53 protein-coding genes and 1 pseudogene (2 of these 54 running past the window's edge) are annotated in these 56,173 nt (G+C 72.5%); 28 read left to right on the top strand and 26 right to left on the bottom strand.

The features are described 5' to 3' along the window. Positions 1–1,075 carry the 5' portion of a succinyldiaminopimelate transaminase gene (gene dapC / locus OG559_RS16440; RefSeq protein ID WP_405116706.1) on the bottom strand. 41 nt of this gene lie to the left of the window's left edge, so 1,075 of the gene's 1,116 nt are visible here — the first part of the coding sequence; it begins with the start codon at positions 1,073–1,075; its stop codon lies beyond the left edge, outside the window. Then, positions 1,072–1,398 carry a ferredoxin gene (fdxA, locus tag OG559_RS16435; RefSeq protein WP_007072862.1) on the bottom strand — a complete coding sequence of 109 codons (327 nt, stop codon included), beginning with the start codon at positions 1,396–1,398 and terminating at the stop codon, positions 1,072–1,074. Before fdxA ends, dapC begins: the two co-directional genes overlap by 4 nt. A 79-nt stretch (positions 1,399–1,477) precedes the next feature. Here fdxA and OG559_RS16430 point away from each other — a divergent pair, with 79 nt between their 5' ends. Beyond that, a complete protein-coding gene (locus tag OG559_RS16430) occupies positions 1,478–2,425 on the top strand; it encodes a GNAT family N-acetyltransferase (protein WP_405104787.1) in 948 nt (315 codons plus the stop codon). A gap of 676 nt (positions 2,426–3,101) precedes the next feature. On the opposite strand, the gene OG559_RS16425 is transcribed toward OG559_RS16430, so the two are convergent. From OG559_RS16425 to mshB, 3 genes are all read right to left on the bottom strand, one after another. Then, the gene (locus tag OG559_RS16425; RefSeq protein ID WP_405104785.1) at positions 3,102–3,566 is read right to left on the bottom strand and encodes a hypothetical protein; all 465 of its coding nucleotides are present in this window, start codon (positions 3,564–3,566) and stop codon (positions 3,102–3,104) included. An 81-nt stretch (positions 3,567–3,647) separates the two neighbouring features. Continuing rightward, the gene (locus OG559_RS16420; protein WP_405116704.1) at positions 3,648–4,088 is read right to left on the bottom strand and encodes a hypothetical protein; all 441 of its coding nucleotides are present in this window, start codon (positions 4,086–4,088) and stop codon (positions 3,648–3,650) included. Positions 4,089–4,105: 17 nt separating this feature from the next. Then, a complete protein-coding gene (gene mshB, locus OG559_RS16415; RefSeq protein WP_405104783.1) occupies positions 4,106–5,035 on the bottom strand; it encodes an N-acetyl-1-D-myo-inositol-2-amino-2-deoxy-alpha-D-glucopyranoside deacetylase in 930 nt (309 codons plus the stop codon). Between the two features lie 87 nt (positions 5,036–5,122). Between mshB and OG559_RS16410 the strand changes: the two genes are divergently transcribed. Continuing rightward, positions 5,123–7,267: a prolyl oligopeptidase family serine peptidase gene (locus OG559_RS16410; protein WP_405104781.1), complete on the top strand. Its 2,145-nt coding sequence runs from the start codon at positions 5,123–5,125 to the stop codon at positions 7,265–7,267. A gap of 69 nt (positions 7,268–7,336) precedes the next feature. Here the strand turns inward: OG559_RS16410 and OG559_RS16405 are convergent, their stop codons facing one another. The 5 genes from OG559_RS16405 to OG559_RS16385 all read right to left on the bottom strand — a co-directional run bounded on the left by OG559_RS16405 (position 7,337) and on the right by OG559_RS16385 (position 13,432). Beyond that, positions 7,337–9,079, bottom strand: coding sequence for an ABC transporter substrate-binding protein (locus tag OG559_RS16405; protein ID WP_405104779.1), 1,743 nt, complete (start codon positions 9,077–9,079; stop codon positions 7,337–7,339). 133 nt (positions 9,080–9,212) lie between these two features. After that, the gene (locus tag OG559_RS16400; RefSeq protein WP_396670210.1) at positions 9,213–10,199 is read right to left on the bottom strand and encodes an ABC transporter permease; all 987 of its coding nucleotides are present in this window, start codon (positions 10,197–10,199) and stop codon (positions 9,213–9,215) included. Positions 10,200–10,208: 9 nt separating this feature from the next. Beyond that, positions 10,209–11,216, bottom strand: a complete 1,008-nt coding sequence (locus OG559_RS16395; RefSeq protein ID WP_405104778.1) for an ABC transporter permease — start codon at positions 11,214–11,216, stop codon at positions 10,209–10,211. After that, entirely contained in the window at positions 11,213–12,217 is a 1,005-nt protein-coding gene (locus tag OG559_RS16390; RefSeq protein WP_405104777.1) for an ABC transporter ATP-binding protein, read from the bottom strand. Before OG559_RS16390 ends, OG559_RS16395 begins: the two co-directional genes overlap by 4 nt. A gap of 111 nt (positions 12,218–12,328) precedes the next feature. Next, entirely contained in the window at positions 12,329–13,432 is a 1,104-nt protein-coding gene (locus tag OG559_RS16385; RefSeq protein ID WP_405104775.1) for an ABC transporter ATP-binding protein, read from the bottom strand. Positions 13,433–13,657: 225 nt separating this feature from the next. On the opposite strand from OG559_RS16385, the gene OG559_RS16380 reads away from it, so the two are divergent. The 6 genes from OG559_RS16380 (at position 13,658) to OG559_RS16355 (ending at position 21,276) form a co-directional block, all read left to right on the top strand. Beyond that, positions 13,658–14,206 (top strand): Uma2 family endonuclease, encoded by a 549-nt coding sequence (locus OG559_RS16380; RefSeq protein ID WP_405104773.1) that lies wholly within the window; start codon positions 13,658–13,660, stop codon positions 14,204–14,206. 32 nt (positions 14,207–14,238) lie between these two features. Further along, a complete protein-coding gene (locus OG559_RS16375; protein ID WP_405104771.1) occupies positions 14,239–15,675 on the top strand; it encodes a TldD/PmbA family protein in 1,437 nt (478 codons plus the stop codon). A gap of 20 nt (positions 15,676–15,695) precedes the next feature. Beyond that, positions 15,696–17,180, top strand: coding sequence for a TldD/PmbA family protein (locus OG559_RS16370; protein WP_405116703.1), 1,485 nt, complete (start codon positions 15,696–15,698; stop codon positions 17,178–17,180). 283 nt (positions 17,181–17,463) lie between these two features. Next, entirely contained in the window at positions 17,464–18,270 is an 807-nt protein-coding gene (locus OG559_RS16365; RefSeq protein ID WP_396670215.1) for a hypothetical protein, read from the top strand. A 10-nt stretch (positions 18,271–18,280) separates the two neighbouring features. After that, positions 18,281–20,212 (top strand): fumarate reductase/succinate dehydrogenase flavoprotein subunit, encoded by a 1,932-nt coding sequence (locus OG559_RS16360; protein WP_405104769.1) that lies wholly within the window; start codon positions 18,281–18,283, stop codon positions 20,210–20,212. Next, on the top strand, positions 20,212–21,276 hold the full coding sequence (locus tag OG559_RS16355) for a succinate dehydrogenase/fumarate reductase iron-sulfur subunit (RefSeq protein ID WP_405104767.1): 1,065 nt from the start codon (positions 20,212–20,214) through the stop codon (positions 21,274–21,276). The genes OG559_RS16360 and OG559_RS16355 overlap by 1 nt, the downstream gene beginning before the upstream one ends. An 80-nt stretch (positions 21,277–21,356) precedes the next feature. On the opposite strand, the gene OG559_RS16350 is transcribed toward OG559_RS16355, so the two are convergent. Continuing rightward, entirely contained in the window at positions 21,357–21,797 is a 441-nt protein-coding gene (locus tag OG559_RS16350; protein ID WP_396670218.1) for a (deoxy)nucleoside triphosphate pyrophosphohydrolase, read from the bottom strand. Between the two features lie 183 nt (positions 21,798–21,980). On the opposite strand from OG559_RS16350, the gene OG559_RS16345 reads away from it, so the two are divergent. From OG559_RS16345 to OG559_RS16325, 5 genes are all read left to right on the top strand, one after another. Continuing rightward, positions 21,981–22,289, top strand: coding sequence for a 4a-hydroxytetrahydrobiopterin dehydratase (locus OG559_RS16345; protein ID WP_405104765.1), 309 nt, complete (start codon positions 21,981–21,983; stop codon positions 22,287–22,289). A 153-nt stretch (positions 22,290–22,442) separates the two neighbouring features. Beyond that, positions 22,443–23,255 carry a class I SAM-dependent methyltransferase gene (locus tag OG559_RS16340; protein ID WP_405104763.1) on the top strand — a complete coding sequence of 271 codons (813 nt, stop codon included), beginning with the start codon at positions 22,443–22,445 and terminating at the stop codon, positions 23,253–23,255. A gap of 23 nt (positions 23,256–23,278) precedes the next feature. Next, complete coding sequence (locus OG559_RS16335; RefSeq protein WP_405104761.1) at positions 23,279–23,773, top strand: hypothetical protein; 495 nt, start codon at positions 23,279–23,281, stop codon at positions 23,771–23,773. A 38-nt stretch (positions 23,774–23,811) separates the two neighbouring features. Further along, the gene (locus OG559_RS16330) at positions 23,812–24,174 is read left to right on the top strand and encodes a PH domain-containing protein (protein WP_405104759.1); all 363 of its coding nucleotides are present in this window, start codon (positions 23,812–23,814) and stop codon (positions 24,172–24,174) included. 329 nt (positions 24,175–24,503) lie between these two features. After that, a complete protein-coding gene (locus OG559_RS16325) occupies positions 24,504–25,841 on the top strand; it encodes a peptidase C39 family protein (protein ID WP_405104757.1) in 1,338 nt (445 codons plus the stop codon). Between the two features lie 329 nt (positions 25,842–26,170). On the opposite strand, the gene OG559_RS16320 is transcribed toward OG559_RS16325, so the two are convergent. Further along, complete coding sequence (locus tag OG559_RS16320) at positions 26,171–26,614, bottom strand: hypothetical protein (RefSeq protein ID WP_405104755.1); 444 nt, start codon at positions 26,612–26,614, stop codon at positions 26,171–26,173. Between the two features lie 142 nt (positions 26,615–26,756). Between OG559_RS16320 and OG559_RS16315 the strand changes: the two genes are divergently transcribed. Continuing rightward, complete coding sequence (locus tag OG559_RS16315) at positions 26,757–26,966, top strand: hypothetical protein (RefSeq protein ID WP_405104753.1); 210 nt, start codon at positions 26,757–26,759, stop codon at positions 26,964–26,966. A 63-nt stretch (positions 26,967–27,029) separates the two neighbouring features. Here the strand turns inward: OG559_RS16315 and OG559_RS16310 are convergent, their stop codons facing one another. Continuing rightward, entirely contained in the window at positions 27,030–27,287 is a 258-nt protein-coding gene (locus OG559_RS16310; protein WP_405104751.1) for a hypothetical protein, read from the bottom strand. Next, on the bottom strand, positions 27,287–27,517 hold the full coding sequence (locus tag OG559_RS16305; protein ID WP_405104749.1) for a DivIVA domain-containing protein: 231 nt from the start codon (positions 27,515–27,517) through the stop codon (positions 27,287–27,289). The genes OG559_RS16310 and OG559_RS16305 overlap by 1 nt, the downstream gene beginning before the upstream one ends. 265 nt (positions 27,518–27,782) lie before the next feature. Between OG559_RS16305 and OG559_RS16300 the strand changes: the two genes are divergently transcribed. After that, complete coding sequence (locus tag OG559_RS16300) at positions 27,783–28,196, top strand: GntR family transcriptional regulator (protein WP_405104747.1); 414 nt, start codon at positions 27,783–27,785, stop codon at positions 28,194–28,196. A gap of 30 nt (positions 28,197–28,226) precedes the next feature. Here OG559_RS16300 and OG559_RS16295 read toward each other — a convergent pair whose 3' ends face one another. Beyond that, the gene (locus tag OG559_RS16295; protein WP_405104745.1) at positions 28,227–28,826 is read right to left on the bottom strand and encodes a hypothetical protein; all 600 of its coding nucleotides are present in this window, start codon (positions 28,824–28,826) and stop codon (positions 28,227–28,229) included. Positions 28,827–28,943: 117 nt separating this feature from the next. Here OG559_RS16295 and OG559_RS16290 point away from each other — a divergent pair, with 117 nt between their 5' ends. Beyond that, positions 28,944–29,663 (top strand): vancomycin high temperature exclusion protein, encoded by a 720-nt coding sequence (locus OG559_RS16290; RefSeq protein ID WP_405104743.1) that lies wholly within the window; start codon positions 28,944–28,946, stop codon positions 29,661–29,663. Here OG559_RS16290 and OG559_RS16285 read toward each other — a convergent pair. Next, the gene (locus OG559_RS16285; RefSeq protein ID WP_405104741.1) at positions 29,649–30,656 is read right to left on the bottom strand and encodes an alpha/beta hydrolase; all 1,008 of its coding nucleotides are present in this window, start codon (positions 30,654–30,656) and stop codon (positions 29,649–29,651) included. The two genes, OG559_RS16290 and OG559_RS16285, sit on opposite strands and share 15 nt — an antisense overlap. A 57-nt stretch (positions 30,657–30,713) precedes the next feature. Between OG559_RS16285 and OG559_RS16280 the strand changes: the two genes are divergently transcribed. After that, a complete protein-coding gene (locus OG559_RS16280; protein ID WP_405104739.1) occupies positions 30,714–31,736 on the top strand; it encodes an IS30 family transposase in 1,023 nt (340 codons plus the stop codon). Positions 31,737–31,827: 91 nt separating this feature from the next. On the opposite strand, the gene OG559_RS16275 is transcribed toward OG559_RS16280, so the two are convergent. Next, entirely contained in the window at positions 31,828–32,454 is a 627-nt protein-coding gene (locus OG559_RS16275; protein WP_405104737.1) for a histidine phosphatase family protein, read from the bottom strand. A gap of 170 nt (positions 32,455–32,624) precedes the next feature. Between OG559_RS16275 and OG559_RS16270 the strand changes: the two genes are divergently transcribed. From OG559_RS16270 to OG559_RS16260, 3 genes are all read left to right on the top strand, one after another. Beyond that, on the top strand, positions 32,625–33,056 hold the full coding sequence (locus tag OG559_RS16270) for a DUF6234 family protein (RefSeq protein WP_405104735.1): 432 nt from the start codon (positions 32,625–32,627) through the stop codon (positions 33,054–33,056). 39 nt (positions 33,057–33,095) lie between these two features. Next, entirely contained in the window at positions 33,096–33,629 is a 534-nt protein-coding gene (locus tag OG559_RS16265) for a GNAT family N-acetyltransferase (RefSeq protein ID WP_405104733.1), read from the top strand. Between the two features lie 197 nt (positions 33,630–33,826). Further along, positions 33,827–34,507 carry a hypothetical protein gene (locus OG559_RS16260; protein ID WP_405104731.1) on the top strand — a complete coding sequence of 227 codons (681 nt, stop codon included), beginning with the start codon at positions 33,827–33,829 and terminating at the stop codon, positions 34,505–34,507. Positions 34,508–34,607: 100 nt separating this feature from the next. Here OG559_RS16260 and ychF read toward each other — a convergent pair whose 3' ends face one another. The 3 genes and pseudogenes from ychF to OG559_RS16245 form a co-directional block, all read right to left on the bottom strand. Further along, positions 34,608–35,693 carry a redox-regulated ATPase YchF gene (gene ychF / locus OG559_RS16255; protein WP_405104729.1) on the bottom strand — a complete coding sequence of 362 codons (1,086 nt, stop codon included), beginning with the start codon at positions 35,691–35,693 and terminating at the stop codon, positions 34,608–34,610. Between the two features lie 39 nt (positions 35,694–35,732). Next, positions 35,733–36,467, bottom strand: a complete 735-nt coding sequence (locus OG559_RS16250) for a Type 1 glutamine amidotransferase-like domain-containing protein (protein WP_405104727.1) — start codon at positions 36,465–36,467, stop codon at positions 35,733–35,735. A 285-nt stretch (positions 36,468–36,752) separates the two neighbouring features. Continuing rightward, positions 36,753–37,163 (bottom strand): annotated as a pseudogene (locus tag OG559_RS16245) (hypothetical protein); the annotation flags it as partial. A gap of 222 nt (positions 37,164–37,385) precedes the next feature. Between OG559_RS16245 and OG559_RS16240 the strand changes: the two are divergent. The 5 genes from OG559_RS16240 to valS all read left to right on the top strand — a co-directional run bounded on the left by OG559_RS16240 (position 37,386) and on the right by valS (position 46,198). Then, positions 37,386–38,903, top strand: coding sequence for a DNA-3-methyladenine glycosylase 2 family protein (locus OG559_RS16240; RefSeq protein ID WP_405104725.1), 1,518 nt, complete (start codon positions 37,386–37,388; stop codon positions 38,901–38,903). Further along, the gene (locus OG559_RS16235; RefSeq protein ID WP_396670235.1) at positions 38,900–39,412 is read left to right on the top strand and encodes a methylated-DNA--[protein]-cysteine S-methyltransferase; all 513 of its coding nucleotides are present in this window, start codon (positions 38,900–38,902) and stop codon (positions 39,410–39,412) included. The genes OG559_RS16240 and OG559_RS16235 overlap by 4 nt, the downstream gene beginning before the upstream one ends. A 116-nt stretch (positions 39,413–39,528) precedes the next feature. After that, positions 39,529–41,421, top strand: coding sequence for an ABC transporter ATP-binding protein (locus OG559_RS16230; protein ID WP_405104723.1), 1,893 nt, complete (start codon positions 39,529–39,531; stop codon positions 41,419–41,421). 119 nt (positions 41,422–41,540) lie between these two features. Then, positions 41,541–43,403 carry an ABC transporter ATP-binding protein gene (locus OG559_RS16225; protein ID WP_405116701.1) on the top strand — a complete coding sequence of 621 codons (1,863 nt, stop codon included), beginning with the start codon at positions 41,541–41,543 and terminating at the stop codon, positions 43,401–43,403. 125 nt (positions 43,404–43,528) lie between these two features. Beyond that, the gene (valS, locus tag OG559_RS16220; protein ID WP_405104721.1) at positions 43,529–46,198 is read left to right on the top strand and encodes a valine--tRNA ligase; all 2,670 of its coding nucleotides are present in this window, start codon (positions 43,529–43,531) and stop codon (positions 46,196–46,198) included. A 13-nt stretch (positions 46,199–46,211) separates the two neighbouring features. Here the strand turns inward: valS and OG559_RS16215 are convergent, their stop codons facing one another. The 4 genes from OG559_RS16215 to OG559_RS16200 all read right to left on the bottom strand — a co-directional run bounded on the left by OG559_RS16215 (position 46,212) and on the right by OG559_RS16200 (position 50,357). Then, entirely contained in the window at positions 46,212–46,859 is a 648-nt protein-coding gene (locus OG559_RS16215; RefSeq protein WP_405104719.1) for a hypothetical protein, read from the bottom strand. Between the two features lie 178 nt (positions 46,860–47,037). Further along, the gene (locus OG559_RS16210; protein WP_405104717.1) at positions 47,038–48,750 is read right to left on the bottom strand and encodes a CotH kinase family protein; all 1,713 of its coding nucleotides are present in this window, start codon (positions 48,748–48,750) and stop codon (positions 47,038–47,040) included. Then, positions 48,750–49,427 (bottom strand): DUF4956 domain-containing protein, encoded by a 678-nt coding sequence (locus OG559_RS16205; protein WP_405104715.1) that lies wholly within the window; start codon positions 49,425–49,427, stop codon positions 48,750–48,752. Before OG559_RS16205 ends, OG559_RS16210 begins: the two co-directional genes overlap by 1 nt. Before the next feature lie 6 nt (positions 49,428–49,433). Next, complete coding sequence (locus tag OG559_RS16200; protein ID WP_405104713.1) at positions 49,434–50,357, bottom strand: polyphosphate polymerase domain-containing protein; 924 nt, start codon at positions 50,355–50,357, stop codon at positions 49,434–49,436. A gap of 299 nt (positions 50,358–50,656) precedes the next feature. Between OG559_RS16200 and cysC the strand changes: the two genes are divergently transcribed. Both cysC and galT read left to right on the top strand, forming a co-directional pair. Then, a complete protein-coding gene (gene cysC / locus OG559_RS16195; RefSeq protein WP_405104711.1) occupies positions 50,657–52,186 on the top strand; it encodes an adenylyl-sulfate kinase in 1,530 nt (509 codons plus the stop codon). Positions 52,187–52,221: 35 nt separating this feature from the next. Then, entirely contained in the window at positions 52,222–53,298 is a 1,077-nt protein-coding gene (galT, locus tag OG559_RS16190) for a galactose-1-phosphate uridylyltransferase (RefSeq protein WP_405104709.1), read from the top strand. A gap of 319 nt (positions 53,299–53,617) precedes the next feature. On the opposite strand, the gene OG559_RS16185 is transcribed toward galT, so the two are convergent. Beyond that, entirely contained in the window at positions 53,618–54,835 is a 1,218-nt protein-coding gene (locus tag OG559_RS16185) for an NADP-dependent isocitrate dehydrogenase (RefSeq protein WP_405104707.1), read from the bottom strand. 137 nt (positions 54,836–54,972) lie between these two features. On the opposite strand from OG559_RS16185, the gene OG559_RS16180 reads away from it, so the two are divergent. Then, on the top strand, positions 54,973–55,794 hold the full coding sequence (locus OG559_RS16180; RefSeq protein ID WP_405104705.1) for an MBL fold metallo-hydrolase: 822 nt from the start codon (positions 54,973–54,975) through the stop codon (positions 55,792–55,794). Between the two features lie 37 nt (positions 55,795–55,831). Here OG559_RS16180 and mdh read toward each other — a convergent pair whose 3' ends face one another. Further along, on the bottom strand, positions 55,832–56,173 hold the 3' portion of the coding sequence (gene mdh / locus OG559_RS16175) for a malate dehydrogenase (RefSeq protein ID WP_396670247.1). The gene runs 609 nt beyond the window's last position; the window shows 342 of its 951 coding nt (coding positions 610–951); its start codon lies beyond the right edge, outside the window; it ends in the stop codon at positions 55,832–55,834.

The raw sequence follows: 56,173 nt of genomic DNA, 5'->3' as shown, positions 1-56,173 counted from the left end.
CGTCGGACTCGGTCAGCGCCGCCCGGACGTGCTGCGCGCCGCCCGGGCCGTAGAAGACGCCGGCCGCGACCAGGATGCCCCGGCGGGCCAGCCAGTCCACCGTCGCCCAGCAGTCCTCGCCCCGGGTCAGCCAGAGGTAGAGCCCGGCCTCGGAGTGCTCGACCGTGAACCCGGCACCGGTGAACGCGGCCAGCAGCCGCTCCCGCCGGGCCCGGTAGCGCTCCCGCTGGGCGTCGGCGTGCTCCTGGTCGCCGAGCGCGGCGATCATCGCCGCCTGCACCGGGGCGGGCACGATCATGCCGGCGTGCTTGCGCACCTTCAGCAGCTCCGCGACCAGGGCGGGGTCGCCGGCGACGAGGCCCGCCCGGTACCCGGCGAGGTTGGAGCGCTTGGACAGCGAGTGCACCGCCAGCAGCCCGTCGTACGACCCGCCGCATACCTCGGGCGCGAGCACGGAGACCGGCTCGGCGGCGGCCGACCAGCCCAGCGGCAGGTAGCACTCGTCGCTGGCCACCACGGCGCCCCGCTCGCGGGCCCAGTCGACCACCTTGCGCAGGTGGTTGGCGGGCAGCACCCGGCCGGTCGGGTTGCCGGGCGAGTTCACCCAGACCAGGCGGACCCGGGGGTCGGGGCCGAGCGCGGTCAGCGAGTCGGTGCGCACGGTGGTGGCACCGGCGAGCCGCACCCCGTCCTCGTACGTCGGGTAGCAGACCGCCGGCACCACGACGACGTCACCGGGGCCGAGGCCGAGCAGGGTGGGCAGCCACGCCACCAGCTCCTTGGAGCCGATGGTGGGCAGCACCCCGAGGCCGTCGACGCTCGCGCCGCAGACCCGGGCCACCCAGTCCGCGATGGCGGCCCGCAGGGCGGGCGTGCCGGCGGTCAACGGGTAGCCGGGGGCGTCGGACGCGTCGGCCAGGGCCTGCCGAATCACCGGGGGCACCGGGTCGACCGGGGTGCCGATCGAGAGGTTGATCAGGCCGTCCGGGTGCGCCGCGGCCACTGCGGCCGCGGCTTCCAGGGTGTCCCAGGTGAAGTCGGGCAGCCGTGCCGAGATCGGCTCGGGCCGGTTCAGTGGCCTTCTCCGCGCGGCGGCTGGCCCGCGACGAAGGTCGCGTCCTTCTCCACCTTGCCGATCTTCGAGGCGCCACCGGGCGAGCCCAGGTCCTCGAAGAACTCGTAGTTCGCCCCGGTGTAGTCCTTCCACTGCTCCGGGACGTCGTCCTCGTAGAAGATCGCCTCGACCGGACACACCGGCTCACAGGCACCGCAGTCGACGCACTCGTCGGGGTGGATGTAGAGCATCCGGTTTCCCTCGTAGATGCAGTCGACCGGGCATTCCTCGATGCATGCCTTGTCGAGCACATCCACGCATGGCTCGGCGATGATGTAGGTCACCGGTCTTCTCCTCCGCAAGACACGTCGCGATCACCCGCGACGGTTAGAGCCTAGTATCTCGCCGGGGAGGGGGTCGATCGTGCTCCGACAGCAGGATGTGGGACACCGGATCGTGGTTCGCCGGATTGTGGGGATTCGCGAAGGCCGGCCGCTCTTCTCGGACGCCCTCGGCGAGCTGGTCGAGCTGACCGAGACCCATGTCACCCTGACCACCGCGCAGGGTCGGCTCCAGGTTCCGGTGGACGAGGTGCACCGGGCCAAGCGGGTGCCGCCGGCCCGCCGGCCGACGGCCGCCGCGGTGGTGGCGCTGGAGCTGGCCGCCGACGCGGCGTGGCCGGCCCCGACCCGGGGCCGGCTCGGCGACTGGCTGCTGCGCAGCGCCGAGGGCTGGACCGGCCGGGCGAACTCGGCCCTGCCGGTCGGCGACCCGGACCGGCCGCTGCCGGCCGCACTGAACGCCGTCGAGCGCTGGTACGCCGACCTCGGGCAGCCCGCCATGGTCAACACGCCGCTGCCGCTCGCCGCGCCGGTCGGCGCCGAGTTGGACGCGCGGGGCTGGGGCGCCCGGCCGCCGGTGCTGCTGCAGACCGTGCCGCTGGCCACGCTACGGGCGGACCACGCCGGACTGCCGTCGGTCGAGCTGGCCGCCGCGCCGTCCGACGACTGGCTCGCCGTCGCCGCCGGGCGCAAGGGCGGCCTCCCGGACGCCGCCCGGCACGTGCTCACCGCCGTGGAGCAGGTCCGCTTCGCCCAGGTGTACGCCGACGGCGAACTGCTCGCCGTCGGCCGCGGCACGGTCACCGGTGCGCGGCGGCTGCTCGGCCTGACCCTGATCGAGGTCCTCCCGCACGCCCACCGGCAGGGCCTGGCCACCCGGGTCATCCGGGCCCTGGCCGACTGGGGCGCGGCCCTGGGCGCCACCGACGCCTTCCTCCAGGTGGAGCAGAGCAACGCCCCGGCGGTGGCCCTCTACCGCTCGCTGGGCTTCACCACCCACCACACCTACCTCACCCGCGTCGCCCCCTGACCAAATCGGCTCCGGGCAGCCTGTCGTGGCGTGATCGTCTGCTGATTTGTGAGACAACACGCCGGGCGAGTTCTCCAAAATCAGCAGACGATCGTGAAGCCCGTCCCACCCCAAGGGCGGGGGCGGGAACGCCGACGCTGACGTCGTCGCCGACCGGCGGGCAACCCCGCAGCGCCCCCTTTGCTCTGCCGCCCCCGGCGCAACGCTCGCGAAGCGTGACGATTCTGCCGACCTCTCGTGCCGGCACCGACCCGAAGCGGCTGCGCGACGCTGGTGCTGGTGTTGCACGGCAGTGCAGGTGTTGCACGGCAGTGCAGGTGTTGCACGGCAGTGCAGGTGTTGCACGGCAGTGCAGGTGTTGCACGGCAGTGCAGGTGTTGCACGGCAGTGCAGGTGTTGCACGGCAGTGCTGGTGTTGCACGGCAGTGCTGGTGTTGCGGGGACGGCAGCAGAGCAAAGGGACGAGGTCGCATTACCCGCCCGGCACCCCAGCCGCTCGGACGGCCGGCCCGCTGTCCCACCTCAACCGCCCACCCACAACGGCCAGCGCCGACAACATGATCAAGGTTCTCGCCGCGATCTATCGATCAAGCCGCGGCTACCACACCTACCCCCATGACGGTGGATGTCGCTACGGGACCCGGGGCGGGCGGGGCGGGCCCGAGGAGGCGGGCGGTCAGCGGCGGACCGGGCGGTGCGGCTTCGCCGCCTTGACCTCGGCGTACCGCTTGAGCATCCGGGAGCGGTGGTCGCGGCCCAGCGTGGTGAGGGTCAGGTAGCCGACGAGCACGCCGGCGGCGGTGGCCAGCAGGTAGAGCCCGGCCTGGGCCAGCAGGGTGCCCGCGTCGCCGCCGAACGGGTTCTGCCCGACCAGCAGCGGCCCGACCAGGACGGTCAGCAGCAGCGCGATCCCCACGGCGGCGGCCATCTCGCCGGCCCAGCGGGCCACCGGGCGCTCCTGCCCCCAGCGGAACGCCAGCACCGCGAGGATCGCCCCGATCACCAGGAACATCGCCAGCGAGACCCGGTCGGCCGCCGTGTCGTCGGCGTCGAGACCGAACTTGATGACCACCCGGGCGATCACGTTGACCACGAACAGCGCCGCCGCGAGCACCCCGACCGACAGCCATCGATTCTTCATCGCACGCCTCTCACCGCACCGCCCGCCTCGACGGCGGGCCTCCTGGCAGGAATATCTACCACCGGAAGCTGAGGGCTGTCATCACCCGTCCCGGCGGACCGGCGGCGGAGCCAGGACCTGCCGGAACCCCATCACCGCGAAGGTCATCGCCCCCATCACGATCATCGCGAGCCCGACCCAGCTGTCCCCGGCGAGCAGCAGGTCCCCCTCGCTGGTCCGGACGGCCGCCGCGCCCATCAGCACGAACCACGGCGTCGCCGGCAGGACCACCGCCCACCGGCGGCCGACCGCCGCGTACGCGAACCAGCCCAGCGCGATGTTGGCGACGATGGCCACCAGCACGGACACCCCGATCAGCTGCCCGCCGACCCGGACGGTCGACAGGATCAGCTCCAGCAGGCCGGTCGCCACCGCGCCGACCACGGCAACCAGGCCGCCGACGACCCGCAGGGCGACGTCGAGCAGCCGCCGCGCCCGGCGCGGCGGGGTCGGGGCGGGGGCCTGCGGCGGGACGACCGACATCGGCGCGGCGGGCAGGGTCACCGGACGCCGGCCGCCGAGACCGGGGCGCGGCCGGACCCGCCGTCGTCGAGGCCGAGCCCGGCGAAGAGGTCTCCCTCCCAGCCGTACGGGCCGGCACCCGGCCCCTTCTCCCCCACCGCCAGGGTGAAGTACTCCACCCCCATGAACTCGGCGCCGAAGTTGCCGGCGATCGAGTAGAGCCAGGAGGTGGCCGGGATCTGGGTGGCGTGCGCCCGCATCGCCGCCTCTTTGGCGGTGTGCTGCTCGGTGGCGTCGATCCGGGCCGCGATCTCCGGATCGGGGGTGCCGAAGGGCAGGTCCTCGATGGTCTCGATACCGTCGAAGGGGTTGTCCGACGACTCGGTGAAGTGGCTCAGGCCGGCCTCCAGCACGCTGCGCGGCATGGCCGTCCAGTAGACCTTGGCCGGGGCGATCCCCTCCGCGGCGGCCAGCTCCACCGCCCGCATCGCGACCCGGTGCGCCTGAATGTGATCGGGGTGGCCGTAGAAGCCGTTCGGGTCGTACGTGATCAGCACCTGCGGGCGTACCTCCCGCATGATCTCCACCAGGTACCCGGCGGCGGTGTCGAGGTCGGCCTGCCAGAACGCCCGGGGGTGCTCGTTGGTGGCCAGGCCCATCATCCCGGAGTCGCGGTAGCGACCCGCGCCGCCGAGGAAGCGGTGATCGGCGACGCCGAGCGCGGCGCAGGCGGCGGCCAGCTCGCCGATCCGGACCCCGCCGAGCTGGTCGGCCTCGGCGGCGGCGAGCTGGGCCAGCTCCGGCACGTGGATCTCGCCCTCCTCGCCGAGGGTGCAGGTCACCAGCGTGACGTGGGCGCCGTTGGCTGCGTAGTGGGCCATCGTCGAGCCGGTGCCGATGGACTCGTCGTCGGGGTGCGCGTGGACCAGCAGGAGGCGGTGGGTGGGCAGCGTCGTCACGACGGTCACTCTAACCGGCGGTGGATTCCCCGCCGTTCCCGACGCGTCCGCGCAGGTCGGCCACATCATCGCCGGCCCCGCTCTACGATCCGACGTGTGGACTTTCCGGAGCTGGCCGCCCGTACCCGCCGGTTCTCTCACGGGGCACCGCGCGCCGTCTCCGTGGCCGACGACGGCGCCCGGGTGATCTTCCTGCGCTCGGCCGGTCCGGAGGATCCCGCCGACGCGCTCTGGCTGCTCGATCCGGCCAGCGGCGAGGAGCGGCTGGTCGCCGACCCGGCGAGGCTGCTCGGCGCCGGTGCCGACCCGTCGGCCCTCTCCCCCGGGGAGCGGGCGCTGCGCGAGCGGCGGCGGCTCAGCGCCGCCGGCATCGGCTCGTACGCCCTGGACGGGGCCGGCCGGGTGGCGGTGTTCGCGCTGGCCGGCCGACTGTTCCGGGCCGACCTGGTGCACGGGGACGTGGTCGAGGTGGCCGTCGCCGGCCCGGTCATCGACCCGCGGCCGGACCCGACCGGCGAACGCCTGGCATACGTCACCGACGCCGCCGACGGGGTACGCCGGGGCGAGCTGCGGGTGGTGTCGCCCGACGGCACCGACACCCTGCTGGCCGGCGAGGACGCCGGGGTCACCTGGGGGCTGGCCGAGCACGTGGCGGCCGAGGAGTTCCACCGGTTCCGGGGCTACTGGTGGGCGCCGGACGGGCGTGGCGTGCTGGCCGCCCGGGTCGACGAGTCCCGGCTGCCCCGCTGGCACCTGCACGATGCGGCCGACCCGGCGAGCCCGCCGACCAGCATCGCGTACCCGCAGGCCGGCGGGCCGAACGCCGAGGTCAGCCTGCACCTGCTCGACCTCGACGGCGGCTGGGTCGACGTGCACTGGGACCGGGAGACCTACCCGTACCTGACGTCGGTCGACTGGGCCGACGGCAACCCGCTGATCACGGTGCTGCGCCGCTCCCAGCAGCACGGCCTGGTGCTCGCGGTGGACCCGCGCACCGGGGAGACCCAGGTGCACGCGGAGCTGGCCGACCCCCGCTGGGTGGAGCCGATCCCCGGCACCCCGGCGCACCTGCCGGACGGCCGGGTGCTGGTCGGCGGCGAGTTGGCCCACGACGGGTACGACGCCCGCTGCCTGTTCGCCGACGGCACCCTGCTCACCCCGCCCTCGCTGTACGTGCGCCGGGTGGTGGGCCGGCTCCCCGCCGGCAACGGCCCGGCCGATCTGCTGGTCGAGGCGAGTGACGGGGAGCCGAGCCAGCGGCACCTGTACCGGGTCCGGACGCTGATCGGCGGCGGGGTGGACGCCCGTCGGATGAGCGGCACCCCCGGCTGGCACACCGGCGCGGTGGGCGGGGACACGCTGGTGGTCGGCACCGCCTCGCTGGACCGGCCGGGGACCACCTGGTCGGTGTGGCGCGGTGACCGGGAGGTGGCGCAGCTCCGCTCGCTGGCCGCGACCCCGCCGTACGCGCCCCGGCCGACGATGGTGCGGGTGACCGACCGGCGGCTGCCGAGCGCGGTGCTCTACCCGACCGACCACGTCAAGGGCACCCGGCTGCCGGTGCTGCTGGACGTCTACGGCGGCCCGGGGCACCAGGAGGTGGTGGCGGCCCGGTCGGCCTGGCTGGAGCGGCAGTGGTGGGCCGACTCCGGCTTCGCGGTGGTGACGGTCGACAACCGGGGCACCCCCGGGGTGGCCCCGTCCTTCGAGAAGGCGGTGCACCGGCGGGTGGCCGACGTGGTGCTGACCGACCAGATCGACGCGCTGACCGCGCTCGCCGGCAAGCACCCCGACCTGGACCTGGGACGGGTCGGCGTGCGGGGCTGGTCGTTCGGCGGCTGGCTGGCCGGGCTGGCGGTGCTGCGCCACCCGGAGCTGTTCCGGTGCGGGATCGTCGGCGCCCCGGTCACCGACTGGGCGCTGTACGACACCGCGTACAGCGAGCGCTACCTGGGGATGCCGGAGGACGGGGTGGACGTCTACGCGCACCACTCGCTGCTGGAGTTGGCCGCCGAGCGGCCGGTGTCCGGCGAGCCGGCCCGGCCGATGCTGCTGCTGCACGGCCTGGTCGACGACAACGTGGTGGCCGCGCACACGCTGCGGCTGTCGGCGGCGCTGCTGGGCGCGGGACGGCCGCACTCGGTGCTGCCGCTGACCGGGGCCACCCACATGGCCGCGGGCGGCCTGTCGGAGCGCCTGCTCCGCCTGGAGTTGGACTTCCTCCGCACCCACCTCGGGTGACGGCGGACGGAAGGGCCCCCTCGCACGGCGCTGTGCGAGGGGGCCCGGCCGTCGGCGGTCAGCCGAGGGTTACGGCTTGACGTGCGCGTTCACGAAGGACGGGTACCCGAAGACGCTGGAGATGAAGACCCCGCCGGCCTTGGAGCCGTGCACGGCGTAGGCCACGTCGACGAAGAGCGGCACCACCGGCGCGTGCTCCTTCATGATCTTCTGGTCGAGCTTGGCCCACTCCGCCCCCTGCTTGGCCGGCTCCAGGGCGAGGATCCGGTCGAACTCGGCGTTGATCGCCGGGTCGTTGAAGAACGCGCTGTTGCTGTTGCCCTCGGCCTTGATGGTCCGGCCGTCGTAGAGCACCGGCAGGATGGACGCGCCGCTGGGCCAGTCCGCCGCCCAGTTACCGATGTACAGGTCCCAGGGGTTGTTCTTCTTCTTGACCTCGTCGAGCTTCGCGTCGTCCGGGATGTTCCGGACGGTGATCTTGAAGCCGGCCCGCTCCAGGTTGCCCTTGAGCTGGATCGCGACCTTCTGCTCGCCCGTGTTGTCGGCCACCCCGAGAACCAGCTCCGGGGTCTTGCCGCCGAGCAGCTCCTTGGCCTTGTCGACGTTGCCGTTGGCCCCGGCCGGGTACGCGTCGAACGCCTCGTAGCCGATGGTGGACGACGGCATCAGCGTGGTCATCGGCTGGGCCACGGTCTGCCCGCCGACCGCCTTGATCAGGCCCTCACGGTCGATGGCGTAGTTCAGCGCCTGGCGGATCTTGAGATCCGTCACCCGCTGGTTGTTGATCACGAGCTGGTTGGAGCTCGGCGTCGGGGAGAGGATGGTCCGCGACTTCAGCGCCTGGTCCTGGGCCACCTTGGCGACCAGCGAGGACGGCACGTAGTTGAAGGCGATCGCGCTCTGGTCGGCGCCGTTGTCGGCGATCACCCGGTTGTTCGCGGCGTCGGCGGTCGGGCCGAAGCTCCAGACGAACTGGTCCGGGTACTGGTGGCGCACCGGGTCGGTGTTGGCATCCCAGTGGGGGTTGCGGTCCAGGGTGAGCTGCACGCCGGCCTGGTTCTTGGCGACCTTGTACGGGCCCGAGGAGAACGGCCGCTGGTCCAGGTTGACCCCGGTGTCCTTGTCGGCCTTCAGCGGCGCGCTGGTCGGCAGCGACACCGCGAACGGCAGGTCGCAGCGGGGCTTGGCGAACTCGAAGCGCAGGGTCTTCGGGTCCGGCGCGGTCAGCCCCGGCGGCAGCGAGGCCTGGTTCTTCTTGAAGTCCCACTTGGTGTCGAACTGCGGGCTGTCGGCCAGCCACTCCTGCACGTAGGTCGGGCCGCCGGCGAGGTCCGGGTTGAAGGACCGGGCGATGCCGTACGCGATCTCCTTGGAGGTGATCGGGCTGCCGTCCTCGAACTTCACCCCGTCCTTGATCTTGAACTCCCAGACCTTGCAGTCGGAGTTGACGTTGGTGCCCGGGGTCTCGGCCAGGTCGCCGACCAGGACCAGGCCGCCCTTGCCGTCGTCCTTCCAGGTGGTCAGGTAGCGGGAGAAGAGCGGGTTGGCCATCAGGCCCGCGAACGAGTACGTCCGCTGCGGGTCCAGGTGGGAGATCGGGGTCTCCCGGATGATGGTGAAGGTGCCGCCCTTCTGCGCCCCGCTCACCTCGGCCGCCGGGCCCTTCGAGTCCTTCGGGTCGGTGGCGATGACCCCGGTCTGCTGCCGGGTGTTGTCCACCGTGGTGCCCTCGCCCGTGTTCTCCGAACACGCCCCCAAGGTCACCACCAGTGCGATGGCGCCGCCTGCGGCGACCGCTGCGCGTGGTCTCATCTGCTATCCCCTCCACCCGGTGCCGCCGGGCGGAAACGCCGACGTCCCGAGGATCGTAAAGAAGAAAAACTTCGAATTGTGTAACGGTTTTCGATAACTTCCGTCGCCGGTCGGGGAGGCCGCCCGTCGGCGGTCAGCGCAGCCGCACCCGGGGGTCGATCACGGCGTAGAGCAGGTCCACCAGGACGTTGGCCAGCACCACGAAGACCGCGGAGATGAGCACGGTCGCCATGATGGTGGGCAGGTCACCGTCACTGACCGCGTTCACCGCGGTACGCCCCAGCCCCTGGATGCCGAAGGTGGTCTCGGTGATGACGGTCCCGCCCAGCGCCCCACCGACGTCCAGCCCCGCGATGGTCACCACCGGGGTGATCGCCGCGCGCAGCGCGTGCCGCCCGTACACCTTGGGTTTGCTCAGGCCCTTGGCCCGCGCGGTGCGGACGTAGTCCTCGGACAGCGTCTCCAGCATCTGCGCCCGGGACAACCTGGCGTAGATGGCGGAGTAGAGGAAGGCCAGCGCGACCCAGGCGAGCACCAGGCCGCTGGCCCACTTCGCCGGATTGTCGAACAGTGACGTGTAGCTCGGCACCGGTAGCAGCCGCAGGTTGTAGACGAAGACCAGGAGCAGCACCGCGCCGACGAAGTAGAGCTGCAACGACGCGCCGGTCAGCGAGAAGCCGATGGCCACCCGGTCCAGCCAGGTGCCCCGGCGCAGCGCCGAGATCATGCCGAGGCCGACGCCGAGCAGCAGCCAGAGGATCGCCGCCGGGAGCACGATGCTCAGGGTCACCGGCAGCACCCGGGCGATGGTGTCGCTGACCGCCTCGTTGTTCACGTACGACCAGCCCAGGCAGGGGGCGTCGCACCGGCCGCCCTGGGCGCTGCCCAGGTCCCGACCGGTCACGATGCCCTTCATGTAACCGGCGTACTGGCTGATCAACGGATCGCGCAGGCCCAGCTCCTGACGGACCCGCTCCAGTCGCTCCGGGTTGCAGTTCTTCGGGCACATGCCGGTGACCGGGTCCCGGGGCAGGGCGAAGAACATCAGGAAGCTGAGCACGCTCACCGCGAACAGCGTGACCACGGCGGAGAGCAGCCGCTTGACCAGGAATCGCGCCATGGTAAACCCCTACCGGGACGACTTCGGGTCGAGCGCGTCGCGCAGCGCGTCCCCGAAGAGGTTGAAGGCGAGCACCAGCGCGAAGATCGTGATGCCGGGAAAGAAGACGTACGCCGCGTCGGTCTGGAGGTAGTCCAGGCTGCGGTAGATCATCCGGCCGAAGCTCGGCGTCTCGTCGGTGAGGCCGACGCCGATGAACGACAGCGCCGCCTCGCTGGTGATGTACGAGGGCACCGCGAGGGAGAACGACACCAGGATCGGCGCCCAGATGTTCGGCAGGAGCTGGCGGAAGAGCATGTGTCCCAGCCCGGCCCCGCTGGCCCTGGCCGCCTCCACGAACTCCCGCTCACGCAGCGCGATGACCTGCCCCCGGACCAGCCGGGCGGTGCTGGTCCAGCCGAACAGGGCGAAGATGGCGATCAGCACGCCGATCTGGAACGCGGGCGGCACCGCCTCGCGCTGGCCGTAGAAGCGCAGCGCGACGGTCGGGGTCAGGGCCAGCGCGATGACCAGGAACGGCATGGCCAGCGTCAGGTCGGTGATCCAGTTGATCACCGCGTCGATCCAGCCGCCCAGGTAGCCGGCGAGGGTTCCCATCAGGATGCCGAACGCGGCGGTGATCACGGCGGCGGCGAACGCGATGAACAGCGACGTCCGCAGGCCGTGCACCATCCGGATGAAGATGTCCCGGCCCAGGCCCGGCTCCAGCCCGAACCAGTGCTCGCCGGTGATACCCCCGGCGTAGCCCAGCGGCATGCCGAAGCCGTCGAGCCGGTTCTGGAACTGATCGCGCGGACCCACCCCGTACAGCGCCTCGATCAGCGGCACGGCGAGGGCGAGCAACACGAAGAAGATCAGCATCGCGGCACTGATCATGGCCGTGCGGTCCCGCCGCAGCCGGATCCAGGCGAGCTGGCCGGGCGACCGGCCGACGAAGCCCTTCGCCTTCGGCGCGTCGCCGTCGCCGGTGGACTCGATCTCCGCCAGCGCCACACCCTCGACCGGGGACAGGCTCACCTCGTCACCTCCGCACCACTCACGCCGGCCCGCTCGGACTCCGGGAAGTGGCAGGCCGTCGACTGGGCGCCGCCGTCCCGGGGCTTCAGGGCCGGCTCCTCGGTGGCGCAGACGTCCTGCGCCTTCCAGCAGCGGGTGCGGAACCGGCAGCCCGACGGCGGGTTCAGCGGGGTCGGCACGTCGCCGGTCAGCCGGATCCGGCCGCCCGGCCCGAGCGTCGTCACGTCCGGGATCGCCGACAGCAGGGCCCGGGTGTACGGGTGTTGCGGGCGCTCGTAGATGTCCGCCCGGTCGCCGATCTCGACGATCCGGCCCAGGTACATCACGGCGACCCGCTGGCAGAAGTGCCGCACCACGGCCAGGTCGTGGGCGATGAAGACGAACGCCAGCCCGAGGTCCCGTTGCAGGTCCCGCAGCAGGTTGACCACCTGCGCCTGAATCGAGACGTCCAGGGCGGAGACCGGCTCGTCGGCGACGATCAGCTTCGGCCGCAGGGCCAGCGCCCGGGCGATGCCGATGCGCTGCCGCTGCCCGCCGGAGAACTCGTGCGGGTAGCGGTTGTAGTGCTCGGGATTGAGCCCGACCAGCTCCAGCAACTCCTGGACCCGCTTGCGCACCCCGCCCGGCGGATTGATCCCGTTGACCTGCAACGGCATCGCCACGATCCGGCCCACGGTGTGCCGGGGGTTCAGCGAGGCGTACGGGTCCTGGAAGATGATCTGGAGGTCCTGCCGCAGCGGGCGCAGCTCGCGCCGCTTGGCGTGGGTGATGTCCCGCCCGGCGAACTCGATCTTCCCGGCGGTCGGCTCCAGCAGCCGCACCAGCATCCGGCCGGTGGTGGTCTTGCCGCAGCCGGACTCCCCCACCAGGCCCAGCGTCTCGCCGGGGCGCACCTCGAAGTCCAGGCCGTCGACCGCCTGGACCAGACCGGTGCTCCGGAACCCGTCGCGCACCGGGAAGTGCTTGGTCAGCCCGCTGACCCGCAGCAACGGCTCACTCACTTGAGCCACCTTCGTTCGCGACTGCGGGACTCCGCTCCGCTACGTTCCTCGCGCTCACCGACACGCCTTCGTTCGCGACTGCGGGACTCCGCTCCGCTACGTTCCTCGCGCTCACCGTGCCACCCCCACATGTGCGACGTCCTCGCGGTACAGCTGGGTGCGCTCCCGCGCGGACAGGTGGCAGGCGACCAGGTGACCCGCCTCGCCGGCCGGGCCCAGCGTCGGGACCTCGGTGCGGGAGCGGTCGCCGTTGCGGTCGGCGTACCGGCAGCGGGGGTGGAAGGCGCAGCCCGACGGGAGGTTGACCAGGCTGGGCGGGTTGCCCGGGATGGGGACCAGGTCCGCGTCCGAGTCGCCGTGCAGCGACGGCACGCTGGAGAGCAGACCCCAGGTGTACGGGTGCTGCGGGCGCCGGAGCACCTGCTCCACGGCGCCGTGCTCGACGGCCCGTCCGCCGTACATCACCAGTACCTCGTCGGCGACCTGGCTGACCACGCCGAGGTCGTGGGTGATCAGGATGATCGCGGAGTGGAACTCGGCCTGGAGGTCGGCGAGCAGGTCGAGGATCTGCGCCTGCACGGTGACGTCGAGCGCGGTGGTCGGCTCGTCGGCGATCAGCAGGTCCGGGTCGTTGACCAGGGCCATGGCGATCATCGCCCGCTGCCTCATGCCGCCGGAGAACTCGTGCGGGTACTGGTCGTACCGCTTCGCCGGCTGCGGGATGCCGACCCGGCCCAGCATGTCCACGGCCCGCCGCCGGGCCTCCCGCCTGCCGGCCCCCGGGTGGTGCACCCGGTACGCCTCGGCGATCTGCTTCCCCACGGTGTAGTACGGGTGCAGCGCGGACAGCGGGTCCTGGAAGATCATCGCCATGTCCCGGCCGCGCAGTTGACGCACGTCCTCCTCCGGCAGGCCGATGAGCTGCCGGCCGCCGACGGAGATCCCGCCGGTGATGGTGGCGCGCTTCGGATCGTGCAGGCCGAGGATCGCCAGCGAGGTGACGCTCTTGCCCGAGCCGGACTCGCCGACGATGCCGAGGGTGCGCCCGCGCTCGACGGCGAAGGAGACCCCGTCCACCGCCCGGACCGTGCCGTCGGAGGTGGCGAACCGCACCCGCAGGTCGCTCACCCTCAGGTACGGGCCGTCTCCGCGCTGCTCCGGCACGCCGGGACGGTCGCCCGGTTGCCCGGACGGCGCTGGTGCTGACTTGTCCACGACCGCCTCCCTCAGTGACGAAGAGAACCTACAACAGTTCACTGAGGCTGAAAATAAGCTACAAAACGGGAGCTGTCAGCGGGGGTCAGCGTAACGACTCGGCATCTACCTGCGGCACCCCCCACCAGGACATCGACGCCACGCGCACCCCAGGCCGCACCTCGGGTGCGACCATGGTGGCGGCAACCGGGAGACGATCCTCGCCGGATCGAGGTGGAGGTGACCATGACCACGGCAATGTTCGACCACGACGGCCCGTGGACCGAGGAGGAGTACCTCGCCCTCGGCGAGACGTCCCAACGGGTCGAACTGTTCGACGGGAGCCTCCACGTGACCCCAGCCCCCACCCCCCGGCACCAGCGAATCTCACGCAAGCTGGGCAACATCCTCGAACCGGCCGCCGAGGCCGTCGGGCTGGAACTGCTGGAGGCGGTGAACGTCCGGCTCAGGCCCGGACGGGTCCCCATTCCCGACCTCGTCGTCACGAACCCGGTCGACCTCGACGATCCCAACGTGGAGGCGCACGAGGTCCGGCTGGTCTGCGAGATCATCTCGCCGAGCAACGCGGCCACCGACAAGGTGCTCAAGATGCACTACTACGCCGCCGCCGGCATCGACTGGTACCTGCTGATCGAGCAGGACACCGGCGCGCTGCGCCTGTACCACCGTCGACACGCCCACTACGTGGAGCACTCGGCGGTCAAACGGGGCGAGGTGCTGGAGCTGACCGAGCCCGTCGTGGCGACGGTCCGGCCGGAGGATCTCGTCCCCTGACGGATGTCGGTCCCGTCACCTAGGGTCGGGCCATGACCGGATTCGACGCGGCGTCCGCGGCCGTGCAGGCCGCCCTGGACGCGGGGGCCCGGTACGCCGACGCCCGGGTGATGCACCGTCGGTACGAGTCGATGTCGGCCCGCAACGGCGACGTCGAGGAGCTGACCCAGGACGAGAGCCTCGGGCTGGGCGTCCGGGCGCTGGTCGGGTCGAGCTGGGGCTTCCACGCCGTGCCCGACCTGTCCGACGCGGCGGCCCGCGACTCCGGCCGGCGGGCCGCGCGGATCGCCGCCGCGAGCGCGCGGGTCCCCGGCCCGCCGATCGATCTGGTGCCGGCCGAGCCGATCGTCGCGAGCTGGTCCTCGCAGTGCGAGGTGGACCCGCTCGGGGTGGCCCTGTCCGACAAGGGCGACCTGCTGGTCGGCGCGACCGCGACGATGGCCGCCCACGGCGCGGACGTGGCCGAGGGGCTCTACCAGGTCTGGGACACCACGAAGTGGTTCGTCTCCAGCGAGGGCCACCGCATCGACCAGCACATCCGAGAGTGCGGCGGCGGCATCTCCGCCACCTCGATCGGCGACGGCGAGACCCAGCGCCGGTCGTACCCGAGCTACCGGGGCCAGTACGGCACCACCGGTTGGGAGCTGGTCACCTCACTCGACCTGGCCGCGCACGCCGCCCGGATCGCCGAGGAGAGCCGGGCGCTGCTCACCGCCCCGCAGTGCCCGGTCGGCGAGACCGACCTGATCCTCGGCGGCGAGCAGCTCGCGTTGCAGATCCACGAGTCGGTCGGGCACGCCATCGAGCTGGATCGCATCCTCGGCTGGGAGGCCGCCTTCGCCGGCACATCCTGGCTGGACCTGGCCCAGCTCGGCTCGCTGCGCTACGGCTCGGACCTGATGAACGTCACCATCGACCCGACCATCCCCGGCGCGCTGGGCAGCTTCGGCTTCGACGACGAGGGCTCCCCGGCGGTGCGGCGGGACGCGGTGCGCGAGGGCCGGTGGGTCGGGGTGCTCGCCGGCCGGGACTCGGCCGCCGTCGCCGGCCTGGACCACGGCGGCAGCGTACGGGCCGACGGCTGGGCCCGGCTGCCGATGGTGCGGATGACCAATGTGGGCCTGGAGCCCGGCCCGCACACCCTCGACGAGATCGTCGCGGCCACCGACGACGGCGTCCTGATGGACGTCAACCGCTCCTGGTCGATCGACGACAAGCGGCTCAACTTCCAGTTCGGCTGCGAGATCGGCTGGGAGGTGAAGCGGGGCCGGCGGGGGCGGATGCTGCGCAACCCCACCTACACCGGCATCGGGCCGCTGTTCTGGCGCTCGATGGACATGCTCTCCTCGGAGTCCGTCGCGTGGGGCACGCCGAACTGCGGCAAGGGCCAGCCCGGCCAGACCGGCCACACCGGCCACCCGGCCGCGCCGGCCCGATTCCGCAACGTCCGAGTGGGGGTCCGCGCATGAGCGAGCGCAGCGGTGGTCGCATGAACCAGGACGCCGAGCAGCACGCGCTCGACCTCGCCGGCCGGGTGGTCGACCTGGTCCGCCGGCTGGGCGGGCCGGCGGCCGAGGCCGAGGTGGTGGTCACCCGGTCCGAGCTGGCGCTGACCCGGTTCGCCAACTCCTTCATCCACCAGAACGTGGCCGAGTCGGGCGTCGGGGTGCGGCTGCGGCTGCACGCCGACGGGCGTACGGCCGCCGGCAGCGGCAGCGTGGTCACCCCGGACGGGCTGGCCGCCCTGGTCGAGCGGACCCTGACCGCGGCCCGACTCTGCCCGCCCGACCCGGCCTGGCCGGGGCTGACCCCACCGGTGTCGGTGCCGGCCGTCCCGGCGTGGGACGAGGCCACCGCGTTCGCCGAGCCCGACGAGCGGGCCGAGCGGGTGCGCGCGTTCGTGGCCGCCGTCGGCGGGCTGGAGGCCGCCGGTTACTGCCGCACCGCGTACCGGGCGGCGGCGTTCGCCAACTCGTCCGGCCACTCGGCGCAGAGCAGCGCGGCCGAGGCGGCGATGGACGGCATCGCCCGGGCCGGCGCGGCGGACGGGGTGGCCCGGCTCTGCGCGGACCGGCTCGCCGACCTCGACGGGGCGGCGCTGGGGCTCCGGGCCGCCACGAAGGCACGCGCCGCCGTGGACCCGGTCGAGCTGCCGCCGGGCCGGTACGAGGTGGTGCTGGAGCCGGCCGCCGTGGCCGACCTGCTGCACAACTTCGCCATGTGGGGCTTCAACGGCAAGCGGTTCGCCGAGCGGCAGTCGTTCGCCGAGCCGGGCGTCGCCCAGTTCGATCCGGTGGTGACGCTCGTCGACGACCCGCTCGGCGGCTCCGGGCTGCCGTTCGACGCCGAGGGCACCGGCCGGCGGGCGCTGACCCTGGTGGACGCGGGCACCACGGTCGCCGTCGCGCACGACCGGCGCAGCGGCGCGCAGGCCGGCGCGGGCTCCACCGGGCACGCGGAGCCGGGGGCGACCACCTTCGGCCCGACCCCCGGCAACCTGCGGCTCACCGGCACCGGCGGGGTCGCCACCGCCGGGGTCACCCGGGGAACGGGCGCCCCTGTGGCGGGTTTCACTGCGGCCGGCGGTGGGTCGGAGATGCCGGGCGGGCCGCCGGGCGGGGCGGAGACGCCGGGCGGGCCGGTGCTCGACGCCGAGACCGCCGCCCTGGTCGCCGGGATGGAACGTGGCCTGCTGGTCAGCGACCTCTGGTACACCCGGGTGCTGGACACCAAGAGCCTGGTGATCACCGGGCTGACCCGCAACGGGGTTTGGCTGGTGGAGGGCGGTGTGCCGGTCCGGGCGGTACGGGATTTCCGCTTCACCGAGTCGTACCCCAGGGCGCTGGGGCCCGGCGCGGTGCTCGGGATCGGCCGTCGCCCGGTCCGGCAGCCGGACCGGGTCGACGGCGTCTGGTGGGACGCCCCGGCCCTGCGGCTGGCCGCCTGGAACTTCACCGGCGGCGCCTCCGGCTGAGCCCCACGCCGCGACCGGTCGGTCCCCGGCTGGCCTGCGCGGTGAGGCTTTGACACCGGAAATCGAACGTGTTGCGAGGGCTTTTCGGGGGACCGGACACCCGGGACACTCCCTTGCGCGGACGGCCAGCGAAGATCGGCGTAACGTGTGTCACTTAGCTGCGCCGGCACCGGTGCGGTCGTTGGCTTGCGCGTGACGTGGCAGCGGGTACGAGGTTCGCCGGTCCGCGTGCCGGCCGGAACATGATGCCGCCCGTCAGGGCCCCGTCAGGGAGACGACTCGAATGACATCAACGGCAACGAGGCCGCGGGGCGCGCGAGCACGCGCCGCCATAGCGGCGAAGACGTTGCGGACCGACCGCTGGTGGATAGCCCCACTGATCACCGTCGTCGGGCTCAGCGCCTGGATCGCGTACGCGACGGTCCGGGTCTTCATGCACAAGTGGTACTGGGTGGAGCAGTACCACTACCTGACCCCGTTCTACTCCCCCTGCGTCACCGAGCGGTGTGTCGAGAGCGCCTCGCACTTCGGGCGCTTCCTGCCCGGCTGGTGGGTCATCCCGGACGCGGCGCTGACCCTGCCGTTCCTGCTGCTGTTCCGGCTCACCTGCTACTACTACCGCAAGGCGTACTACCGGTCGTTCTGGCTGTCGCCGCCGGCCTGCGCGGTCCCGGACGGGCACAAGACCTACTCCGGCGAGACCCGGTTCCCGCTGCTCGGCCAGAACCTGCACCGCTACTTCTTCTACGCCGCCGCGGTCATCTCGCTGATCAACACCTGGGACGCGATCCTGGCCTTCCACTCGCCGAAGGGCTTCGGCTTCGGGCTGGGCAACATCGTCCTGCTGGTCAACGTGATCATGCTGTGGGCGTACACGATCTCCTGCCACTCCTGCCGGCACATCATCGGCGGGCGGCTCAAGCACTTCTCCAAGCACCCGGTGCGGTACAAGGCCTGGACGTTCATTTCCACGCTGAACGCCAAGCACATGCAGCTCGCCTGGATCACCCTCGGCACCCTGGCGCTGACCGACTTCTACGTCATGGCGGTCGCGGCCGGCTGGTTCAACGACCTGCGGTTCATCAACTAGAGGGCCTGACATGACCACCACGAATCGCATCGAACGACACCACTACGACGTCGTCGTGATCGGGGCCGGCGGCGCCGGCCTGCGCGCGGCGATCGAGGCCCGGCTCGCCGGCAAGAAGACCGCGATCATCTCGAAGTCGCTGTTCGGCAAGGCGCACACGGTGATGGCCGAGGGTGGCGCCGCCGCCGCCATGGGCAACGTGAACAGCCGGGACAACTGGCAGGTGCACTTCCGCGACACCATGCGCGGCGGCAAGTTCCTCAACAACTTCCGGATGGCCGAGCTGCACGCGAAGGAGTCGCCGCAGCGAATCTGGGAGCTGGAGACGTACGGGGCGCTCTTCGACCGCACCAAGGACGGGAAGATCTCCCAGCGCAACTTCGGCGGCCACGAGTACCCGCGACTGGCGCACGTCGGCGACCGGACCGGCCTGGAGCTGATCCGCACCCTCCAGCAGAAGATCGTCTCCCTCCAGCAGGAGGACAAGGCCAACCTGGGCTCGTACGACGCCCGGATCAAGGTGTTCGACGAGACCACCATCACCGAGCTGCTGCTCGACGGCGAGAAGGTCGCCGGGGCGTTCGGCTACTACCGGGAGTCCGGCGAGTTCATCCTGCTCGAGGCCCCCGCGGTGGTGCTGGCCACCGGCGGCGTCGGCCGGTCGTACAAGGTCACCTCGAACTCCTGGGAGTACACCGGGGACGGGCACGCGCTGGCGCTGCGCGCCGGGGCGACGCTGATCAACATGGAGTTCCTCCAGTTCCACCCGACCGGCATGGTCTGGCCGCCCTCGGTGAAGGGCATCCTGGTCACCGAGTCGGTGCGCGGCGACGGCGGCGTGCTGAAGAACTCCGACGGCAAGCGGTTCATGTTCGACTACGTCCCCGACGTCTTCCGCAAGCAGTACGCGGAGACCGAGGAGGAGGCGGACCGCTGGTACACCGACCCGGACAACAACCGGCGCCCGCCGGAGCTGCTGCCCCGCGACGAGGTCGCCCGGGCGATCAACAGCGAGGTCAAGGCCGGTCGGGGTACGCCGGCCGGCGGCGTCTACCTGGACATCGCCTCCCGGCGCTCGGCCGAGGAGATCCGCCGCCGCCTGCCGTCGATGTACCACCAGTTCAAGGAGCTGGCCGACGTCGACATCACCAAGGAGCCGATGGAGGTCGGCCCGACCTGTCACTACGTGATGGGCGGCGTCGAGGTGGACCCGGACTCCGGGGCCGCGTTCGGCAGCGTGCGCGGGCTGTTCGCCGCGGGTGAGGTCTCCGGCGGCATGCACGGGTCGAACCGCCTCGGCGGCAACTCGCTGTCCGACCTGCTGGTCTTCGGCAAGCGGGCGGGCGGCCACGCCGCGTCGTACACCGATCAGCTGACCGAGCGCCCGAAGGTGGCGATCAGCGCGGTGGAGGCCGCGGTGGAGACGGCGCTCGCGCCGTTGCAGCGCGACACCGGGGAGAGCCCCTACCACCTGCAGCAGGACCTCCAGGTGGTGATGGGCGACCTGGTCGGCATCATCCGGCGGGAGGGCGAGCTGGCCGACGCGTTGGGCCGGCTGGCCGAGCTGCGCGAGCGGGTGGCGAAGGTCAGCGCGGTGGGCGGCCGGCGGTACAACCCGGGCTGGCACCTGGCGCTCGACCTGCGCAACATGCTGGTGGTCTCGGAGTGCACCGCGAAGGCGGCGCTGGAGCGGCAGGAGTCGCGCGGCGGGCACACCCGGGAGGACTTCCCGGCGATGGACCCGATGTGGCGGCGGGTGAACCTGGTCTGCTCGTTGAACGGCGACGCCGTGCGGCTGACCCACAAGCCGCTGCCGAAGATGCGGTCGGAGCTGATCGGCCTCTTCGACCGTGCGGAACTGGCCAAGTACCTGACCGACGAGGAGCTGGCGGACTTCGACGCCCTCGTCTCGGACGCCGACGCCGAGGAGGCGGGGAACTGATGGGCACCAAGCGTCACTTCAGGGTCTGGCGCGGCGACGAGAGCGGCGGCGACCTTCAGGACTACCAGGTCGAGGTCAACGAGGGCGAGGTGGTCCTCGACATCATCCACCGGCTCCAGGCCACCGACGCGCCGGACCTGGCCTGCCGGTGGAACTGCAAGGCCGGCAAGTGCGGCTCCTGCTCCATGGAGATCAACGGGATGCCCAAATTGGGCTGCATGACCCGGATGTCGACCTTCGAGGAGACCGAGACCGTCACGGTCACCCCGCTGCGCACCTTCCCGATCATTCGGGACCTGGTCACCGACGTCTCGTTCAACTACGAGAAGGCTCGGGAGACCCCGGCGTTCGCACCGCCGGCCGGGGTGGCCCCGGGCGACTACCGGATGCAGCAGGTGGACGTCGAGCGCTCGCAGGAGTTCCGCAAGTGCATCGAGTGCTTCCTGTGCCAGAACACCTGCCACGTGATCCGGGACCACGACGAGAACAAGCACGCCTTCGCCGGCCCCCGGTACTTCATCCGGGCCGCCGAGCTGGACATGCATCCGCTCGACGCGCGGACCGACCGCAGGGAGTACACGCAGGCGGAGCAGGGGCTCGGCTTCTGCAACATCACCAAGTGCTGCACCGAGGTCTGCCCCGAGCACATCAAGATCACGGACAACGGGATCATCCCCATGAAGGAACGGGTCGTCGACCGCAGGTACGATCCCCTTGTGTGGCTCGGTAACAAGATCTTTCGGAGGGGTCAGGTGCCTCAGACCTTCGTGACCAGCGCGAAGCACGGCGACGCGGTGCACTCCCACGGCGCGCACGGCGGGGTGCACTCGCACGCGGGCGACTCGCACGACCCGGCAGCCGAGGCCCAGGCCCAGGCCGGCGTCAACTGGCACCGCGAGGTGCCGAGGCCGACCGCCCCGGCCGTGGACGACAACGGCAGGCTCCCGCTGACGGAGCTCACCTTCGACCGGGCCGCCGCGCCGTCGCCGTTCGGCGACGACGTGACGTTCCCACTGCCCCCGGAGCACCTGAACTTCGCCCACCCGGAGCAGGACAAGCACTGAGCACCGCGACGCGGACGGGGGCCACGGCACACGCCGGCGGCCCCCGTCCGCATTTCGCCCGTACGCCCTGCTTCCGCCGGTCAGTCGGCGGTGAGCAGCGGGCGCAGGGCGGCGACGATCGGGGCGTCGGCGGGGAGCCAGGTGACCGAGTCGAGTTCGTGGGCGGCCAGCCAGCGCAGGGCGGAGTGTTCCAGGGCCTGCGGCTGGTCGCCGTGTAGCAGGCTGGCGGCGTACACCTTGAGCACGGAGCGGCCGTGGGCCATCCGCACGTTGCGGCCGACCCGGTCGCCGACCGCCACGCGTACGGCCAGTTCCTCGGCGCACTCGCGGACCAGCGCGGCGGTCTCGCTCTCCCCCGGCTCCACCTTGCCGCCCGGGAACTCCCACATCCCGGCGACCTCGGGCGGGGCTGACCGGGCGCAGGCGAGCACCCGCCCGTCCGCGATGATCGCCGCGCCGACGATCACCTTCGGTTCCTGTCGTTCGGTCTGTCCGCCCTCGCTGGCCCGTTCGGTCTGCACGGGCGTCCAGGGTGCCAGATCAATCGGCGGTTTGGGTACCGTAACCGTCCGCCAGGCCAGTAGATGTGGGAAGTGTGGGCGTGGACACACCCTCGGTCGGACGACAGACTTGAGCCACCGGCATAGACACGGGACGGCGACGATTTGGCCACAAGCCGGCAACGACGCCTGGGAGGTGCGGTGATGCGCGTGCTGTTCAGGGGACGGACGAAGCACGACTACCTGAGCGACGCACTGACCCTGTTGACCGGATGGACCCGGGAGGGTGAGCAGCTCCGGCGCACGCTGGTGATGGACGACGCCCAGCATGCCGCGCTCACCGAGCGGGTCAAGGTGGTCGCCGACGCCCTGCACCTGCGCCCCGAGATCAGCCGCCGGGACGACCGGACCCAGATCCGGGTCGGGCACGGCGACGGCGAGCCGCTCACCGAGGGCGAGGTTCTGCTGGCGGCCCGCATCGAGGACGTGTACCGGGCCGTCACGAGCGCCTGACCGGCCCCGCCCCGCCCCGAGGGTGATCCACTTCATGTGCCGCACGTCAGGGCATCCCGACGCCGAGAAGGCGCGCTTTGCCACACACCGTGTCGATCTCGCCGGGGCTGCGGCCACCCTCCCTGATTCCGGGGCTGCGGCTACCCTCCGGTGATGAGGGACGGGGAGTTCGTCGACCCGCTGCTGGTGCCGGTCTACGACGCCGAGTGCGGCTGGGGCCCCGACGACGATTTCTTCTTGTCGCTGGTGAACGAGACTCCCAATGCCCGCGTGCTCGATCTGGGTTGCGGCACAGGCCGACTGACCGTCGCACTGGCCGCCGCCGGGCACACCGTCACCGGCGTCGACCCGGCCGGCCCCACCCTCGACGCGGCCCGCAGCAAGCCCGGCGCCGACAGGGTGACCTGGATCGAAGGCACCGCCTCGGTGCAGGCGCCACGCACGCAGGCACTGCCGGTGCAGGCGCCACGCACGCAGGCCGAACGGGACCGCGACGCGAGGCTGCCCGAGGGGGCATTCGACGTGGCCGTCATGACCAGCCACGTGGCGCAGGTGTTTCTGGCCGACGACGAGTGGGCCCGTACCCTCGCCGCCCTGGCGCGGGCGCTCGTGCCCGGCGGCCGGCTCGCGTTCGACTCCCGCGACCCGGCGGGCCGGCGGTGGGAGCGGTGGAACCCGACCGACTCGCGGCGACTCATCCGCCTGCCCGACGGCCGCGAGGTGCGGGCCTTCACCGAGCTGACCGAGGTACGCGACGGCACCGTCGGCTTCACCCACCACTACGTGTTCCCCGACGGCGACGAGCGACTCAGTTCGAGCGTCCTACGCTTCCGGGACGAGGCGGAGTTGCGCCGCTCGCTGGAGGCCGCCGGCTTCGCCGTCGAGCGGATGCACGGCGGCTGGGCCCGGCAGGCGGTGGGTGCGGGTGACGGGGAGCTGATCTTCGTTGCCCGTGTGGCGGGGTGACCCGCACGCCGTATGGTGCACGCGTGAAGTCGGGTCGGATGTTCGCGCTCGCCTCCGTCGGTGCCGTCGTGGGCGTCGTCGTCCTCTGCGGTGCCGTGCTGGCCGGCTGTGGGGGCCTGCTGGCCGTATTCAGCCCGGTCAACTACTTCGGCTGCGGGACCGAGCGACCCACCGGGATCACTGCGGCCGATCTGGCGGCGTCGTACGCCACCGCCGACGGCGGGCGACTGGAACTGATCGCGGACTCCACAGTCAGCGCGAGCGGCCTCACCAACTGGGAGACCTGGGACTCCTCCGAGCAGGATCAGGATCCCCCGCTCTCTGGTCCCGGCACCTGGTCCCTCAACCCGGCCGACGGCCCGTCAGGCGACATCGTCCTGGCCTTCACCGCCCCGCCCGGCTACGGCAGCGGCTTCGGCACATCGCTGAACATCGCGGGCAGCCGCGCCGAGCCCTGGCTCTACCAGCACCTCACCGACTCAGACAGCTGCCAGCTGTACCGCCTCGACCGGGTCTGACCGGCTGGTCGTTGGCGCGGCCGACCTACCGTGGGCTCATGGCGAACGCGACGTACGACCGCAAGGAGCAGTTCCAGCAGATCCAGAGCGGCCTGCTCGACGGTGAACAGATCATCGCCGTCTACGACGCCGTGGGCACCGGCACCGGGTTCATCGGCCTCACCGACCGGCGCGTGATCATCCAGGACCGGTCCTTCGTCGGCAAGCGGTACGCGATCACCAGCATCCCGTACTCGAAGATCACCAGCGTGAGCGTGGTGAGCAACAAGTCGTGGGGCGGGTCGTTCTTCTCCACCGGCGCGATCGCGATCCACGTCGGCACCCACACGTACGAGGTCGAGTTCCGGGGCTCGGACAAGAGCCACCACGTGCACAACGTGATCCTGCACTACATCTCCTGACCCTCACGGGTTCACCCGCTGCCTCAGGCGATCCCTGTCGACGGTCGCCCTAGGCCCGGCGGGAGACGAAGGGCCACGTCTTCGGCGGCAGGCGAGCGCGTGCGCCATTACCGAAGCCGACCGCTGCCCTGAAGGGGTAGCGGTAGACGGACGCCGGGGGCGTACTGGCAGCAGGCCGAGCCCGAGGGATGCACCCCGAGCAGGTCGACCGTTGATTCGTGCCAGCCGATGCTTGCGCCGGCAATAATTTTCCATACACAAACCTATGGTGAAGCTTCCCGCCGTGCAGGACAGTGAACGGCAACGATGCCTCACCCTGGGGAGCTGCCATGGCCATGACACCGCTGCGCGCCGTCACCCTCGCGGGTGCCACCGCGCTCGCCCTCCTCGGCACCACCGCCCCTGCAGGGGCTACCAGGCCGGTTGCCGGAGCCAGCACGGTCACCCACGACGAGCAGATCACCTGGCAGGGCTGGTCCGGCGCCACCCTGTCAGCCGGCGCCACCGCCGGCACTACCGTCACCGCCGCCGGGCTCACCCTCGGCACCCCGGCCGGCACCACCGTCTACAAGGACCCGCACACCAGCATCAAGCGGACCTGGGCGTACGGCACCTGGACCTCCCCGCTGACCGAGGTCGGCTTCGGCGCCAGCGAGCTGGTCGCCTCTTGGAACGCCGACACTCCGGCCGGTACCTGGCTCCAGGTCGAACTCCAGGGCACCTACACCACCGGCACCCGCACGCCGTGGTACGTGCTGGGGCGCTGGGCCTCCGGCGACGCCGACATCAAGCGGACCAGCGTCGACAGGCAGGGCGACAGGACGTCCAGCATCTTGGCCGACACCTTCGCCATCAACAACGCGAGCGCCGGGGTGCTGCTGCGGGCGTACCAGCTCCGGCTGACCCTCTACCGCGACCCGGCGCAGACCGCCTCCCCGCTGGTCCGCTCGGTCGGCGCGATGAGCTCGAACGTGCCCGACCGGTTCACCGTCACCCCCAGCGCCGGCCACATCGCCTGGGGCACCGAGCTGGCGGCCCCCCGCTACTCGCAAAACGTCCACACCGGCCATTACGCGCAGTACGGCGGCGGCGGCGAGGCCTGGTGCTCGCCGACCTCCGTCGAAATGGTCGTCGAGTACTGGGGCCGGAAGCCCTCCGCCGCCGACACGTCCTGGGTGGACCCCAGCCACGCGGACCCGACGGTTGACCACGCCGCCCGGATGACCTACGACTACCAGTACAAGGGCACCGGCAACTGGCCGTTCAACACCGCGTACGCAGCCCGCTTTCCCGGGCTGGAAACGAAGGTGACCCGGCTGCACTCGCTCGACGAGATCGAGCACTTCATCGCCGCAGGCATCCCTGTAGTGGTCAGTCAGTCCTTCCTCGCCAGCGAGCTGACCGGGGCGGGCTACGGCACCGCCGGGCACCTGATGGTGGTGGTCGGCTTCACACCCACCGGTGATGTGATCGTCAACGACCCGGCCTCACCCCGCAACGACGCGGTACGGCACGTCTACTCCCGAACCCAGTTCGAGCAGATCTGGCTGCGGACCAAGCGGACCACGGCCAACGGCGGCACAAGCAGCGGCTCCGGCGGCATCGTCTACCTCATCAAGCCGACCGGGGTGGCCTGGCCACAGGTGACGGGCTCCACCAACTGGTAGCGACGGTCGGCACCATCGCCGTCGGGCGCCGACACCGAAGTTCACCACGGACCGGGAGGCCGTCGCCTGCGTGGCGGCCAGGGGCCGCTGGCGGGAAGCGTTCCACGACCTGCGGCACGCCTACGCCACCTGGCTGGTCCCCGACGGCCTCCCGCTCAGCTCCGCTGCCTCGGACCAGGGAGGCACTCGGATGGGACCTTCGGCGCGGACGGAGAACCCGCGACCTGGGCCCCCACACTGAGGCCGGAGAGGGAAACCCCCGTCGGGGGGATGCGGTCTGAGAGCCCGGTAGGCAACGCCACCTCAGGCGATTCCTGTCGACGGCCGGTCTAGGCCTCGTCGGTGAGGTGCAGCTCCCGGCACACGCGACACCTGCCGCCCCACTCGTCCCGGTCCCAGTCGTGCTCGGTCCGAACCTGGGTGACCTCGTCACAGACCTCGCAGACCTGGGCGTAGTCGCAGGGCTCGGGAGCATGGAACCGTCGCTGGGGTGCGGGCAGGTCGGCCACCAGCACGGAACGGGTCCGGTTGTGCTGGCGCCACCTCGACTCGTGACCGCACCGGACGCAGTCGGAAACCTGCTCGCAGGGATCCGTCGCCCTACGGGCTCGGCCGTACGTGTGGACCACCTTGGCGGAGAAGACCTGCCCGCAGTGCCGGCACCGCCGCTCGTAACGGCACGGGTCGTCGGAGTCGGTGAACTCGGACGGGATGTGCAGCCTGAGCCGGCAGAGGACCCGTCGAACCTTGCCCGTCCGCTGCGGAACTGGCATCGCGCGTCCTAACCTCGGCTGCGAAAGGTGTCGATGACACTACGCCCCACCATTCCCCACCGCTACCGAGCGCGACGCCCCGGCCACCGCCAGGCCGCGTGCGGGTCGGCGGCCCTCGCCCGAGGGCCCTACCGTGAGGGACATGACGACAGTGATGGTTGTCTTCGGGTCGGCCCTGGTGCTGGTCGGGATCGCGTTCATCGTGGTCGCCTTGCGGGACCGGCGGCGGCAGTCCACCCCGGAGGACTCGGCGGCGGCCCGCGAGGCGGCCAGCACCCAGGAGCGGTACGCGGCCGAGCGGCACGGTGCCCAGGGCGAGGTGTGGCAGCGCGGGCAGAACTCCCAGTTCTGACCGGACGCCTAGTTGGCTACTGCCGTCCTGGCTGCGCACTGCCGGCCGGCCGTCCGCCGAGGGTCAGCGGCTCGGACGGCGGGTGCAGGGGCCGTCGTGGTCGGCCCTGAGCAGGCAGCGCCGGCCGCCCGGCAGGCGCAGATCGCAGAAGACCCGATGCCGTACGCCCTGCTCGTCCTCGGCCGACACGGTGGTTCCCCCCGGGTCCGCCGAGGAGAGCACTCCCGCCCAGCGCGCCACCACCCGGGCGAGCCGCACCGCGCCGACCAGGTCCGGGGCGAGCACCGGCAGGTGGATGACGAACCGGCCCCGGGCCGCCATCAGTGCCGGCCCGCGTTGGGTCGGCGAGCCTGCGCGGCCCGCAGCCGCCGCAACTCGCCGCCGAGCCGTGCCGTCTCCAACCGGGCCGCCCGCAGCGCGTCGTAGTGGACGCCCAGCTCGGTGGCCAGCCGGTCCATGAACGCCTGCACCTCCCCCGGGTCCAGGCCACGTCGGCCGAACCGGGCCGACCGGAACCGCTGCGTCCGTACCTGCCAGGGCAGCAGTGACACGGATGTCGAGGAGCGCGGGCAGGGCGACGCCCCGCGCCTCCACGACGCCCGCCCGGGCCCGCCGGACCACCTGAAGAAACCGCGCACCGCCAACCACCCCTCTGCGCACGGGATCAGCCTCATTCGGTCGAGCCAGTGCACCTCAGCGTTTCCACCCGGATACCGAGTGCAACTGGAACTATAGGCGCGAGGCCCTTAATGCATCAAGGCCTTATAGCCATATAGCCACAAGCCGACTTGGCCACGAGGCCACCACGCTGATGCCATGACCATCGATCCGCGTTCTCACACGCCCGTCTACGTGCAGCTCGCCGACCTGCTGCGGGAGCGGATCGAATCCGGTGCCCTGCCGGCGGGTTCGGCCGTCGGCAGCGAAACCCGGCTGACGCAGGAGTACGGCATCGGACGGGACGCTGTCCGGATGGCGATCTCGGTCCTTCGCTCCGAAGGACTCGTCACCACCAATCGCAGCAGGGGCACCGTCGTCCGCGAGGCACCGGAGCGGCGGCGGGTGGAGTTGCCGCCGGGGGCGTCCGTGATCGCGCGGGTGCCCAGCGTGAACGAGCGCCGGGCCATGCAGCTCGACGAGGGCGTTCCGGTCCTTGAGGTACGCGGCCCGGAGGGCGACGTGGAGGTCCTGCCCGGCGACGAGGTCGAGCTGACCCGCCCACCGACCTGACCGCTGGCAGCACCGCCGCCACGGAGTGGATCAGCGATCACCCTCGTCGGAGCCCGGGGGCCGGTCGCGGTCGAACACGGATCGGTCGGCGAGCCACGCGGCGACCATCCGTTTGCCGTGGCGGTGGCGGAGGTAGTCCTCCGCGTAGATTCGGCTTCCCCCGTACCGCTGGAGAACGGCGAGCACCTCCTCCGGCGGGACCGTGAAGTCGTCCATGTCCAGCAGGGTGTAGACGCGACGGCCGTTCTTCCTGGTGGCCCAGCGTCCCCCCAGCCGCACCCCGGGGGCCAGCCGGATCCTCAGGGGCGGATTCCCCCAGCCGTCCCCGATCTTGATGACGGTGATCGACTCGATCGACGCCCACGGCAGGACGGTGGTGGACCCCCTCGCGAGGACGGTCAGGCCGTCTGCGCCGACGTCGAGCCGGAACGGCCACAGCAGCGACACCCACCCCGCCCCGGCGAGCAACACAATGAGGTACGTCAGGGGCTCGTAGAACGAGACCGTGGCGGGCCAGTGATAGCCGGACTTGGCCTCTCTCGCCTGCGCCGCCGCCCAGCCCGCCACCCCGAGCACGCCCCACACCAGGCAGATATTGCGCAGCGCGCCGGTCTTCCGCTGGAATCGCACGCCCTGATCCACCTCGTCATGGTGACGCTCCCCGGCAACTGGCAGGCGCGGGTTGGCGGCGGCCGGACACGACCGGCAGCAAGATCAGTTGTCAGGCGGCCCTGGGATACTCGCCCCATGCGCGTTCGACTCTCCACTCTGATCCGTTGGCTGCGCCCGGCCGACGGCAGGCGTACGCGCTGGCTGCGCCGCGCCGTCGTCGCGGCCGTCGCCGGCGCGGCGCTCCTGACCGGGGGCACCGTGGCCAGCGTGCAGTGGATCCGCGGCGGCGCGGATGGGCACATCTTCGCCGAGCAGGACGTCCCCGACGCGCCGGTCGCCCTGGTGCTGGGCACCAAGGTCCACCCCGACGGGACCCCCTCGCCGTTCCTCACCGCCCGGCTGGAGATCGCGCGGCGGCTGCTCGCCGCCGGCAAGGTACGCGCCGTCCTGCTCTCCGGCGACAACATGAACCCGGACTACGACGAGCCGACCGCGATGCGGCGCTGGCTGCTCGACCACGGCGTGCCGGCGGAGCGGGTGGTGCTGGACTACGCCGGCTTCGACACGTACGACTCGTGCGCCCGCGCGAAGCGGATCTTCGGGGTGGAGCGGGCGACGGTGGTGACCCAGTCCTTCCACCTGCCCCGCGCCGTGGCGGTGTGCCGGCGGCTCGGCGTCGACGCCAGCGGCGTGGGCGACGAGACCGCCCGCGAGTACGACCGGACGTGGCGGATCAGCTCCACCCGGGAGTACGGCGCATGCGTGAAGGCCGCCGTGGACCTGCTGTCGGGCCGCGACCCGGCCCACCTCGGCAGCCGGGAGACCGGCGTCGAGGACGCGCTACGCCGCGCCTGACCCCGTCCGCTGACCGGCGGGCAGCAGGGCGTCGAGCCAGCTCAGCATCGTGGCGGCGTACTGCGGGCTGATGCTGTCAAGGTCCTCGCCCTCGTGCAGGGTGGGATAGTGGTCGCAGCCGTCGAGCCGGCAGACGGTGGGCGGGGTGGCGGCTCCGGCGGTGGCCCGCCGCCAGGCGGCGACGCTGGCGTCGATCGGGACCCACGCGTCGGTCGTACCGTAGAAGAGCAGCACCGGGCAGGTCACCCGGGCGAACACCGGAACCGGGTCGAAGTCCATGTCCTGCCAGGTGCCCGGCTCGTCGGGCAGCTCGCGCGGCAGGTGGACCAGCGGGAACCACGGGCGCTCGGCGGCCCGGTCGACGGCCCCCTGCGCGGTCGCGCGGTCGAGGTCGCCCCGCAGGTACGCCTCCATCGTGGCCCGCACCCGGCCCAGCTCGGTCAGGTCGACGTCGCCGTAGCCGTGCCGGCGGAGCTGCTCGGCGGTGCCGTAGCGCATCTGGGCGGCGGGGCTCACCCCGCTGGAGGAGACGAGCACGAGGAAGGCGACCAGGTCCGGACGGAGCGCGGCGGTCAGCGGTGCCGACCACGCGCCCTGACTCAGCCCCCACAGCCCGACCGGCACGTCGCCGACCTGCCGGCGCAGGACACCGATGGCCGCTGCCGCGTCGGCGGCCTGGTCGGCCAGGGGAACGTCGTGGCCGTCCACCCGGGGCCGGCGGTCGAAGCGCAGCACCGCGATCCCCGCACCGGGCAGCAGCCGGGCCAGGTGCTCGTAGCAGAAGTACGACCGGTGCCCGGCCTCGGCGGCGTGCAGGACCACGATCCCGCCCCGGACCGGGCCGACCGGCAGGTCCAGCGTGCCCGCAACCCGCACCCCGCCACCATCGAACTCAAGCTCCACGCCGACACCCAACCACGCCCCGCCGCCCTCCGCCGCCCCCGCCACCTTCCGCCGCCCCTGCTGGAGACCTTGGACGGTTACCGTCGGCATCTTGGGCTCAACCGGTGGTTGCAACACCTTCGTTGATGGTGATGGAGGTGGTTGCTGATGGCGGCGCGGTTGTCGGCGGGGGAACGTGAAGAGATTGGTTTGGGTCGGGCGGCGGGGCTGTCTGTGCGGGAGATCGCTCGCCGGTTGGGGCGGGCGCCGTCGACGGTGAGCCGGGAGGTCGGCCGGTTCGAGCGGTATGGGCAGGTGTACCGGCCGTCGGTTGCGGAGTGGGCGGCGTGGCTGCGTCACCGGCGGGCGAAGCGGGCCTGCAAGCTGGCGGTGGAGGGGTCGCTGCGCCGGCTGGTGATCGATTGGCTGGGGCAGCGGTGGTCGCCGCAGCAGATCGCCCTGCGGTTGCGGCGCGACCATCCCCACTCACCGCACCTGTGGGTGTCCCACGAGACGATCTATCAGGCGATCTACCTGCAAGCCCGAGGTAACCTGCGGGCCGAGTTGACCCGGCAGGTCGCGTTGCGCTCTGGTCGGGCTGCCCGACGCCGCCGACCCCAGGCCGCCGGGGCGATCCGTTCGCAGCGGCCCTGGCTGGGTCTGAACATCAGCGCCCGGCCTGCCGAAGCGGCGGACCGGGCCGTGCCCGGGCACTGGGAAGGCGACCTCCTCGAGGGCGGTCGGGGCCCGAACGGCGGGTCCGCCATCGCCACCCTGGTCGAACGGCAGACCCGCTTCGTGATCCTCGTCGGCCTGCCCGAGGGCAAACTCTCCGAGCACGTCGCCACGCAACTGGCCACCGCGATGACCTGGCTGCCCCGACGACTACGCGCCTCGCTGACCTGGGACCAGGGCACCGAAATGGCCCGCCACCGCCAATTCAGCATCGCCACCGACTGCCCGGTCTACTTCTGCGACCCCCACAGCCCCTGGCAACGCGGCTCCAACGAGAACACCAACGGCCTGCTGCGCCAGTACTTCCCCAAAGGCCGCACCGACTTCCGCACCCTCACCCAAACCGACCTCGACGCCATCGCCGACGAACTCAACGGACGCCCCCGACAAACCCTGGGCTGGGACACCCCTGGTGAGAGAATGTCCCAGCTCCTCGGTGTTGCAACCACCGCTTGAGACCGCCCATGCAACGACAACTGTCCAACATCGCGGCTCGGCGGGTGGGTGGGGGGCCGGGGCGGGCGGGGGTGGGCGGGCGGGTGGGGCGTCAGGAGACGTCGCTGAAGCGGCGCAGGGTCCACCGGGCCGGCGGCCAGCCGGTGGGGTCGTCGTCGGTGGTCCACTCAGTGGTCGAGGCCGGGGCCACCGCCACGTCGAACGCCCTGAACATCGGCTGGGCGGCGAGGGCGTGGAAGGAGCCCTCGACCGTCTCGGTGTGCCCGACCAGCACGACCGTGCCGCCCCGGTGCCGGTGCGCGATGTCCATGATCGCGCGGCTGACCCTCACGGTCAGCTCCGCCCAGGTCTCGTTGCCCTCCTCGAACGGCCGAAACACCCCACCGCCCGCCGTCGCGTGGTCGGTCTGGAACCGGGTCGTCGACAACCCGTCGGCGTACGGCGGGGTGTGCCAGGCGCACAGCCCGCAGTCCGCCACCGGGCTGACGCCCAGCGCCGAGGCGATGGGCCAGGCGGTCTCGACCGCCCGGCGCAGCACGGAGGAGTAGACGGCCACGGGGCCGGAGACCGCGAGTTCGTCGGCGAGCCGCCCGGCCAGCCTGCGCGCCTGCTGGTGGCCCACCTCGGTCAGTCCCCGGCAGCCGTGCGGGCCGCCCACCACCCCCTCGACCTGGTGTACCGACTCACCGTGTCGGACGAAGAGCAGCCGAGTTCGCATCAGGTCATCATGCAGCGCGTTCGCTGACCTGTCGATCAACGAATGCGTATCGGTCCAGGTCGGACATCGAAACGGACCGGGTCGGCGGCCCCGACGACGCCGAGCCCGGGCTCGCCCGCTGAGTACGCCGACTCATGCCCTTGGGGGCGCTCCGGTGCAGGCTGGGCACCATGGCGTCCTCCACCTCCGCCCCGACCGCGCGGCGCGGCGGTCCCGTCGTCGGGCTCCTGACGCTGCTCTGGGTCGGGGGCCTGCTCGCGCTCTTCTACCGCTGGCTCGCCATCGGCATGGAACACTGGGCCGCCTCGTACTCCTCCCCGAGCAGCGAGACGGAGTACCTGGGCCGCCAGCTGTCCCAGGCGATGCTGGCCATGCTCCTGCTGGCGGCGGCCGGGCCGGCGGTGATCGCCGCAGTGGCGTACAGGATGCGGCTGGCCCGCACCGCGATCGTCTTCCTGGTGCTGGCCGTCGTCGGCGGCGTCCCGGCGCTGACACTGGCCGCGTACACCTACCGCGACCTGGACCCGCCGCCCCCACCGCCGGCGCCGGTGTCCGGATGCCGCGAGCACAGCGGGGGCGACAGCAGTTGCCCGGGCGGCTGAAGCCGGCCGTGGCGTGCGCACGGGCACTATCGTTGCCGAATGCCCGAACTGGTCGCGCCCACCGTCCGGCTGCACGCCGCCTGGCTCGCGGCGCGCGACGAGTGGGGTCCCGGCCTGCACGAGGACGGCTTCGGGGTGGGCCTCTCCGACGACGTGCACTCCCCCGCCGGGTTCGCCGCCTGGGTGACCCGGCTGACCGACCAGGCCGATCCGACGAAGCCGCCGGAGAGCGGCCGGGTGCGGTGCACGTACCGCTGGATCGTCGAGGACGACCGGGTGCTCGGCGGGATCGCGCTGCGCCACGAGCTGAACGACCGTCTGCGGCAACTCGGCCACATCGGGTACGGCGTCCGGCCGTCCGCCCGGCAGCGGGGCCTGGCCACCTGGGCGCTGGGGCGGATGCTCGTTGAGGCGCGAGCCCTCGGCCTGGAGCGGGTCCTGATCGTCTGCGAGGCGGACAACGTGGCCTCGGCGAGGACGATCGAACGCCACGGCGGCGAACTGGAGGGCGTCCAGGAGACGGAACTTGGCCCCGCCCGGCGCTACTGGGTCAGGCTCCAGTGCCTGGCGTGAAGCGGGAAGCACCCCCGATGAATCATGACAGCGATGGCCGAGCCCATGGATTTTTCGCCGAGCAGTAATCGACCAACCAGAATCCGGGCCGAGAAAGATAGACTTCGTTGTCACGGGCGACCGGCGAAGCATCCGGTGGTGAGGAGGACCCGATGACACCTCGGCCGTGTACGGACGGCACATTCCAGCACCTGTCGGTGGATCTCGCTCTCGACCGCGCTGGGGCTCACGGGTATTCGGGTCTCACGCTGTGTTCGGCTCCGGAGCGTCCGGTCTGGGGCCATGACCAGTGGGCGATCGACCTTGCCTACGAAGAGTATCGCAGCGACGCATACGTCGACATCGCCGCGTTGCCGCCGTGTGTGGAGTGCCTGCGGGTGGCGGAGTTGCTGGCCGACCCCGATACGGCGCCGCCGCTGCATCGGAGGCCTCCCCCACCGGATTTCGCTTCGGGGTTCACCGGTGACGCGATCCGGATCGCCCTGCGCACCGACATCGCCACCGGCGCCTTGCCCGGCCAGCGGGCCGCCGTGCACCTGCTGACCTTCACCGCGCTCCCGGACCAGCCGGGCTTCGGTGACCTCGTGCGGATCCTGGATCTGTTGTGGGACGACGAGATCGTGCGGATGGGGCAGGTCACCGATTGGTCGGCGGTGGTCGGATTCGCGGCGACCGCCGACGTGCCGGACCGTGACCGGCGAATGATCGCCGTGGCCACGAGCCTCGCTGGCGGGCCGCCGGTCGACCTCGGAGCCGCCGCCAGCTTCGCCGATGACCCAGCGGCGGCCCGACGGGTGGTCGAGGCGGTCGCGATCGCCACGGGTCACGGCGACCGGTGGAAGCTCACGGAGTCACCCGCTCCGAGCGCCCACACCTAACTGCGGTACGTCCACCGCCGCCACTTCCACACCCGCTCCGACGCTCGCCTGAAGATCGTTACCTGGGCCGAGGCGTGTGAGCTGCGAGAGCGGGCCGGGTTCAGACGTTGAACCTGAACTCGACGACGTCGCCGTCCTGCATGACGTACTCTTTGCCCTCGATGCGGACCTTGCCGGCCGCCTTCGCCGCCGCCATCGATCCGGCCGCGACCAGGTCGTCGAAGGAGACCACCTCGGCCTTGATGAAACCGCGCTGGAAGTCGGAGTGGATGACCCCCGCGGCCTCCGGGGCGGTCGCCCCGACCGGGACGGTCCAGGCCCGCGACTCCTTGGGCCCCGCCGTCAGGTACGTCTGGAGCCCGAGCGTGCGGAAGCCGATCCGGACGAGCTGGTTGAGGCCGGGCTCGGCCTGACCGATCGACTCCAGCAGCTCACGGGCCTCCTCCTCGGGCAGGTCCACCAGCTCAGACTCGATCTTGGCGTCCATGAAGACGGCCTCGGCCGGGGCGACCAGGGCGCGCAGCTCGTCGAGGAACTCGGCGTTGGCCAGCTCGGCCTCGTCGACGTTGAAGACGTACAGGAAGGGCTTGGTGGTGAGCAGGTGCAGCTCGCGCAGGTGCTCCAGCTCGATCTTCGCGGCGGCGGCGCCCGCGTACAGCGTGGTGCCGCCGTCGAGGACCTCGACGGCCTGCTTCGCGGCGGCCACGGCGGCGGCCCGGTCCTTGCGGAGCTTGGCCTCCTTCTCCAGCCGGGGCAGCGCCTTCTCCAGGGTCTGGAGGTCGGCCAGGATCAGCTCGGTGTTGATCGTCTCGATGTCGTCGGCCGGGGAGATCTTGCCGTCGACGTGCACCACGTTCGGGTCGGAGAAGGCCCGCACCACCTGGCAGATCGCGGACGCGTCGCGGATGTTCGCCAGGAACGCGTTGCCCCGGCCCTGCCCCTTCGAGGCGCCCCGGACCAGGCCGGCGATGTCGACGAACGACACCGGCGCCGGTAGCACCTTCTGCGAGGAGAAGATCTCGGCCAGCTTGTTCAGCCGCTCGTCCGGCAGCCCGACGACGCCGACGTTGGGCTCGATCGTGGCGAACGGGTAGTTCGCCGCGAGCACGTCGTTCTTGGTCAGCGCGTTGAACAGGGTGCTCTTGCCGACGTTGGGCAGGCCGACGATCCCGATGGTGAGGCTCACGGGCGGCCAGTCTACGCGGCCGGCATCGGCCGTCTGCGGTCAGCTCAGCAGACGCGGCTCGATCCGGGTCTCCCGGACCTCGCCGTCCCCGGACCGGGCGACCTCGTACGCCGCGACGCCCTCGCGGTCGGCGACCGCCTCGACCAGCCGGGTGCCCCGGTAGACCAGCCCGACCCCGTCGTCGGTGCAGTGGCTGGTCGGGAGCGTGCCGTCGGCGACCAGCCCGTGCATCAGCGGTCGCCGCTGGTCCTCGCTGTCGTAGTGCACCCCGTTGCCGTACGGCAGCCAGCCCAGGCCGTCGGTGAAACCGCGCAGCCGGGGGCCGAAACTGTCGGTGGCGCCGCCGAGGTGCCAGCAGATCGAGCCGGCGGAGACCCCGGCCAGCACCACCCCGGCCTGCCAGCACTCGTGCAGGATCTCGTCGAGGCCGTGCACCCGCCACACCGCGCACAGGTTGGCCACGCTGCCGCCGCCGACCCAGATCACGTCCCGGGCGAGCAGGTGGGCCCGGACGTCGTCCACGTTCGGCATGGGGAACAGCGCCAGGTGCGACGCCCGGAACCGGGTGCCGGCGAACGCCGCGTAGACGGCGGCGATCGAGGCGTCCCGGTCGCCGACGGCCTGGCCGAGGTAGCACAGTCGCGGCTCGGGGCCGGCCTGGGCCAGCTCGGCGGCCAGCTCGAACACCAGCCCGGGGCGCAGGTCGTTGAGGCCGCGACGGCGGCTGAAGAAGCCCATGCTGGTGGCGACGATGGTCGGCTCGCTGGCGGGCACGGCGGTCCTCTCCTCAGGGTCCTACCCCGGCATTGTGCCCCACCTCGCACCGGCGCGGTTCGCTCAGCCCTCAGCCCTCAGCCACGCCCCGGATCGCGACACCCGACGCCGCTCGCCGGCCCGCTCGCGGTGGGCCGTGCCGGGTCAGCCGGCCAGCAGACGCCGCTCCCCGGCGCCCGGCCCGACGGCCCCCCGCCCGGACCCGGCCGGGCCCCGTGCGGCCCCGGGCCGCTCCCCGCTGGGCAGCTCACGGCCGGTGGCCCCGGACAGCTCGTGGGTCGTGAACTCACCACGGGCCGTCGGCGGCAGCTCGCGGGCCGCCGACGCCGGCAGCGTGAACCGGTACGCGGCGGGCGGGCCGGCCGCCACGGACTCGCCGAGCATCCAACGCACCTCGTCGACCGTCCAGCCCAGCCCGGAGCGGCCGGCGATCTCCCGGACCAGGCGCAGCCCCACCCGCGTGTCGTCGTCGTAGAAGCGCATGCACCAGTGGTGCGCCCACATGCCGAGGGCGCGCAGGCCCGCGGCGTCGAGCGACGCGGCGAGCCGGCCGCAGGCCGTGTCCCGGAACGCCCGCCCCGGGTCACCGGCCCGATCCCGCTCCATCGCGCCGTACGCCGCCGGGGCGACCGCCCGCATCCGGTCGTAGAAGCCCTGAACCACCGTGCGGTCGAGCCGCGCCCGCCCCGACCGCATCAGCGGACACCTCGCCCGGCCACGCTCGCCATCGCCGCACCCTTCTTGAGTTGGTGGCGGAGACCGTACCGGCACCTACCGACACTTTCGGCCCGGATATCCGTTCCCGGCCGGGACGGGCCGGCTGAGGTGGAGCGATGCCGCGAGGGCCCCTGCCCACCCCCACGGCCAGGTCCGATTTCCGCGAGCCGGAGGGTCGGGCGGCGGGGCAGTATCGGTGTCGTGGAATTGGACTTCGAGCGGTGCTACCGGGCGGTCGACAGCCGTGACCAGCGATTCGACGGCTGGTTCTACACGGGCGTGACGTCGACCGGGATCTACTGCCGGCCGTCCTGCCCGGCGATGACGCCCAAGCGGCGCAACGTCCGGTTCTTCCCGTCGGCCGCCGCCGCGCAGGGAGCCGGGCTGCGGGCCTGCCGCCGCTGCCACCCGGACGCCGCCCCGGGCTCGCCCCAGTGGGACGTCCGGGCGGACGTGGTGGGGCGGGCCATGCGGCTGATCGCCGACGGGGTGGTCGACCGGGACGGCGTGCCGGGGCTGGCCGCCCGGCTCGGCTACACCGAACGTCACCTGCACCGGATGCTGCGCGCCGAGCTGGGCGCCGGGCCCCTGGCGCTCGCCCGGGCGCAGCGTGCGCAGACCGCCCGGATCCTGATCGAGACGACCGGGCTCGGGATGGCCGAGGTCGCGTTCGCGGCCGGGTTCGGCAGCGTCCGGCAGTTCAACGACACGGTCCGCGAGGTCTACGCCACCGCCCCGTCGGAGCTGCGCGACGCCCGGGGACGGGCACCGGTGGCCGGGGGGCCGGGCACGATCGCGCTGCGGTTGGCGTACCGGCCGCCGTTGCACGCGTCGGCGCTGCTGGACTTCCTCGCGCTGCGGGCCCTGCCCGGGGTGGAGGAGGTGCGCGACGGGACGTACCGCCGGGGGTTGCGGCTGCCGCACGGCGGCGCGGAGGTGGCGCTGACCCCGGTGGCCGGGCACGTGGCGGCCACGCTGCGGCTGGCCGACATGCGCGACCTGGCCCCGGCGGTGGCCCGCTGCCGCCGGCTGCTCGACCTCGACGCCGACCCGGCCGCCGTGGACGGCACACTCGCCGCCGACCCCGCCCTCGCCCCGCTGGTGGCGGCGGAGCCCGGGATCCGCGTCCCGCGCGCCGTCGACGGCTTCGAGATGCTCGTCCGCGCGATCGTCGGCCAACAGGTCTCGGTCACCTCAGCCCGAACCACCCTGAGTCATCTCCTCCCCCGCACCCCGGCCCCCATGTCGGTTGATCAAGAGGTCCACGTCGCCGAACCCGCCCCACCAGGACACAAACCTCTTGATCAACGCGGGGAGCCGGGTTGGGGGACCGGTGGGGTGGGGCGGGGGTTTCCTACGGCGGAGGAGGTGTTGGGGATCGCCGACGGCGGGTTCCGGATGCCGGTGGGGCGGCGGGAGACGATCCGGGCGGCGGCGCGGGCCGTCGTCGACGGGGAGTTGGACCTCGACCCCGGCGGGGACCGGGAGGAGACCGTTCGACGGCTGCTCGCCGTCCCCGGGATCGGCGCGTGGACGGCCGGCTACGTGGCCATGCGCGCCCTCGGTGACCCCGACGTTCAGCTCCACACCGACCTGGCCGTGCGGCGCGGTGCCGCCGCGCTCGGCCTCCCCGACGCCCCGTTGACCCTCGACGCGTACGCGGAACGCTGGCGCCCCTGGCGCTCGTACGCGGTGATCAGACTCTGGAGAGCAGCATGAACGTCACCCTCGACGGCACGGTCACGGACACCCCCGCCGGCCCGCTGAGCATCCTGACCGGCCCCGACGGCGCGGTCCGGGCCGCCGGTTTCACCCCCGAACCGGAGACGCTGCTGCCGCTGGTGCACTCCGGCCTGCGCGGGCCGGTCCGGCGGCGGACGGAGCTCGGCCCGGTCACCGCGGCGGTCGCCGCGTACCTGGACGGGGAGCTGACCGCGATCGACACGGTGCCGGTGGAGCAGCACACCGGCGGCGTGTTCATGGCGCACGCGTGGCGGGTGCTGCGCGAGGTCGGTCCCGGCCGGCCGGTCACCTACACCGGGTACGCCGGGCTGGCCGGCCGGCCGGCGGCGGTCCGTGCCGCGGCGGCTGCCTGCGCGCGCAACGCCGCCGCCCTGTTCGTCCCGTGTCACCGGGTGCTGCGCACCGACGGCGGCCTCGGCGGCTACCGCTGGGGGCTGGACGTGAAGCGGTGGCTGCTCGCCCACGAGGCACCCGCCGGACGGTGAGCGCGCCGGGCGCGACCGAACCGGTCGGGGCCGAGGGCGGGCAGGGTCCAGACGTGCCGAAGGACGTGCTGAAAGTTGACAGCGGCGGCAGTCCCGTTTGACGCTACCGTCGGGAAGTGCCTGCCGAGAGCGACGGCGACCCGGCCCAACCGGCCGACCGCGCTCGCCCGCTGCGCAACCTCTGGCGGCTCCGCCCCTACCTGCGCCCGTACGCCGTCCAGTTCTGCTGGCTGCTGGCGGCGGCGCTGGCCGGCACCGGCGCGAGCCTCGCCGTGCCGCTCGTGGTGCAGCGGGTGGTCGACGGCCCGATCGCCCGGCACGACCCGGCCGGCCTGGTCCGGCTCGGCGGCCTGGCCCTGCTGCTCGGCCTGGCCGAGGCGCTGCTGATCTTCATCCGCCGGTGGACGCAGTCCTCGTCGTCGGTGGGCATGGAGGCGGCGATCCGCGCCGACGTCTACGCCCACCTGCAACGGTTGCCGCCCGGCTTCCACGACCGGTGGCAGACCGGGCAGTTGCTCTCGCGGGTCACCAGCGACCTGTCGGTGATCCGCCGGTTCCTCTCCTTCGGCCTGCTGTTCCTGGTGCTCAACCTGGTGACGTACGCCGCCGTGGTGGTGCTGCTGATCCGGCTGCATCCCGCGCTGGGGGCGCTGGTCGCGGCCAGCGCCGTACCGCTGTTCCTGATCAGTCGCAGGTTCGGGCGGCACTACCACGACGCGTCGCGCCGGATGCAGGACCAGCAGGGCGACGTGGCCACGCTGGTCGAGGAGACCGCGCAGGGGCTACGCACCATGAAGGCGTACGGCCGGGGGCCCGAGCTGGCCAGCCGGTTCGCGGCCGGCGCCCGGGCGCTGCACGACACCGGGGTCGCCAAGGGGCGGCTGCTGGCCCGTACCTCCGCGCTGTTCGACCTGGTGCCGAACCTGACCCTCGGCGTGGTGCTGGTCGCCGGGGCGATGGCCGCCGCCCGGGGCGCGCTCACCATCGGCGAGCTGGTCGCCTTCGTCAGCCTGCAACTGATGCTGATCTGGCCGGTGCAGTCGCTCGGCTGGATCATCGCCAACGGCCAGGAGGCGGCGACCGCCGCCGACCGCATCCAGGAGGTGCTGGACACTCGACCGTCCATCGTGGACGCGCCGGACGCGGTCACCCTGGCCCGGCCGGCGGTCCACGGCCGGCTGGTCTTCCACCGGGTGTCGTTCCGCTACCCGGGAACCCCCGCGCCGGTGCTGCGGGAGATCGACCTGACCGTCGAGCCGGGCGAGACCCTGGCCCTGGTCGGCGCGACCGGCACCGGCAAGAGCACCCTGCTCTCCCTGGTCCCCCGGCTGCACGAGGTGACCGGCGGGCGGATCACCCTGGACGGCCACGACCTGCGCGAGCTGCGGCTGGCCTCGCTGCGCCGGCTGGTCGGGGTGGCCTTCGAGGAGCCGACCCTGTTCTCCATGTCGGTGTGGGAGAACCTCACCCTGGGCCGCCCGGACGCCGACGAGGACGACGTCCGGGCGGCGCTCGCGCTGGCCCAGGCCGACTTCGTGTACGAGCTGCCGTGGGGGTTGGCCACCCGGGTCGGTGAGCAGGGGCTCACCCTCTCCGGCGGGCAGCGGCAGCGGCTGGCGCTGGCCCGGGCGGTGCTCGGCCGGCCCCCGCTGCTGGTGCTCGACGACCCGCTGTCCGCCCTCGACGTGCACACCGAGGCACTGGTGGAAACGGCGCTGCGGCGGGTGCTGCGGGACACCACCGCGCTGCTCGTGGTGCACCGGCCGTCGACCGTGGCGCTGGCCGACCGGGTCGCGCTGCTGGAGCGGGGCCGGATCACGGCGATCGGCACCCACTCGCGGCTGCTGGCCGAGGTGCCGGCGTACCGGGCGGTCCTCTCCGCCGCCCCCAGCACTCCCTCCGGAGCCGCGACCGTCCCGACCGCGCCGTGCGCCGGCCCGGCGGTGTCGGCTGCAGGCCCGTCCGGGCCGGCCGCCGGACCGGACGAGCGGGGGCTGGTGCTGTCGTGACCGCCGCCGACCCCACGGTCCGCCACCCCGAGGACGAGCCCGCCGACGGGCCGGTCGGCCCGCCGGGCGCAACCGACCGGGGCGGCCGGGGCGCGGCGGGCCGGCAGACACGGGGCGCGGTGGACCGGCCGGCGCGGGCCGCGCCGGATTTGGACCGGTGGCGAGGGCGGGCCACCGACCCGGAGGCCGACCGCAGCCGGGCGGAGGAGGCCACGCCCGAAGCGCTCGCCCGGCTGCGCGTCCACAGCCGGGCGCTGCTGCGGGACCTGCTGCGCCCACACCGGCGCCGGCTCGGGGCGGCCGTCGGGCTGCTGCTGGCGCAGAACGCCGCCGCCATGTCCGGGCCGTACCTGGTGATGCTCGGCATCGACCGGGCGATCGTTCCGCTGCGGTCCGGGGACAGCGGGCCGCTCGTCGCGATCGCCGGGGCCTTCGCCGCCGCCGCGCTGACCGAGTACGCGGCCCGGCGCGGCTTCCTCGCCCTCTCCACCAGGATCGGCCAGGCCGTCCTGCTGGAGCTGCGGCAGCGGGTGTACGGCCACTTCCTGCGGCTGTCCGTCGGCTTCCACGAGCGCTACACCTCGGGCCGGATGATCTCCCGGCTCACGAGCGACCTGGACTCCATCGCCGAACTGGTCGACGGCGGCGTGGACAGCCTCGTCCTCGCCGCCCTGTCCATCCTCTCCGTGGCCGGCATCCTGCTCTGGCTGGACCCGCCGCTGGCCGCGGTGACCCTGCTGGCGTTCCCGTTCCTGTTCTGGCTGTCCCGCTGGTTCGCCCGCGCGTCGGCCGGGGCGTACCGGCGGACCCGGGAGGCGGTGGCGCTGCTGATCGTCCACTTCGTGGAGTCGCTGCGCGGCATCCGCGCGGTGCAGGCGTACCGGCGGGAGCCACGCAACCAGCGGATCTTCGCCGCCGTCAACGACGACTACCGGCGGACCAGCCTGCACGCGTTCCGGCTGATCGCCACGTACTCGCCGGGGATCAAGGTCATCGGCAACGTGACCGTGGCGGTGGTGCTCGGCTACGGCGGAACCCGGGTGCTCGGCGGCGGGATGGAGGTGGGGGTGCTCGCCGCGTTCCTGCTGTACCTGCGCCGGTTCTTCGAGCCGATGCAGGAGCTCAGCCAGTTCTACAACTCGCTCCAGTCGGCGACGGCGGCCCTGGAGAAGCTGGCCGGGGTGCTCGACGAGCGGCCGGCGGTGGCCGAGCCGACCCGCCCGACGCCGCTGCCCGACGGCCCGGGGCGGGGGGCGGTGGAGTTCCGGTCGGTCTCGTTCGGGTACCGGGCCGACGCGCCGATCCTGACCGGCCTGGACCTGACGGTGCCGGCCGGACAGACCATCGCGCTGGTCGGCCCGACGGGCGCGGGCAAGTCGACGGTCGCCAAGCTGTTGGCCCGCTTCCACGACCCGGACGCCGGCACGGTCCACCTGGACGGGGTCGACCTGCGGGACCTGGCCGACGCCGAGCTGCGCCGGGCGGTCGTGCTGGTCACCCAGGAGAACCACCTGTTCAGCGGCTCGGTGGCGGAGAACATCCGGTTCGGCCGGCCGGGCGCGGACGACGCGGCGGTGCAGGCCGCGGCGCGGGCGATCGGCGCGCACGACTTCATCGCCGCCCTGCCCGACGGGTACGACACGCAGGTGCGCCGGCGCGGCGGCCGGCTCTCGGCCGGGCAACGCCAGCTCGTGGCGTTCGCCCGGGCTTTCCTCGCCGACCCCCGGGTGCTGGTCCTGGACGAGGCGACGTCGTCGCTCGACGTGCCCACGGAGCGGCTGGTGCAGCGGGCACTCGCCACCGTGCTGCGGGACCGGACGGCGCTGGTGATCGCACACCGGCTCTCCACCGTGGAGACCGCCGACCGGGTGCTGGTCCTCGACGGCGGCCGGATCGTGGAGGACGGCCCACCGGGCCGGCTGGTCACCACCGGCGGCCGGTACGCGGCGCTGCACCGACAGTGGCGCGACTCCCTGGTCTGACGGCACGACTCGGCGCGATGCTGTCACACGTTCCGCCCGGCCGCCGCCCCGTCGAGGGCAGGTGAGCGGGACGGCAGCCGAACAAAGCCGTGGTTCGGCGCACCGCCGCTGCCTAGGATCGACGGATGACTGAGACGGCGAGGACGGCCCGCGCCGGCGTCCCCGAGCGGCCCACGCTGGACGGGCTCGAGGAGACCTGGGCCCGCCGCTGGCAGGAGGACGGCACGTACGCGTTCGACCGTTCCGAGGCGGCTGTTCCGGATCGCGGCGCGGCGTCAGGCGCGCCGAACCGGAGTGGTCGTCGGGCGGACGTGTTCTCCATCGACACCCCGCCGCCGACCGTATCGGGCGAGCTGCACATGGGGCACGTCTTCTCGTACACGCACACCGACACGGTGGCCCGCTTCCAGCGGATGCGCGGCCGGACGGTGTTCTACCCGATGGGCTGGGACGACAACGGCCTGCCCACCGAGCGCCGGGTGCAGAACGTGTACGGGGTGCGCTGCGACCCGACGCTGCCGTACGACCCGGACTGGCAGCCGCCGGCCGCCCCGGTCGACGACGCGGCCCGCAAGGACCCGACGCCGATCTCCCGGCGCAACTTCGTCGAGCTGTGCGGGACGCTGACCGCCGACGACGAGAAGATCTTCGAGGCGCTGTGGCGGCGGCTCGGGCTGTCGGTGGACTGGTCGCTGACGTACACCACGATCGGGCGGGCGGCCCGGGCGACGTCGCAGCGGGCGTTCCTGCGCAACCTGGCCCGGGGCGAGGCGTACCAGGCTGAGGCGCCGACGTTGTGGGACGTCGGGTTCGCCACCGCCGTGGCGCAGGCGGAGCTGGAGGACCGGGAGCGGCCGGGGGCATACCACCGGCTGCGGTTTACCGGGCCGGGCGGGCGGGAGGTGCTGATCGACACCACCCGGCCGGAGCTGCTGCCGGCCTGCGTGGCGCTGGTCTGCCACCCCGACGACGAGCGGTACCGGGACCTGGTGGGCTCGTCGGTGCGTACCCCCGTCTTCGGGGTCGAGGTGCCGGTGCGCGCGCACCCGCTGGCGGACCCGGTGAAGGGCACCGGCATCGCGATGGTCTGCACGTTCGGCGACCTGGCCGACGTGACCTGGTGGCGGGACCTGGACCTGGACACCCGGGTGGTGATCGGCCGGGACGGGCGGCTGCTGCCGGAGCCGCCGGCCGGCGTGCCGGCGCAGCTGTACGCGGCGCTGGCCGGGCAGACCGTGAACGGCGCCCGGCGGACGCTGGTGGGGCTGCTGGCCGACGCGGGCGACCTGGTCGGCGAGCCGCGCCCGATCACGCATCCGGTGAAGTTCTACGAGCGCGGCGACCGGCCGCTGGAGATCGTCTCCACCCGGCAGTGGTACCTGCGCAACGGCGGGCGGGACGCCGGCCTGCGCGCGGAGCTGCTGGCCCGGGGCGGGCAGCTGCGCTGGGTGCCGGAGCACATGAAGCACCGCTACGACCACTGGGTGGGCGGCCTGACCGGTGACTGGCTGGTCAGCCGGCAGCGCTTCTTCGGCGTGCCGGTGCCGGTGTGGTACCGGCTCGACGACACTGGCGAGCCGGACCTTTCCCACCCTCTCACACCAAACGAGTCGACGCTCCCGGTCGACCCGTCCAGCGAGCCGCCGCCCGGGTACGACGAGTCCCGGCGCGGCCGGCCCGGTGGTTTCGCCGGCGACCCGGACGTGCTGGACACCTGGGCCACCTCGTCGCTGACCCCGCAGATCGTCGGCGGCTGGGAGACCGACCCGGACCTGTTCCGGCAGGTCTTCCCGATGGACCTGCGCCCGCAGGGGCAGGAGATCATCCGCACCTGGCTGTTCGCCACGATCGTCCGTTCACACCTGGAGCACGGCGTGCTGCCCTGGCGGGACGCGGTGCTCTCCGGCTGGATCCTCGACCCGGACCGGAAGAAGATGTCCAAGTCCAGGGGGCAGGTGGTCACCCCGATGGCGCTGCTGGAGCAGTACGGCTCCGACGCGGTCCGGTACTGGGCGGCCAGCGGCCGGCCCGGGATGGACCTGGCCTTCGACCCGGCGCAGATCAAGGTGGGCCGGCGGCTGGCCACCAAGCTGCTCAACGCGTCGAGGTTCGCCCTCGGGCTGGGCGCGGCCGACGCGCTGCGCGCCCCGTACGACAACTCCAGCTCGGCGCGTCTGACGCCGCGCCGCGACCTGGAGCTGTCGGCCACCGAGCCGCTGGACACCGCCATGCTCGCCGAGCTGTCCGGCGTGGTCGCCGCCGCGACGGCCGCCTTCGACGGGTACGACCACACGGCCGCCCTGCAGGCGGCGGAGGCGTTCTTCTGGCGGTTCTGCGACGACTACATCGAGCTGGTGAAGGAGCGCGCCTACGGCACCGGGCCGGGGGCCGACTCGGCCCGCGCGGCGCTGGCGACCGCCCTGTCGGTGCAGTTGCGGCTGTTCGCGCCGGTGCTCCCGTTCGCCACCGAGGAGGTCTGGTCCTGGTGGCGGTACGGGTCGGTGCACCGCGCCACCTGGCCGACGACGCACGAGGTCGGTCGGGCGATCCAGGGCGACGGCGACCCGGAGCTGCTGCGGCTGGCCGGGAACGCCCTGAGCCAGGTGCGCCGGGCCAAGTCCGAGCGGAAGCTGTCGATGCGGGCGGAGGTTCCGCTGGCCGAGGCGCTCGGCCCGGCCGCCCTGCTCGACCGGCTGACGCTGATCGCCGACGACCTGCGGGCCGCCGGCCGGATCGACAGGCTCGACCTGCTGCCGGGCCGCACCCCGGAGCTGGTCGTCGCCTGCGCCTTCTGAGCCGCGGCGGGCGTCACCAGCCGCGCAGCATGCGGACGCCGAGCAGGGCGGCGACCACGGCGGGCCCGACCAGCAGGGTGACCGCCTGGAGCCGGTACGGCATCCGGTGCCGGGCCAGCTCGACGGCGTTGCCGCAGACCACCACCCCGGCGAGCAGCACGTACCCGCCCCACCAGTGGGTCTGCCCCGGGTCCACCAGCCGGGCGCGGATGAGGAACAGGGTCACCCCGACCAGGGCGCCGGCCAGGGCGAGCAGGGCGACCGTCCGGTGCAGCCCCCGGGCCAGCGGGTCGGCGGACCGCCACAGGTAGGTGCCGGCGACCGCCAGGCAGGGCAGCGTGACCAGGGCCGGCCAGCCCCGGCCGGTCGTGCCGGTCATCAGCAGCGCCCCGACCGTGAAGATCAGCAGGCCGACGCAGGCCACGACGTACCCGACGAACGCCCGCCCGCCGCCGCGGGCCAGCAGCACCCCGCCGCCCGCGGCGGTCAACGCCCCGGGGACCAGGACGAAGCCGGCCCACCAGTGGTAGTCGCCGACCGACTGGGCCACCGTGGTGGTCGCCGCCGCGGCCGTCCCGGCGATCGCCAGGCTCGTCGCCCAGTGCCGGGTGCTCTTCGGGTACGACCGTCGGGGCGTCGCCCGGCTTGTGTCCGCCACCATGGCCCCCAGCCTGCCGTAGCGGGCCCAACCGGGTCCATCCGGCCAGCCCTACCATTCCGACCAGTCCTACCATTCCGACCGCCTCGGGGAACGCCTACCTGCGGGCGGGGCCCGGACGGCGCGGGTGCGACGAGGGGCGGGGCCGGCGTGCTGCCCGCCGGACCCCGCCCCGCCGGGTTCAGCCGCGGGTGATCACCTCGTTGTTGCGGAGGCTCTCCGTCCGCTGCTTCACGAGGGTGCGCAGCCGGTCCGCGTCGGCGTCCACGGCCGTCGCGTCGGCCCCGTCCACCGTCTTGAGGACCGTGGTGATCGCGTCGAGCGACCCGGTCGCCCGCCCGTCGGCGTACACCTGCTGGTAGAGCGCGCGGTACGCGTCCTCGTAGACGCCCTTGAAGGCGTCACTGGCCAGGAAGCGTTCCTTGAGCTTGTGGCCCGACATCATGCCGCCCGGCCGGCCGCGCTCGGCGGTTCCGCCCTCCCGCCCGGCGTCCGCGCCGCCCGGCGGCTGGGCGCCACCGGGGAGCCCCGCCCCACCGGGCGGCCCGGCCCCCTCAGGAGGCTGCGCGCCCTCAGGAGGCTGCTCACCCTCGGTGGGCCGCATGCCGCCCGGCATGCCGAGGCCGCCGCTGTCGTGCGGCCCCTGGGCGGCGTTGCCACTGAAGGTGAGGTTGTGGTCCCAGCTGATCACGCTGAACTTCTTCGTCTCCAGGTCGTACCAGAGGTAGTAGTTCTTTCCCGGTCCGGACATGTCGTCGAAGTTGAGCAGCAGGTTCTGGAGTGCGACGTAGCGGGCGAACGACTCCACGTCGACCCGGTCGGCGAGCTGCGCGTCGAACTCCTCGTCGCTCGCCGAGTTCACCCACCTGATCAGGTTGATCACGGGTTGCAGGTCCTGGCTGCCCTGCATGGTGATCTGTTTGAAGTCGTCCTGGTAGTCGGTCTGGTCGTCACCCTGGTCGGTGAAGCTGCTGCTGGCCAGGGACTTGTAGAGCACCCCGGTGCCGTCCATCTGGTCGGCGAAGTGCTCGTCGGGGTGCTCGACCAGCAGCCGGGCCGTGGTCGGCCGGCCGTTCACCGTGAACGAGGAGTACGCGTACCGCTGGGCCGCCTCGCCGACGCCGGCGAGCACGGACAGCGACAGCGCCTCGTTCAGCACGGTGGAGCCGCCGCCCATGCCGGAAACCCGGACGGCCACCTCTTGGTGCCCCTGGTACCGGCGGCCGTCGACGAACTCGTCGAAGCTGATCAGCCAGGGCAACGTCTCCGGCTCCTCGGCCTTCAGGGAGGTCCGGGCCATCCCCCCGCCGGGAAACCCACCCCGACCCGGCTGCTGGCCCTGACCCTGGCCGGGCTGCTGCCCCGGCTGCTGGCCCTGGCCCGGCTGCTGGCCGGCGCCCGGGGCGGGGAGCCCGCCGCCGCCGGGGGCGGCACCCCCGCCGGGGAAACCGCCGCCGCCCTGTCGCGGCTTGCTCTCGCCCTTCCAGGTCAGCCCGCCCAGCGTCGAGTTTCCCTTGAGCCGGATGCCGACGCTGGGGATCGTGGTGCCGTCGATGGTCAGGTCCGCCTCGACGTAGTCCTTCTCCCCCTCCTTCCAGTAGGTGTCGAGCATCCGCTCGTAGTCGGCGTCCCGGAAGGTGAGCCGGATCGAGTGGGCGGTGGTCGCGTCGAAGAGGTCCGCCGTGCCGGCGATGTCCACGGTCACCGCGTCCGCCCCGGTGTCGCTGGCGCTGGTGACGTACGGGCGGATCCGCGCCGTGCCCAGCACCAGGGTCAGGACGGCGACGAACGCCACGCAGGTGGTCAGCAGCTTCCAGTTCTGCCGCACCCGCACCGGTAGGCGTCGCCGCAGGGTGCGGGGCAGCAGGGACCGGGTGCGCAGCGGCTCGGACATCACAGGTCCGTCTGGTCGTAGCCGGTCAGCACCGTCACCCGCTGGCCGGAGGTCCGCTCGCCGAGCGCCGAGATCAGTTCGCCCGGCTCGCTGCCCTTCTTGAGCCGGACCGTGTACATCAGCTCGGTGAGCGCGCCGGCCCGGATCGTCTCCAGGCTGACCAGCTCGAACTCGGTGGTGTAGCGGACCAGCACGTCCTGGATGTCGGCGGTGTGGTCACCGCCGGCCGGGACCTGGACCTTGACCACCTGGCGCTGCACGTTCAGGGCGAACCAGTTGAACCGGTGCATCACCACGATGATCAGGCTGATCGCGACTGCGGCGACGACGGCCAGGGTGTAGAACCGGGTGCCGCAGGCCATCCCGACGCCCATCACCAGGAAGATGAACCCGACGTCCCGGGTCTCCTTGATCGCGTTGCGGAACCGCACCACCGACAGCGCCCCGACCAGGGCGAACGCCCGCGCGATGTTGGAGCCCACCACCAGCATGATCAGCGAGATCAGCATGCCGAGGATGATCAACGTCTGCACGTACGACTGGCTGTACGACACGTTGCGGTGGGTGGCCCGGTAGACCCAGCCGATCATGGCGCTCAACAGGAAGGACAGCGACAACACGATGGCGATGTCGCCGACGCTGAACGTGCCGGACAGGTCCTGGAAGGTGATGTCCATCGGTGCTCAGGCCTCACTTCTCTGGGGGGTGACCGCCGCCAGGCCGGCGGCGGGGTCGTCGTCCTGGACGTGGAAGACCGAACGCGGCGCCCGACCGAACGCCTCGACGCTCTGGCAGTACTTGGAGACCCGCACCACCTGAAGCTCGGCGCGGGCGGCGAGGTCGGTGAGCCAGTACGGGACCCGCTCGTTGGCCTTGATCTCGACGATCGACAGCCCGGCCGGGACGATGAGCCGGTTCTCGGCGTCGGCCCCGAGGTGGAAGTCGCGGTCCCGGCCCCGGATCCGGTGGTCGAGGGTGACCCGCAGCCCGAGGTCGGCGTCCTGGCCGACGAACGCCTCGCGCTGGTAGCCGGTCATCGCCACCGGGCGCAGATCGAGGCCGGCGACGAGTTCGAGCACCTCCTCGACGAACGCCCGCTGGGCGGGGTCGTGCTCGACCGTCACCCGCTCGTCGCAGAGCCGCCGGGCCAGCCGGTACGGCAGGGAGATCCGGCGCTTCTGGGTGACCCGGTTGACCCGCTGCTTGATCTCGACGTACACGGTGGTGTCGTCGTCGACGGTGGAGCGGTCGCCGTAGTGGCGTACCCGCAGCTTGCGGCGGAACCGCAGCCCCTCGATCTTCTCCCAGTAGAACCGCAGGTCGGTGGTGTCGTAGTAGACGCTCCACACGCCGTACCCGCCGTCGTCGCCGTGGCTGTCCGGGGCGAGCCGGCCGGCCAGCTCACGCCGGAGCGCCGGCACCCTCGTGGTCGCGACCAGGTACTTGATCTCGTACCGGTTGAACGCGTGCAGTTTGCTCGGCGCCCGCAGGGCGTGACCCGCGTGGTCCGGGCCGGCGGTCGAGGGGCCGGGATCCGGTGCCGGGTCGCCTCGGTGGTCAGCAGCCGGGTCTGGGGGACGGGCTCGGCGGTTGAACCGTAGACGCATGGACACGCTTCCTCCGGTCGGGTTCCTCGGGTGACGGAACGGCTGGAGGCCAAGGAAAGCGAACGGTCATGGAAACGGCGTATGAACAAGCTGTGGATGAGCTTTGGACCGCAGGTGAACGGCAGCGGAGAACGCCGCCCCGCCCGCCTCGCCGCCCGTGGCCGACGACACCTCGGCGCTTCGCCGGGGGCCGCCGGCCGACCGGTACCGGCAACTCCACCCCCGGTAGGGGGAATGGCGCTCTCGACCGATCGCCGGTCGACTGAGAAACTGTGGGCCGGCCAGTAGTGGGGGGTGCGATGAGTAACGGGTGGGTGCTGCCCGAAGAGGTGCTGCGGGACGCTCCGGCGTACACGCCGCGGCCCGGGGAACTGGCCGATCTGCAGTTGCTGCTGACCGGGGCGTACGCGCCGCTCGCCGGCTTCATGACCAGGGCTGACCTGGTCGGCGTCGGCCGGCGGGGTCGGCTCGCCGACGGCACGCCCTGGCAGGTGCCGGTGACCCTCCAGGTGCCCGCGGCGCTCGCCGACGGCCTGGACCCGGCCGACCCGCAGCGCCGGGCGCTGGTGCTGACCGACGGCGAGGGCGCCCCGATCGCCGCGCTGGAGGTCACCGACGTCTGGCCGGCCCGGGACGGCGTCGCCGGAATCGGCGGCCCGGTCCGGCGGCTCGGCGACGGCGGCCACGGCCCGTTCCAGCGGCTGCGTCGCAGCCCGGAGGAGATCCGGGCGCTGCTGCCCCCGGGCCGGGTGCTCGGCGTCCTCGCCGACCGGCCCCTGCACCGCCCGCAGCTCGCCCAGATCGCCCACGCGGTCCGCACTCTGGGGGCGCACCTGCTGGTGATGATTCCGGTGGGCGAGGGAACGACCAACGGGCTGCCCTCCGAGGCGCTGGTCCGGGCGGTCTTCGCCGCCCGGGACCGGATGCCCCCGGCGACCCTGGTCGCGGTGCCGCTGTCCCGCCGCCGCGACGAGATCAGCGACGCGCTGCTCCAGGCCCGGGTGGCCGCCGCGTACGGGGTGACCCACCTGCTCTCCACCGGCGAGATGCTCTCCGGCGCCGGCCTGCGGGTGCTGGTCCCCCGCGATCTGGCCTACGACAACCGGGACGGGCAGTGGCGCTGGCGGGAGGACATCCCGCCGCGCAACCGGCGGCTGGCGCTCAGCCAGGCGGAGCTCGATGACCTGCTCGACCGGGGTTTCCCGCTGCCGGAGTGGCACACCCCCCCGGCGGTGGCCAAGGAACTCGCCCGGGCCCGCCCGGCCCGGCGGCACCGGGGGCTCGTGGTGTTCCTGACCGGCTTCTCCGGCTCCGGCAAGTCGACCATCGCCCGGGGCCTGACGGACGTGCTGCGCGAGGGCGGGGACCGGACGGTGACCCTGCTCGACGGCGACGTGGTGCGTCGGGAACTCTCCGCCGGGCTGACCTTCAGCAAGGCGGACCGGGATCTCAACATCCGGCGGATCGGCTGGGTGGCCGCCGAGATCGCCCGGCACCGTGGCGTCGGCGTCTGCTGCCCGATCGCCCCGTACGCGGCGGCGCGGGCGACCGCCCGGGAGATGGCCCACGCGGCCGGGGCGGGCTTCGTGCTGGTGCACGTGGCGACCCCGATCGAGGTCTGCGAACAGCGCGACCGCAAGGGGCTGTACGCCCGGGCCCGAGCCGGCCTGCTCACGGGGATGACCGGCATCGACGACCCGTACGAGGTGCCGGCGGACGCCGACGTGGTGGTCGACACCACCGACCTGTCGATCGACGAGGCGGTGCACGCGGTGATGCACCACCTGACCGAGACCGGGTGGGTGGAGCCCCGCCTCCAGTCCACCTGACGCCGGCCGCGCCGACGAGAAGAGGAAAAGGCTGAGTGAAGCGTACGACGATCGAGCTGGCCGACGGTCGGGAGCTGATCTACTTCGACGAGCGGGACGACGCGGTCCGCGACCAGCCGGACCGGCGGGAACTGCCGCCTCCCCCGCCCGCGTCCCAGCTCCGGTACGACCCGCTGACCGACGAGTGGGTGACCGTCGCCGTGCACCGGCAGACCCGCACCTTTCTGCCCCCGGCCGACCAGTGCCCGCTCTGCCCGTCCCGGGGCGGCCGGCTCAGCGAGATCCCGGCGCCGGACTACGACGTCGCCGTGTTCGAGAACCGGTTCCCGTCGCTGAGCCAGCGGATCGCCGAGGAACCTGCGGAGATCACCCCGTTCACCCCGGTCCGGCCCGGCCAGGGGCGATGCGAGGTGGTGTGCTTCACCGACGACCACAACGCGTCGTTCGCCGGCCTCCCGCCGCACCGGGTCCGCACCGTGCTGGACGCCCTCGCCGACCGCACGGCGGCGCTGGCCGAGCTGCCCGGGGTGGAGCAGGTGTTCTGCTTCGAGAACCGGGGCGTGGAGATCGGGGTGACCCTGCACCACCCGCACGGGCAGATCTACGCGTACCCGTTCGTCACGCCGCGCACCCGGGCGATGCTCCGCGCGGCCCGTCGGCACGCCGGGCGCACCGGCGGCGGCAACCTCTACGCCGACGTCCTCGCCGCCGAGCGCGCCGCCGGGACGCGCGTGGTCACGAGCAACGAGCACTGGACGGCGTACGTGCCGGCGGCGGCCCGATGGCCGTTCGAGGTGCACGTCGCCCCGCACCGGCCGGTGCCGGACATCCCCGCCCTGACCGACGAGGAGCGGGACGCCTTCGGCCCGCTCCACCTGGACGTGCTGCGCCGCTTCGACGGGCTGTTCGACCTGCCGATGCCCTACATCGCCGCCTGGCACCAGGCCCCGGTCCGGATCGACCGCGAGCTGGGGCACCTGCACCTTGAGCTGTTCAGCATCCGGCGTGCCGCGGACAAGCTGAAGTACCTGGCCGGCTCGGAGTCGGGCATGGGGGTGTTCATCAACGACATCGCCCCGGAACGCGCCGCCGAGCTGCTCCGCGCCGCCTGACCGGAGATTCGGCAGGGACACAGGGCGCGGGGGGCCCGGAACGGGCCCCCCGCAGGGAAGGGACGGCTGGCTGTGTGCGACAGCCGGGAAGGCTGGCTTATCGGCACTCGCGCCGCGAGGCGACCCGCGGTCAACCTTCCTGGACGCGACTGGCACCACGTCCACCAGACTCAACGAGCAATCTCACGCACGGTGACGGCAGGCGTACAGAGAAGGCCACCACCCGGACACGATCGAGCCCGGACACGACGGAGCCCGCCGGCACGGGGCCGGCGGGCTCGATCGGTGACGCATCCCCGCGCGGGGGACGGACGGACGGTCAGGCGGCGAGCCGACGCGCCAGGTTCTCGTCCAGCGCGTTCATGAACTCGTCGGTGGTCAGCCACGGGGCGTCCCGCGAGATGAGCAGCGAGAGGTCCTTGGTCATCTGGCCGCCCTCGACGGTGTCGACGATGACCTGCTCCAGGGTGTTGGCGAACTCGGTGACCGCCGGGGTGCCGTCCAGCTTGCCCCGGTGGGCCAGGCCCCGGGTCCAGGCGTAGATGGAGGCGATCGGGTTGGTCGAGGTCTTCTCGCCCTTCTGGTACTGCCGGTAGTGCCGGGTGACGGTGCCGTGCGCGGCCTCCGCCTCGACGGTGCGGCCGTCCGGGGAGAGCAGCACCGAGGTCATCAGGCCGAGCGAGCCGAAGCCCTGCGCGACGGTGTCGGACTGCACGTCACCGTCGTAGTTCTTGCAGGCCCAGACGTAACCGCCCTCCCACTTGAGGGCGGCGGCGACCATGTCGTCGATCAGCCGGTGCTCGTAGGTGATGCCGGCGGCGGCGAACTCCGACTTGAACTCGTTCTCGAACACCTCGGCGAAGAGGTCCTTGAAGCGGCCGTCGTACGCCTTGAGGATGGTGTTCTTGGTCGACAGGTAGACCGGGTAGTTGCGGTCCAGGCCGTACCGGAACGAGGCGCGGGCGAAGTCCCGGATCGACTCGTCGTAGTTGTACATGCCCATGGCGATGCCGCCGCCGGGGAAGTTGGCGACCTCCATCTCCACCGGCGCGGAGCCGTCGGCCGGGGTGTAGGTGATGGTCACCGTGCCGGGGCCGGGGACGACGAAGTCGGTGGCCTTGTACTGGTCACCGTGGGCGTGCCGGCCGATGATGATCGGCTTGGTCCAGCCCGGGACCAGCCGCGGCACGTTGGACATGATGATCGGCTCGCGGAAGACGACGCCGCCGAGGATGTTGCGGATGGTGCCGTTCGGCGACCGCCACATCTTCTTCAGACCGAACTCCTCCACCCGGGCCTCGTCCGGGGTGATGGTGGCGCACTTGACGCCGACGCCGTGCTCCTTGATGGCGTTGGCGGCGTCGATCGTGACCTGGTCGTCGGTCTCGTCGCGGTGCTCGATTGAGAGGTCGTAGTAGTGCAGGTCGACGTCGAGGTAGGGCAGGATCAGCTGCTCCCGGATCTGCTTCCAGATGATCCGGGTCATCTCGTCGCCGTCGATCTCCACGACCGGGTTGTTTACCTTGATCTTCGCCATCGACCGGCGCTCCTCTCGGGGGACACATGCTCAAGCAGTACGAGCGTACTGGAAACTTGCCGGCAGTCCCCAGCCGGGCTCGGTGGGCCGGTGAAAACGGGGTGCACGGCACGGGAGATCGCTGGCACCATCACCGGATGCCGCCGCGCCGCACCCTCGGGTCTATCACGGTCACCGCGCTGGCCGACGGGGAGGGCCCGTTCTTCCAGCCCCGCGAGGAGGCGTTCCCGAGCGCCACAGCCGAGCACTGGCGCGCGGCCGACGAGCGGGACCCGGCCGCGGTCACCGACGACGGGCGGTGGTGGCTGCAGTTCCGCTGCTTCGCCCTGCGCGCCGGGGACGGCCCGGTCACCCTGGTCGACGCCGGCATCGGCCCGGCCGGCTCCCCCGCCGCGAGCTGGGCCCCGGTACCGGGGCGGCTACCGGCCGAGCTGGCCGCCGCCGGCATCGACCCCGCCGACGTCCGCACGGTGGTGCTGACCCACCTGCACACCGATCACGTCGGCTGGGCTGTCACCGGCACGGCCGGCACACCCTGGTTCGGCAACGCCGACTACCTGGTGCAACGCGCCGAGCTGGACGCCCTGGGGTCGGTCAATCCGGGGCTGAGCGCCGGGCTGATCGCGCCGTTGCGCGCCGCCGGCCAGCTCCGGGTCCTCGACGGCGACACCCCACTGACCCCGGGGGTACGCGTGCTGAGCACGCCGGGGCACACCCCCGGTCACCAGTCGGTGCTGGTGGACGCGGGCGACGAGCGGCTACTGGTCACCGGCGACCTGCTGGTGCACACGGTCCAGCTCGTCGACCCCGCCCTGGCGTACGCCCACGACGAGCAGCCGGCCACGGCCCGCGACAGCCGCACGGCCCTGCTGCACACCCTGCTCGCGCACCCCCCAGCCACCCTGGCCACCCCACACCTGGGCGAGCCCTTCCTGGCGCTGCCCCACCGGCAGCGTTGATCAAGAAGTTTCCGTCAGGATCCGGGCGCGGCGTGGGTTACATGTCGGTTATGTCGGACTGTTTGGTGCGGACGGCTTCGGCGGCGGACTTGAGGCTGGCCAGTTCGTCGGGGTCCAGGTCGGTCTCGATGATCCGCCGGACGCCCCCCGCGCCGATCTCGGCCTCGACGCCGAGGTAGACGCCGGAGATGCCGTACTCGCCGTCGACCCAGGCGCAGACCGGCATCACCTCCCCGGAGTCCTCCGCGACGGCCCTGGCCATCCGGGCGGCGGCGGCCGACGGGGCGTAGTACGCCGAGCCGGTCTTCAGCAGCGCGACCACCTCGGCACCGCCGTTGCGGGTCTTGACGACCAACTCCTCGATCTGCTCGGCCGGCAT

The sequence above is a fragment of the Micromonospora sp. NBC_01405 genome (assembly GCF_045040155.1).
In the GTDB taxonomy this organism is placed as follows: Bacteria; Actinomycetota; Actinomycetes; order Mycobacteriales; family Micromonosporaceae; genus Micromonospora.
This window is presented reverse-complemented; position numbering and strand designations above follow the sequence as displayed.

Excerpts from the sequence above, each read along its gene's own strand:
- OG559_RS16200 (WP_405104713.1), bottom strand. The coding sequence starts at position 50,357 with ATGCGTCTACGGTTCAACCGCCGAGCCCGTCCCCCAGACCCGGCTGCT.
- OG559_RS16360 (WP_405104769.1), top strand. The coding sequence starts at position 18,281 with ATGACCACCACGAATCGCATCGAACGACACCACTACGACGTCGTCGTG.
- OG559_RS16270 (WP_405104735.1), top strand. The coding sequence starts at position 32,625 with ATGGCGTCCTCCACCTCCGCCCCGACCGCGCGGCGCGGCGGTCCCGTC.
- OG559_RS16400 (WP_396670210.1), bottom strand. The coding sequence starts at position 10,199 with ATGGCGCGATTCCTGGTCAAGCGGCTGCTCTCCGCCGTGGTCACGCTG.
- OG559_RS16310 (WP_405104751.1), bottom strand. The coding sequence starts at position 27,287 with ATGGCGGCCCGGGGCCGGTTCGTCATCCACCTGCCGGTGCTCGCCCCG.
- OG559_RS16330 (WP_405104759.1), top strand. The coding sequence starts at position 23,812 with ATGGCGAACGCGACGTACGACCGCAAGGAGCAGTTCCAGCAGATCCAG.
- OG559_RS16325 (WP_405104757.1), top strand. The coding sequence starts at position 24,504 with ATGGCCATGACACCGCTGCGCGCCGTCACCCTCGCGGGTGCCACCGCG.
- OG559_RS16235 (WP_396670235.1), top strand. The coding sequence starts at position 38,900 with ATGAACGTCACCCTCGACGGCACGGTCACGGACACCCCCGCCGGCCCG.
- OG559_RS16375 (WP_405104771.1), top strand. The coding sequence starts at position 14,239 with ATGACCGGATTCGACGCGGCGTCCGCGGCCGTGCAGGCCGCCCTGGAC.
- OG559_RS16355 (WP_405104767.1), top strand. The coding sequence starts at position 20,212 with ATGGGCACCAAGCGTCACTTCAGGGTCTGGCGCGGCGACGAGAGCGGC.
- OG559_RS16280 (WP_405104739.1), top strand. The coding sequence starts at position 30,714 with ATGGCGGCGCGGTTGTCGGCGGGGGAACGTGAAGAGATTGGTTTGGGT.
- OG559_RS16425 (WP_405104785.1), bottom strand. The coding sequence starts at position 3,566 with ATGAAGAATCGATGGCTGTCGGTCGGGGTGCTCGCGGCGGCGCTGTTC.
- OG559_RS16315 (WP_405104753.1), top strand. The coding sequence starts at position 26,757 with ATGACGACAGTGATGGTTGTCTTCGGGTCGGCCCTGGTGCTGGTCGGG.
- OG559_RS16300 (WP_405104747.1), top strand. The coding sequence starts at position 27,783 with ATGACCATCGATCCGCGTTCTCACACGCCCGTCTACGTGCAGCTCGCC.
- OG559_RS16405 (WP_405104779.1), bottom strand. The coding sequence starts at position 9,079 with ATGAGACCACGCGCAGCGGTCGCCGCAGGCGGCGCCATCGCACTGGTG.
- valS (WP_405104721.1), top strand. The coding sequence starts at position 43,529 with ATGACTGAGACGGCGAGGACGGCCCGCGCCGGCGTCCCCGAGCGGCCC.
- OG559_RS16340 (WP_405104763.1), top strand. The coding sequence starts at position 22,443 with ATGAGGGACGGGGAGTTCGTCGACCCGCTGCTGGTGCCGGTCTACGAC.
- OG559_RS16285 (WP_405104741.1), bottom strand. The coding sequence starts at position 30,656 with ATGCCGACGGTAACCGTCCAAGGTCTCCAGCAGGGGCGGCGGAAGGTG.
- OG559_RS16290 (WP_405104743.1), top strand. The coding sequence starts at position 28,944 with ATGCGCGTTCGACTCTCCACTCTGATCCGTTGGCTGCGCCCGGCCGAC.
- cysC (WP_405104711.1), top strand. The coding sequence starts at position 50,657 with ATGAGTAACGGGTGGGTGCTGCCCGAAGAGGTGCTGCGGGACGCTCCG.
- OG559_RS16275 (WP_405104737.1), bottom strand. The coding sequence starts at position 32,454 with ATGCGAACTCGGCTGCTCTTCGTCCGACACGGTGAGTCGGTACACCAG.
- OG559_RS16320 (WP_405104755.1), bottom strand. The coding sequence starts at position 26,614 with ATGCCAGTTCCGCAGCGGACGGGCAAGGTTCGACGGGTCCTCTGCCGG.
- OG559_RS16365 (WP_396670215.1), top strand. The coding sequence starts at position 17,464 with ATGACATCAACGGCAACGAGGCCGCGGGGCGCGCGAGCACGCGCCGCC.
- OG559_RS16420 (WP_405116704.1), bottom strand. The coding sequence starts at position 4,088 with ATGTCGGTCGTCCCGCCGCAGGCCCCCGCCCCGACCCCGCCGCGCCGG.
- OG559_RS16265 (WP_405104733.1), top strand. The coding sequence starts at position 33,096 with ATGCCCGAACTGGTCGCGCCCACCGTCCGGCTGCACGCCGCCTGGCTC.
- OG559_RS16380 (WP_405104773.1), top strand. The coding sequence starts at position 13,658 with ATGACCACGGCAATGTTCGACCACGACGGCCCGTGGACCGAGGAGGAG.
- OG559_RS16210 (WP_405104717.1), bottom strand. The coding sequence starts at position 48,750 with ATGTCCGAGCCGCTGCGCACCCGGTCCCTGCTGCCCCGCACCCTGCGG.
- OG559_RS16345 (WP_405104765.1), top strand. The coding sequence starts at position 21,981 with ATGCGCGTGCTGTTCAGGGGACGGACGAAGCACGACTACCTGAGCGAC.
- OG559_RS16180 (WP_405104705.1), top strand. The coding sequence starts at position 54,973 with ATGCCGCCGCGCCGCACCCTCGGGTCTATCACGGTCACCGCGCTGGCC.
- OG559_RS16215 (WP_405104719.1), bottom strand. The coding sequence starts at position 46,859 with ATGGTGGCGGACACAAGCCGGGCGACGCCCCGACGGTCGTACCCGAAG.
- OG559_RS16205 (WP_405104715.1), bottom strand. The coding sequence starts at position 49,427 with ATGGACATCACCTTCCAGGACCTGTCCGGCACGTTCAGCGTCGGCGAC.
- OG559_RS16185 (WP_405104707.1), bottom strand. The coding sequence starts at position 54,835 with ATGGCGAAGATCAAGGTAAACAACCCGGTCGTGGAGATCGACGGCGAC.
- OG559_RS16370 (WP_405116703.1), top strand. The coding sequence starts at position 15,696 with ATGAACCAGGACGCCGAGCAGCACGCGCTCGACCTCGCCGGCCGGGTG.